Source organism: Streptomyces sp. AP-93 (assembly GCF_022808175.1).
Lineage (GTDB): Bacteria > Actinomycetota > Actinomycetes > Streptomycetales > Streptomycetaceae > Streptomyces.
Window position 1 is genome coordinate 258,861 of sequence record NZ_JALGBX010000004.1, and the last position, 55,367, is coordinate 314,227.

54 protein-coding genes and 2 pseudogenes (2 of these 56 cut by a window edge) are annotated in these 55,367 nt (G+C 72.7%); 21 read left to right on the forward strand and 35 right to left on the reverse strand.

Annotation, left to right across the window (positions count from 1 at the left end; genetic code table 11):
• Nucleotides 1–660, reverse strand: partial view of a hypothetical protein gene (locus MTF69_RS08945; RefSeq protein ID WP_243332322.1) — the 5' portion only. 213 nt of this gene lie to the left of the window's left edge; 660 of the gene's 873 nt are visible here — the first part of the coding sequence; the start codon lies at nt 658–660; its stop codon lies beyond the left edge, outside the window.
• On the reverse strand, nt 657–1,544 hold the full coding sequence (locus MTF69_RS08950) for a phosphatase PAP2 family protein (RefSeq protein ID WP_243332324.1): 888 nt from the start codon (nt 1,542–1,544) through the stop codon (nt 657–659). The genes MTF69_RS08945 and MTF69_RS08950 overlap by 4 nt, the downstream gene beginning before the upstream one ends.
• A 233-nt stretch (nt 1,545–1,777) precedes the next feature.
• Between MTF69_RS08950 and MTF69_RS08955 the strand changes: the two genes are divergently transcribed.
• Nucleotides 1,778–2,410: a TetR/AcrR family transcriptional regulator gene (locus tag MTF69_RS08955; protein ID WP_243332326.1), complete on the forward strand. Its 633-nt coding sequence runs from the start codon at nt 1,778–1,780 to the stop codon at nt 2,408–2,410.
• Nucleotides 2,411–2,576: 166 nt separating this feature from the next.
• Here MTF69_RS08955 and MTF69_RS08960 read toward each other — a convergent pair whose 3' ends face one another.
• Entirely contained in the window at nt 2,577–3,113 is a 537-nt protein-coding gene (locus MTF69_RS08960; RefSeq protein WP_243332328.1) for a TerD family protein, read from the reverse strand.
• Nucleotides 3,114–3,250: 137 nt separating this feature from the next.
• Entirely contained in the window at nt 3,251–4,435 is a 1,185-nt protein-coding gene (locus MTF69_RS08965) for a hypothetical protein (protein ID WP_243332648.1), read from the reverse strand.
• 256 nt (nt 4,436–4,691) lie between these two features.
• Here MTF69_RS08965 and MTF69_RS08970 point away from each other — a divergent pair, with 256 nt between their 5' ends.
• The gene (locus tag MTF69_RS08970; protein WP_243332330.1) at nt 4,692–5,507 is read left to right on the forward strand and encodes a glutamate ABC transporter substrate-binding protein; all 816 of its coding nucleotides are present in this window, start codon (nt 4,692–4,694) and stop codon (nt 5,505–5,507) included.
• Here MTF69_RS08970 and MTF69_RS08975 read toward each other — a convergent pair.
• Together MTF69_RS08975 and MTF69_RS08980 are read right to left on the reverse strand one after the other, a co-directional pair.
• Nucleotides 5,491–6,471, reverse strand: a complete 981-nt coding sequence (locus MTF69_RS08975; protein ID WP_243332332.1) for an SMP-30/gluconolactonase/LRE family protein — start codon at nt 6,469–6,471, stop codon at nt 5,491–5,493. The two genes, MTF69_RS08970 and MTF69_RS08975, sit on opposite strands and share 17 nt — an antisense overlap.
• 113 nt (nt 6,472–6,584) lie before the next feature.
• Entirely contained in the window at nt 6,585–7,157 is a 573-nt protein-coding gene (locus MTF69_RS08980) for a DJ-1/PfpI family protein (protein WP_243332335.1), read from the reverse strand.
• Nucleotides 7,158–7,405: 248 nt separating this feature from the next.
• Here MTF69_RS08980 and MTF69_RS08985 point away from each other — a divergent pair, with 248 nt between their 5' ends.
• Nucleotides 7,406–8,239, forward strand: coding sequence for an endonuclease I family protein (locus MTF69_RS08985; RefSeq protein ID WP_243332337.1), 834 nt, complete (start codon nt 7,406–7,408; stop codon nt 8,237–8,239).
• A gap of 6 nt (nt 8,240–8,245) precedes the next feature.
• Here MTF69_RS08985 and MTF69_RS08990 read toward each other — a convergent pair whose 3' ends face one another.
• From MTF69_RS08990 to MTF69_RS09005, 4 genes and pseudogenes are all read right to left on the reverse strand, one after another.
• Entirely contained in the window at nt 8,246–8,686 is a 441-nt protein-coding gene (locus MTF69_RS08990; protein ID WP_243332339.1) for a GNAT family N-acetyltransferase, read from the reverse strand.
• Nucleotides 8,687–8,764: 78 nt separating this feature from the next.
• On the reverse strand, nt 8,765–10,435 hold the full coding sequence (locus tag MTF69_RS08995) for a glycoside hydrolase family 20 protein (protein WP_374322511.1): 1,671 nt from the start codon (nt 10,433–10,435) through the stop codon (nt 8,765–8,767).
• Nucleotides 10,436–10,495: 60 nt separating this feature from the next.
• Nucleotides 10,496–10,615: pseudogene (locus MTF69_RS09000) on the reverse strand (heme-binding protein); the annotation flags it as partial.
• A 139-nt stretch (nt 10,616–10,754) separates the two neighbouring features.
• Nucleotides 10,755–11,984: an MFS transporter gene (locus tag MTF69_RS09005; protein ID WP_243332341.1), complete on the reverse strand. Its 1,230-nt coding sequence runs from the start codon at nt 11,982–11,984 to the stop codon at nt 10,755–10,757.
• Nucleotides 11,985–12,165: 181 nt separating this feature from the next.
• Here MTF69_RS09005 and MTF69_RS09010 point away from each other — a divergent pair, with 181 nt between their 5' ends.
• Nucleotides 12,166–12,633: a MarR family winged helix-turn-helix transcriptional regulator gene (locus MTF69_RS09010; protein ID WP_243332343.1), complete on the forward strand. Its 468-nt coding sequence runs from the start codon at nt 12,166–12,168 to the stop codon at nt 12,631–12,633.
• Here MTF69_RS09010 and MTF69_RS09015 read toward each other — a convergent pair.
• Nucleotides 12,630–13,172 carry a GNAT family N-acetyltransferase gene (locus MTF69_RS09015; protein ID WP_243332345.1) on the reverse strand — a complete coding sequence of 181 codons (543 nt, stop codon included), beginning with the start codon at nt 13,170–13,172 and terminating at the stop codon, nt 12,630–12,632. The genes MTF69_RS09010 and MTF69_RS09015 overlap by 4 nt on opposite strands.
• Before the next feature lie 9 nt (nt 13,173–13,181).
• Nucleotides 13,182–14,198, reverse strand: coding sequence for a helix-turn-helix domain-containing protein (locus MTF69_RS09020; RefSeq protein ID WP_243332347.1), 1,017 nt, complete (start codon nt 14,196–14,198; stop codon nt 13,182–13,184).
• 122 nt (nt 14,199–14,320) lie between these two features.
• On the opposite strand from MTF69_RS09020, the gene MTF69_RS09025 reads away from it, so the two are divergent.
• Nucleotides 14,321–14,890: a hypothetical protein gene (locus tag MTF69_RS09025; RefSeq protein ID WP_243332349.1), complete on the forward strand. Its 570-nt coding sequence runs from the start codon at nt 14,321–14,323 to the stop codon at nt 14,888–14,890.
• 7 nt (nt 14,891–14,897) lie between these two features.
• Here MTF69_RS09025 and MTF69_RS09030 read toward each other — a convergent pair whose 3' ends face one another.
• From MTF69_RS09030 to MTF69_RS09045, 3 genes are all read right to left on the reverse strand, one after another.
• Nucleotides 14,898–15,563, reverse strand: a complete 666-nt coding sequence (locus tag MTF69_RS09030; protein WP_243332351.1) for an RNA polymerase sigma factor — start codon at nt 15,561–15,563, stop codon at nt 14,898–14,900.
• Nucleotides 15,564–15,571: 8 nt separating this feature from the next.
• Nucleotides 15,572–16,075 (reverse strand): LPXTG cell wall anchor domain-containing protein, encoded by a 504-nt coding sequence (locus MTF69_RS09035; protein ID WP_308401380.1) that lies wholly within the window; start codon nt 16,073–16,075, stop codon nt 15,572–15,574.
• A 151-nt stretch (nt 16,076–16,226) separates the two neighbouring features.
• Nucleotides 16,227–17,789: a PLP-dependent aminotransferase family protein gene (locus MTF69_RS09045; RefSeq protein WP_374322516.1), complete on the reverse strand. Its 1,563-nt coding sequence runs from the start codon at nt 17,787–17,789 to the stop codon at nt 16,227–16,229.
• 29 nt (nt 17,790–17,818) lie between these two features.
• Here MTF69_RS09045 and MTF69_RS09050 point away from each other — a divergent pair, with 29 nt between their 5' ends.
• Nucleotides 17,819–18,778, forward strand: a complete 960-nt coding sequence (locus tag MTF69_RS09050; RefSeq protein ID WP_243332354.1) for a DMT family transporter — start codon at nt 17,819–17,821, stop codon at nt 18,776–18,778.
• 32 nt (nt 18,779–18,810) lie between these two features.
• Nucleotides 18,811–19,746, forward strand: a complete 936-nt coding sequence (locus tag MTF69_RS09055) for an AraC family transcriptional regulator (protein ID WP_243332356.1) — start codon at nt 18,811–18,813, stop codon at nt 19,744–19,746.
• Here MTF69_RS09055 and MTF69_RS42830 read toward each other — a convergent pair.
• Both MTF69_RS42830 and MTF69_RS09070 read right to left on the reverse strand, forming a co-directional pair.
• Nucleotides 19,724–23,161: an endo-alpha-N-acetylgalactosaminidase family protein gene (locus tag MTF69_RS42830; protein WP_279345534.1), complete on the reverse strand. Its 3,438-nt coding sequence runs from the start codon at nt 23,159–23,161 to the stop codon at nt 19,724–19,726. The two genes, MTF69_RS09055 and MTF69_RS42830, sit on opposite strands and share 23 nt — an antisense overlap.
• 750 nt (nt 23,162–23,911) lie before the next feature.
• On the reverse strand, nt 23,912–24,286 hold the full coding sequence (locus tag MTF69_RS09070) for a YbjQ family protein (protein WP_243332358.1): 375 nt from the start codon (nt 24,284–24,286) through the stop codon (nt 23,912–23,914).
• A 243-nt stretch (nt 24,287–24,529) separates the two neighbouring features.
• On the opposite strand from MTF69_RS09070, the gene MTF69_RS09075 reads away from it, so the two are divergent.
• A complete protein-coding gene (locus MTF69_RS09075) occupies nt 24,530–25,039 on the forward strand; it encodes a hypothetical protein (protein ID WP_243332360.1) in 510 nt (169 codons plus the stop codon).
• Nucleotides 25,040–25,109: 70 nt separating this feature from the next.
• Here the strand turns inward: MTF69_RS09075 and MTF69_RS09080 are convergent, their stop codons facing one another.
• From MTF69_RS09080 to MTF69_RS09100, 5 genes are all read right to left on the reverse strand, one after another.
• Complete coding sequence (locus MTF69_RS09080) at nt 25,110–25,493, reverse strand: NTP pyrophosphohydrolase (protein ID WP_243332362.1); 384 nt, start codon at nt 25,491–25,493, stop codon at nt 25,110–25,112.
• A gap of 69 nt (nt 25,494–25,562) precedes the next feature.
• The gene (locus MTF69_RS09085; RefSeq protein WP_243332364.1) at nt 25,563–26,531 is read right to left on the reverse strand and encodes an AAA family ATPase; all 969 of its coding nucleotides are present in this window, start codon (nt 26,529–26,531) and stop codon (nt 25,563–25,565) included.
• A gap of 4 nt (nt 26,532–26,535) precedes the next feature.
• Nucleotides 26,536–27,747 (reverse strand): T4 RnlA family RNA ligase, encoded by a 1,212-nt coding sequence (locus tag MTF69_RS09090; RefSeq protein WP_243332366.1) that lies wholly within the window; start codon nt 27,745–27,747, stop codon nt 26,536–26,538.
• Nucleotides 27,748–27,819: 72 nt separating this feature from the next.
• Nucleotides 27,820–28,524 carry an epimerase gene (locus MTF69_RS09095; RefSeq protein WP_243332368.1) on the reverse strand — a complete coding sequence of 235 codons (705 nt, stop codon included), beginning with the start codon at nt 28,522–28,524 and terminating at the stop codon, nt 27,820–27,822.
• Nucleotides 28,525–28,552: 28 nt separating this feature from the next.
• Nucleotides 28,553–28,987 (reverse strand): VOC family protein, encoded by a 435-nt coding sequence (locus tag MTF69_RS09100; RefSeq protein WP_243332370.1) that lies wholly within the window; start codon nt 28,985–28,987, stop codon nt 28,553–28,555.
• A 335-nt stretch (nt 28,988–29,322) separates the two neighbouring features.
• Between MTF69_RS09100 and MTF69_RS09105 the strand changes: the two genes are divergently transcribed.
• Nucleotides 29,323–30,036 (forward strand): YoaK family protein, encoded by a 714-nt coding sequence (locus tag MTF69_RS09105; protein WP_243332372.1) that lies wholly within the window; start codon nt 29,323–29,325, stop codon nt 30,034–30,036.
• A 429-nt stretch (nt 30,037–30,465) separates the two neighbouring features.
• Here MTF69_RS09105 and MTF69_RS09110 read toward each other — a convergent pair whose 3' ends face one another.
• On the reverse strand, nt 30,466–31,413 hold the full coding sequence (locus tag MTF69_RS09110; protein ID WP_243332374.1) for a tellurite resistance/C4-dicarboxylate transporter family protein: 948 nt from the start codon (nt 31,411–31,413) through the stop codon (nt 30,466–30,468).
• A 326-nt stretch (nt 31,414–31,739) separates the two neighbouring features.
• Here MTF69_RS09110 and MTF69_RS09115 point away from each other — a divergent pair, with 326 nt between their 5' ends.
• The 10 genes and pseudogenes from MTF69_RS09115 to MTF69_RS09160 all read left to right on the forward strand — a co-directional run bounded on the left by MTF69_RS09115 (nt 31,740) and on the right by MTF69_RS09160 (nt 41,548).
• Nucleotides 31,740–32,711 carry an urea transporter gene (locus tag MTF69_RS09115; protein WP_243332376.1) on the forward strand — a complete coding sequence of 324 codons (972 nt, stop codon included), beginning with the start codon at nt 31,740–31,742 and terminating at the stop codon, nt 32,709–32,711.
• 85 nt (nt 32,712–32,796) lie between these two features.
• On the forward strand, nt 32,797–33,102 hold the full coding sequence (locus MTF69_RS09120) for an urease subunit gamma (protein ID WP_243332378.1): 306 nt from the start codon (nt 32,797–32,799) through the stop codon (nt 33,100–33,102).
• 3 nt (nt 33,103–33,105) lie between these two features.
• On the forward strand, nt 33,106–33,999 hold the full coding sequence (locus tag MTF69_RS09125) for a sirohydrochlorin chelatase (protein WP_243332380.1): 894 nt from the start codon (nt 33,106–33,108) through the stop codon (nt 33,997–33,999).
• Nucleotides 34,000–34,022: 23 nt separating this feature from the next.
• Nucleotides 34,023–34,592 (forward strand): urease subunit beta, encoded by a 570-nt coding sequence (locus MTF69_RS09130; RefSeq protein WP_243332382.1) that lies wholly within the window; start codon nt 34,023–34,025, stop codon nt 34,590–34,592.
• A 2-nt stretch (nt 34,593–34,594) separates the two neighbouring features.
• On the forward strand, nt 34,595–36,319 hold the full coding sequence (gene ureC, locus MTF69_RS09135; protein WP_243332384.1) for an urease subunit alpha: 1,725 nt from the start codon (nt 34,595–34,597) through the stop codon (nt 36,317–36,319).
• Nucleotides 36,316–37,041 (forward strand): urease accessory protein UreF, encoded by a 726-nt coding sequence (locus MTF69_RS09140; protein ID WP_243332385.1) that lies wholly within the window; start codon nt 36,316–36,318, stop codon nt 37,039–37,041. Before ureC ends, MTF69_RS09140 begins: the two co-directional genes overlap by 4 nt.
• A 58-nt stretch (nt 37,042–37,099) precedes the next feature.
• Nucleotides 37,100–37,723: an urease accessory protein UreG gene (gene ureG / locus MTF69_RS09145; protein WP_243332388.1), complete on the forward strand. Its 624-nt coding sequence runs from the start codon at nt 37,100–37,102 to the stop codon at nt 37,721–37,723.
• Nucleotides 37,720–38,715, forward strand: coding sequence for an urease accessory protein UreD (locus MTF69_RS09150; protein WP_243332390.1), 996 nt, complete (start codon nt 37,720–37,722; stop codon nt 38,713–38,715). The genes ureG and MTF69_RS09150 overlap by 4 nt, the downstream gene beginning before the upstream one ends.
• 47 nt (nt 38,716–38,762) lie before the next feature.
• Nucleotides 38,763–40,136 (forward strand): annotated as a pseudogene (locus tag MTF69_RS09155) (ammonium transporter).
• Nucleotides 40,133–41,548, forward strand: a complete 1,416-nt coding sequence (locus tag MTF69_RS09160) for an ammonium transporter (protein WP_243332392.1) — start codon at nt 40,133–40,135, stop codon at nt 41,546–41,548. Before MTF69_RS09155 ends, MTF69_RS09160 begins: the two are co-directional and overlap by 4 nt.
• A 95-nt stretch (nt 41,549–41,643) precedes the next feature.
• On the opposite strand, the gene MTF69_RS09165 is transcribed toward MTF69_RS09160, so the two are convergent.
• The 8 genes from MTF69_RS09165 to katG all read right to left on the reverse strand — a co-directional run bounded on the left by MTF69_RS09165 (nt 41,644) and on the right by katG (nt 49,994).
• Nucleotides 41,644–42,174: a universal stress protein gene (locus MTF69_RS09165; protein WP_243332394.1), complete on the reverse strand. Its 531-nt coding sequence runs from the start codon at nt 42,172–42,174 to the stop codon at nt 41,644–41,646.
• Between the two features lie 156 nt (nt 42,175–42,330).
• Entirely contained in the window at nt 42,331–42,945 is a 615-nt protein-coding gene (locus MTF69_RS09170; RefSeq protein ID WP_243332396.1) for an RraA family protein, read from the reverse strand.
• Nucleotides 42,946–43,025: 80 nt separating this feature from the next.
• Nucleotides 43,026–43,241 carry a cation transporter gene (locus tag MTF69_RS09175; RefSeq protein WP_243332398.1) on the reverse strand — a complete coding sequence of 72 codons (216 nt, stop codon included), beginning with the start codon at nt 43,239–43,241 and terminating at the stop codon, nt 43,026–43,028.
• On the reverse strand, nt 43,238–44,275 hold the full coding sequence (locus tag MTF69_RS09180) for a sulfite exporter TauE/SafE family protein (RefSeq protein ID WP_243332400.1): 1,038 nt from the start codon (nt 44,273–44,275) through the stop codon (nt 43,238–43,240). Before MTF69_RS09180 ends, MTF69_RS09175 begins: the two co-directional genes overlap by 4 nt.
• 91 nt (nt 44,276–44,366) lie before the next feature.
• Nucleotides 44,367–44,852 (reverse strand): hypothetical protein, encoded by a 486-nt coding sequence (locus MTF69_RS09185; protein WP_243332402.1) that lies wholly within the window; start codon nt 44,850–44,852, stop codon nt 44,367–44,369.
• A 284-nt stretch (nt 44,853–45,136) separates the two neighbouring features.
• On the reverse strand, nt 45,137–47,089 hold the full coding sequence (locus MTF69_RS09190; RefSeq protein WP_243332656.1) for a potassium channel protein: 1,953 nt from the start codon (nt 47,087–47,089) through the stop codon (nt 45,137–45,139).
• 127 nt (nt 47,090–47,216) lie between these two features.
• The gene (locus tag MTF69_RS09195; RefSeq protein ID WP_243332405.1) at nt 47,217–47,567 is read right to left on the reverse strand and encodes a hypothetical protein; all 351 of its coding nucleotides are present in this window, start codon (nt 47,565–47,567) and stop codon (nt 47,217–47,219) included.
• Between the two features lie 195 nt (nt 47,568–47,762).
• The gene (gene katG, locus MTF69_RS09200; RefSeq protein ID WP_243332406.1) at nt 47,763–49,994 is read right to left on the reverse strand and encodes a catalase/peroxidase HPI; all 2,232 of its coding nucleotides are present in this window, start codon (nt 49,992–49,994) and stop codon (nt 47,763–47,765) included.
• A gap of 331 nt (nt 49,995–50,325) precedes the next feature.
• Here katG and MTF69_RS09205 point away from each other — a divergent pair, with 331 nt between their 5' ends.
• Nucleotides 50,326–50,736 (forward strand): Fur family transcriptional regulator, encoded by a 411-nt coding sequence (locus tag MTF69_RS09205; protein WP_243332408.1) that lies wholly within the window; start codon nt 50,326–50,328, stop codon nt 50,734–50,736.
• 4 nt (nt 50,737–50,740) lie between these two features.
• Here MTF69_RS09205 and MTF69_RS09210 read toward each other — a convergent pair whose 3' ends face one another.
• Nucleotides 50,741–51,196, reverse strand: coding sequence for a MarR family winged helix-turn-helix transcriptional regulator (locus MTF69_RS09210; protein ID WP_243332410.1), 456 nt, complete (start codon nt 51,194–51,196; stop codon nt 50,741–50,743).
• A gap of 93 nt (nt 51,197–51,289) precedes the next feature.
• Between MTF69_RS09210 and MTF69_RS09215 the strand changes: the two genes are divergently transcribed.
• A complete protein-coding gene (locus MTF69_RS09215; RefSeq protein ID WP_243332412.1) occupies nt 51,290–51,622 on the forward strand; it encodes a rhodanese-like domain-containing protein in 333 nt (110 codons plus the stop codon).
• 107 nt (nt 51,623–51,729) lie between these two features.
• On the opposite strand, the gene MTF69_RS09220 is transcribed toward MTF69_RS09215, so the two are convergent.
• The 3 genes from MTF69_RS09220 to MTF69_RS09230 form a co-directional block, all read right to left on the reverse strand.
• Nucleotides 51,730–52,626 carry a geranyl diphosphate 2-C-methyltransferase gene (locus MTF69_RS09220; protein WP_243332414.1) on the reverse strand — a complete coding sequence of 299 codons (897 nt, stop codon included), beginning with the start codon at nt 52,624–52,626 and terminating at the stop codon, nt 51,730–51,732.
• Between the two features lie 15 nt (nt 52,627–52,641).
• Nucleotides 52,642–53,910, reverse strand: coding sequence for a family 2 encapsulin nanocompartment cargo protein terpene cyclase (locus MTF69_RS09225; protein WP_243332416.1), 1,269 nt, complete (start codon nt 53,908–53,910; stop codon nt 52,642–52,644).
• A gap of 76 nt (nt 53,911–53,986) precedes the next feature.
• Nucleotides 53,987–55,367, reverse strand: partial view of a family 2B encapsulin nanocompartment shell protein gene (locus MTF69_RS09230; protein WP_243332419.1) — the 3' portion only. 32 nt of this gene lie beyond the right edge of the window; only the last 1,381 of its 1,413 coding nucleotides appear in the window; its start codon lies off the right edge, out of view — the gene reads right to left on this strand; its stop codon occupies nt 53,987–53,989.

Sequence of the window (55,367 nt, forward strand, 5' to 3'; positions counted from 1 at the left end):
GAGCGGGGCGCCCAGGCCGCCCCGGTAGGCCCGCTGGGACAGGAGCATCCCGCCGACCGCGAAGACCACCACGAGCAGCGCCACCGAGACGACCCGGACGCTGAGCAGGGACCCGCCGCGGCCACCCGCCACGGCGACGGTCTGGGTCAGGGCGGAGGCGGCCGCCGAGGCCAGCCCGGACGCCGTCGCGTGGCGCAGCCCCGAGCGGGTGTCGCTCCGTGCGGTCAGCAGCATGATCACCGCGGCCGTGGCTCCCGAGACGGCGAGGGCCTCGGCCAGGGTCAGGGTCTCGTCGGGGGACGGGCCGGAGGCGGGCACCAGGAGCAGGCCGAGGCCGACGACGGTGGCCAGGGTGCCGCGCCACTCGCTGGCCACGACCCGCCGCCCGGCGCCGCGCGCGCCCAGCGGTACGGCGGCGACGAGGGTGAGCGCGCCGAGCGGCTGGACCAGGGTGAGCGGCCCGTACCGCAGGGCGGCGGCGTGCAGGAGCGCGGCGGCGGCGTTCAGGCCGGCCGACCACCACCAGGCGCCGTTGCCGAGCAGCGCCGCGGTGCTGCGGGCGACCCCTCGGCGGGCGAGGCGTTCCTGCGCGACGGCGGCGGACGCGTAGGTGACGGCCGCGGCGAGGCAGAGCAGGACGGCGAGGAGCGTGGAGTTCACCGGACTGCTCCTACGGGCTCCATGGGATCCACGGCTGCCGCACCGGCACCCACACCCACACCCGCCCCCACACCCACACCGGCGCCGACACCCGCCGGCACCGGACCCGGAACCGGCACCGCACGCGGGCCCGGCACGCTCCGCCGGGTGACGAGCGAACGGCCGACCGGGCGCGGGACCAGCAGCAGGGCGGACCCGAGGAGCAGCGTGGCGACGATGGCGTCGAGCCAGTAGTGGTTGGCCGTGCCGACGACCACGAGCAGGGTCACCAGCGGATGCAGCAGCCACAGGGCGCGCCACCGCGAGGAGGTCACGGCGATCATGCCGAGGGCCAGCATCAGCGCCCAGCCGAAGTGCAGGGAGGGCATCGCGGCGAACTGGTTGGCCATGGTGTCGGCGGCGGGCGCGGCACCGTAGACGGTCGGTCCGTAGACCTGGCCGGTGTCGATCAGGTGGGCCGCGCCCAGCATCCGCGGGGGTGCGAGGGGGAAGGCCAGGTGGATGACGAGGGCCGCGCCGGTCAGGACGGCCAGGACCCGGCGGGTCCAGAGGTAGTGCGCGGGGCGGCGTACGTAGAGCCAGACGAGGAAGAGCACCGTGGCGGGGAAGTGCACGGCCGCGTAGTAGGTGTTAGCGGTGTGCACGAGGGCGTCGCTGTGCAGGAGCAGTCGCTGGACCAGGCCTTCGCCGGGCAGGTGCAGGGTGCGCTCGGCGTGCCAGACCCGGGTGGCGTTGCGGAAGGCCTCGTCCGTGCGGCCGGTGGAGAGCGTACGGCCGCACTTGTAGACGGCGAAGAGGCCCACGACGAGCAGGAGCTCGCGCATGAGGCGGAGACGGGCGCCCGGCCCCGCGCCGGCCCCGACGGGTGTGGTGTGGGAGGTCATCCCCCGGTCTCGCTTCCTGTACACGGCTACACGGCTCACAATCGACACACCAGTGTATCGATACATTCTCGTATCGATACGAGTGTGTACCGATACGCTCGCGTTCCCGTAGACTTTCACTAGAGCCCGCTGCGGCGCGACCGGAATATCGCGGCCGCGAGCAGCACCACGTGACACGCACCACGTGACACGCACCACGTGACACGCAGCACGCCGCATCGAGGAGAGCCGCCATGATGTCGCCGACGCCGGAAGCCGCCCCGGCCCCCGCGCGCCGCTCCAAGATCACACCGGAGCGGGAGCAGCAGCTCTACGACGCCGTCCTGGAGCAGTTGCGCGAGGACGGCTACGAGGCGCTGACCATGGAGAAGATCGCCGCCCGGGCCACCTGCGGAAAGTCCACGCTCTACCGGCAGTGGAAGACCAAACCGCAGCTCGTCGCCGCCGCCCTGCGCGCGGACCGGCGCGGAACCCTCGCCGCGGTGGACACCGGCACCCTGGCGGGCGACCTGCGCGAGGCGGCCCGGATCGCCGCCTGCACCTCCGGGCGCGACACCCGGCTGATGCAGGCCCTCGGACACGCGGTGCTGAGCGACGAGGAGCTGAAGGCGGCCCTGCGCGAGGCTCTGGTGGAGCCGGAGCTGGCGGCGTTCGGCGCGATCGTCGCGCGGGCCGTGGCGCGGGGCGAGCTCGCCCCCGGACACCCGGCCGTGGAGTTCCTGCCGGCGCAGCTGATGGGCGTACTGCGCATCCGGCCCGTGCTCGAGGGCCGCTACGCCGACGCCGAGTACCTCGTACGGTTCGTCGACGCCTGCCTGCTGCCGGCGCTGGGCGCGGCCGCGCCGGAGGCGGACCGGGCCCCCTGAACGGGGCCCCCTGAACCAGCGGGCCGCCGTCCCCGATGACCGGGCGGCGACCCGCTCGCGCTGCCTCGTGGGGACGGTGGCAGCGCAGCCCCCGGACCGGACGGCGGGCACTCCCTCGCGGAGTGGCCGCCGACCGGTCCGTGCGGCGATCAGCCGGACAGCCGGCTCAGCTCCGGGCCGCGCCCATCGCCCGCGCGAACTCCTCCGGGTCGGCGTCGAAGCCCCGTAGAACCGGGTCCATCGACCAGACCCCCGCGGCGTCGCGGGTGAACTCGGCCACCGTGACCGCGCTCGCCGCGCCGAAGCCCGTGAGGTCGTCCACGGCGAGATCCGTGTAGCCCTCCCGGATGCGCAGTCCCTTTCCCGCGACGTCGGCGAAGGTCAGCGCCGGGCCGCCGCCCGGCCGCTGGATCACCACCCCCACCACGACCCGGACCAACTCCTCGGAGATCCGGTTCAGTTCGAGGGTCATCACCTCGTCGAAGCCCAGCCCCAGCCCGGTCCTGCTGTCCCGGTTCAGCGTGATGGTGCCGTCGGGCGCGCGGCTGCCGAAGTGCACCAGGTGGACGGGCTCCCCGTACGGGTCCGCGGCGGCGTACACCGCGGCGAGCAGGTCGAGATCGTGGACGGGCGCTCCCGCCGGGCTGGGATCCCACCGCAGCGCGATCTCCACCTTGGCCAGGCCCTTGCGTACTCCGCTCACCGAACTCCCCCTCCGACCACCGTGTGTTGCCCTCCCATGCTGTCACGGGTCCCGCCCCGGGGCTCGAACGACCGTACGTTCCCGGCCAGTCCGGGGGCGGGACCAGGTCGGCGGGGGCGGGGCGGGGGCGGCGCCGGCTACCAGTCGCCGTCCTGTACCGGCTTGCCCGGCCGGGGCCCGTTCCCCAGGGGTGCGACCTGGCCGGGGGCGGGTTCCGCCCACGGAGCCTCGTCCGCGCCGAGCCATTCGCCCACCGGCCGCACCCCGCCGAGGGTGTCGGAGGGGGCGAGGTCGTCGGCGTCGTCGTAGTAGTCGAACCACGGCAGCCCCGCCTTCGTGTAGGCGGCCCGGTCCACCGGCGAGGGCGGCGGCTCCTCCCCAGTGATCCTTCGCCACGCGGGCGGGGTCACCAGGTGGACGAAGACGCGGGCTGCCGGCTCGGCCGCCCAGTCCTTCGCCTTGCGGTCGTCGCGGTACACCTCCTGGCGCATGGAGCCGCCGGCGCCGAGCCCCATCGCGGGCGCCGCCTGCGGGACCGGCCCGCCGCCCGACCGCCGCAGCGGACCCGCGGCCGCGGCGGGGGCCGCCGCCCCGGGAGGGCCGCCCACGGGTCCGCCCGGCGCCGGGGCCGCCATCGGCGCCGGCATCGCCATCGGCATCGCCGGGGGCGCTCCGAAGCCGCCGCCCGCGTAGCCTCCTCCCGCGAAGCCTCCCCCCGGATGACTGCCCGGCGGCAGGATCCCGTACGGTACGCCGCCGGTCCGGCCGGTCCCGGCCGTGCGCGCCCGCTCCTCCTCCCGCCACCGCTCCAGCGCCTTGGCGCCGAGCGGGAAGGCCTGCAGCTGCACGCCGCCCGCGGTCTCCTCGCCGGTGACCTGGCCCTCCACGGTGGCGCCGAGCCCCAGCGGGACGGCGACGAACTGGCGGACCGTACCCGTGCCCGAATTGATGCCGTCCAGCCACGGCTGGCGCGGCAGCACGAGGTAGTTCTGCGGCCGGCGCCCGAGCGCGCCTGTCCACCGCTCGCCGGAGACGGCGCACACCTTGCCGACCCCGACCTGGAGCGCGGTGGGCTCCCGGGTCCCGCCGAAGCTGAGCCACATCGCCTCGCGCAGGTACACGGGGAGCATCACCCCGCCCTTGGCCGGCCAGTCCGCCGGAACCGTGTCCGGATAGTCCTCCGCCCGCCGCAGCGGGAACTCCCCCAGCCCCGGGGGCAGATTGTGCGTACCGGTCTCCGGCAGCCGCAGCGTCCGCATGAAACGGACCTGCGCCCCCTCGCCCAGCAGCAGTGCGTTCCCCTCGACCCGTACCCCGCCCATGGCCACCTGACCGGCTCCTCTCCCGTTCAAAGCCGGATCCGCCGCAGGATCTGCCGCCGTTCCGGATCGTTACCCTCAAGATTTGCTCAGATGTCGTGACACTGCGCCCGACGAGTTCCTAGCTTCCTCATATACGCGTCCACCAGCCTCCGCGGTTCCCCGCGCCCCGGCCCGGTCCCGGTGCGCTCCGCGCGCTCCCGCGCGGCTCGGCCCGCCCGCGACCCGCGTATCCGCGTACCCCAGGAAAGAGTGCAGCATGAAGGTTCCCAAGGCCGGCGTCATCGCCGCAGCGGTCGGTCTCGCCCTGACCGCATCGGCGTGTGGCGGTGACGACGACCAGAAGACCTTCTCCGTCGGCATCAAGTTCGACCAGCCGGGCGTCGGCATGCGGGAGCCCGACGGCACCTTCACCGGTTTCGACGTGGACGTGGCGACGTACATCGCGAAGGAGCTCGGCTACCCGAAGGACCGGATCACCTTCAAGGAGGTCCTCAGCAACGACCGCGAGCTCCTGATCGAGTACAACGAGGTCGAGATCGTGGCGGCCAGCTACTCGATCAACGACAAGCGCAAGCAGAAGGTCGACTTCGCCGGGCCGTACTTCCTCGCGCACCAGGATCTGATGGTCCGCGCCGACGACGCGACCATCACCAAGGCCGAGGACCTCGACAACGCCAACAAGGAGCTGTGTTCGGTGACCGGCTCGACCTCGGCGGAGAACGTCAGGAAGAACCTGGCCCCCAAGGCGGGCCTCCTGGAGCTCGGCGGCTACTCCGAGTGCGTCGTCGCCCTCAGGGACGGCCTCGTCGATGCCATCACCACGGACAACTCCATCCTGGCCGGTTACACCGCCCGCAAGGGCAACGAGGGCAAGTTCCGGCTGATCGGGCTGAGCCTGAGCAGCGAGAACTACGGGATCGGCATGAAGAAGGGCAACACCGAGCTCCAGGTCAAGATCAACAACGCGATCCGCAAGATGGTCGAGGACGGCACCTGGGAAGCGGCCGTGAAGAAGAACTTCGGCCCGGACTACAAGTACGAGCCCGCGCCCGCCATCACAACGGGCAGCTGACGACCGTCGAGGCGGTGGCCGGGTCCGACCAGTCGGCGTCGAAGCGGGCGTTGACCACGTAGAGCCGGCCGCCGTACACCGCGGCCGTCGTCGGCTCGTCGAAGCGCGGGTCGGTGATCCGCTTGACGAAGCGGGCCCGGCGGCCGTCCCCGCTCAGGGTGAACACATCCACCGCATAGGCCCAGTTGCGTACGACGTACAGCGTCCGCCCGTGCAGCACGAGCCCGTCGCCGTTGCCCACGGAGCCGCCGTCGAGCACGGTCCGGGTGGCGGCGCCGGTGCGCGGGTCCACCCGGAACAGCGCCTCGGCGGTGTCGTGCACCACGAGCAGGGCCCGGCCGTCGGGGGTCCGCTCGATCCCGTTGGCACCCCAGTACGCGCCGCCGGGCGGGACCGGGTCCCACTCGCCGCCGAGCCGCAGGGCGCGGGGGACCGCGCCCGGGCCGGTGAGGTCCCGGCCCACGGGCAGGAAGTACAGGACGTCCGCGAAGGAGTCGGTGAACCAGGCACCGCCGCAGCCGACGACGGCGTCGTTGACGAAGGCCGTGCCGGTCGCGGCCTGGTGAGTGGCCAGAACCCGTCCGTCCCGGGCGTCGACCACCCGGATCTGTCCGCTGGCGCCGCCCGCGACCAGCAGCCTGCCGTACGGGTCGAGCTTGAGGCCCACCGACATCGGGCCCTCGCCCCGGGTGATGATCCGCCCGGCGCCGGTGGCGAGTTCGAAGCGGTAGACCGAGCCGTCGAGCAGCGAGCCCGTGTAGGCCGTGCCGTGCGCGGAGACGGCGATCCCTTCGGGCTGGAAGCCCGCCGGGATCGCCACCGTGTCGGGCCGCGGCAGCCAGGCCGCCTGCTGCGCCTGAGCCCCCTGCGCCTGGGCGAGCGGCGCCCCCGCTCCGACGAGCGCGGCGCCTCCCAGCGCCGCGGCCGCACCGATGAACCCGCGTCGTCCTATGCTCCCCGTCATGACTGACCCTCTCAACTGCCGTGTGCAACAGGTGGGTTGACCCTCTCACCCCACCACATCGACGGCGCCCCGGCAGCCCCCGGTCAGGATCTTTCACAAGGGGACGGCGAAGCTCACCCCTCCGAGACCGGGGCCTTGACTCGCAGGACGGTCAGGAACTCCCGCATCCAGGCGGAGTGGTCGGGCCACGCGCGGGCGGAGACCAGCGTGCCGTCGACCACGGCCTCGGAGTCCTCGAACGCGGCGCCGGCCGCCTTCATGTCCAGCTCCAGGGCCGGATAGGCCGTGACCCGGCGGCCGTCGAGGGCCCCGGCCGCGGCGGTGATCAGGGGGCCGTGGCAGATCTGCGCGATGGGCTTGTCGGAACCGGCGAAGGCCGCCAGGATCCGCCGCACCTCGGGGTCGTTGCGCAGGTACTCCGGGGCGCGTCCGCCGGGCACGACCAGCGCCGCGTACTCCCCCGGGTTCACGTCGGCGAAGGCGATGTCGGCGGGCCAGGTGTAGCCGGGCTTCTCGGTGTAGGTGTCGAAGCCGTCCTCGAAGTCGTGGACGACGAACCGCAGCTTCTTCACCGCCGGCGCCGCGATGTGGACCTGATACCCCTCCTCGATCAGGCGCTGGTAGGGGTACAGGACCTCCAGCGACTCCGCCGCGTCGCCGGTCACGATGAGGATCTTCGGTGCCATGGGCTGCTCCTGGTCGGGCTGTTCACGGTGTGGCCTCCGCAACCGTGCCCGCGGCGCCCGGTCCTGCATAGGGATTCTTGCGCCAATCACCCGGACGACGGCGACACGTGACGCGCGTAGAAAATCAGGGCTCCCGACACGTGCTTTTTACCTGTAGGGCACATGACAATGTGAACCTCGCTCTGCCACCTGATGCCCCGCCAATTCCCCGGGCGGGAGCGGTGCGTGTGGAGAGGTACCCCCACGTGATGAGAATCTCGCGCCTTACTCCCTGGGCAGCCGGCCTCGCGGCCGCGTCCCTCATACTGCTCCCGGCCTCCGCCTCGGCCGGCCGGCAGAACAGGACGGCAGCCCCCGCCAACGAGGCCGCCCCCACCGCGGCTTCGGCCTCCGTCGCAGTCGACACCTACTACGCCACGGCCGAGGGCAAGACCGGCGCCGCGCTCAAGACGGCGCTGCACAACATCATCAAGACCCAGTCCAAGGTGAACTACGACGGCGTGTGGAACGCCCTGAAGGTCACCGACCAGGACCCCGCGAACTCCAACAACGTCATCCTGGTCTACTCGGGCCGCTCGCAGTCGAAGTCCACCAACGGCGGCGGCGTCAACGACTGGAACCGCGAGCACGTCTGGGCCAAGAGCCACGGCGACTTCGGCACCGCCACCGGCCCCGGGACCGACCTGCACCACCTCAGGCCCGAGGACGTCACCGTCAACAGCACCCGCGGGAACAAGGACTTCGACATGGGCGGCGGCCCGGTCTCCGAGGCCCCCGGCAGCCTGACCGACTCCGACTCCTTCGAGCCGCGGAACGCCGTCAAGGGCGACGTCGCCCGCATGCTGCTCTACATGGCCGTGCGCTACGCCGGCGGTGACGGTTTCGCCGACCTGGAGATGAACGACAGGGTCAACAACGGCAGCGCGCCCCTCTTCGGCAAGATCAGCGTCCTGAAGCAGTGGAACCTGCAGGACCCGCCGGACGCCTTCGAGCAGCGCCGCAACCAGGTCATCTACGACACCTACCAGCACAACCGGAACCCGTTCATCGACCACCCGGAGTGGGTCAACTCCATCTGGTAGGCGGCCCTACTGCACGCCGAGGGCCATCCACTTCTCCGGCGCCGCGAGCGGCTCGAAGCCGACCTTGGCGTAGACCTCGTGGGCGTCCGCGGTCGCCAGCAGGATCCTGCGCAGCCCGTACGGGGCGAGGTGGTCCCGTACCGCCCCCGCCAGGGCGGTGCCGAGCCCCTTGCCCCGTACGCCCCGGTCCACGTACACATCGCAGAGCCAGGCGAAGGTGGCGCGGTCGGTGACGACGCGCGCGTAGGCCACCTGGAGGCCGGACACGGCGTCGTAGACCCCGTAGTTGAGCGATCCCCCGATGGCGGCGTCCTGCTTCTCCCGGCTCCGCCCGAGGGCCCAGTAGGCGTCCCCGGACAGCCACCGGTGGATCAGCTCCCGGTCCAGGCGGCCGGGGTCGGTGGAAATCTCATAGCCCTCGGGCGAGGGCAGCGCGCTGTCGTCCATGCCCGCATCCAAGCAAAGGGGCCGGGCCCCGGCCAGCGGGTTTCGACCGCCGGGACGCGGTCGCGCTACGCGGCCGCGCTACAGCCGGTCGGCCAGGGCCTTGAAGGCCGGCCAGTCAAGGGCCGGGGTGCGGGAGTCCCAGACCTTCTGGGACAGGGCGGCGAGCGGGAGCCGGATGCCGGCCGCGACCTGGGCCTGGGTCTGGGCTCCGGCCAGATCGCACCAGACGGCGAGCCGCGCGCCGAGGATCTGCCCGGCGTACCGCGCGGGCACGGCCGCGGTGCCGCGCAGCACGAGCGGGGTCCACTGCTCGTAGATGCGCCGGCCGTCGGGGTACGTGAACTGGTTCGGCTGCCCCAGCACGTAGTAGAGGTACTCGTCGTTGAGGTTGACGACCTTGCGGCCCTCGCGCAGGTACTCCAGCGGCGGCCGGGCCCCGTTCTCCTTGCCCGTCCAGTACTCGACCTGGATGTCCTTGGCCGGCTGGGCGATCCCTCCGGTGAAGAAGCCGTCGTTCCAGGCCGCCGGCGCGCGGCCCGCCGAACGGACCACGTCCGCCCGGTCGTTCAGCCAGCCAGTCGCCAGGTCCTGGACCCGGGCGGTGGGCCCGTAGCGCTGCCGGGCGGCGGCCGTCAGCTGCGGGAAGGAGGTCTGCGGATCGCGGTAGACCAGGGCCTGGTACTCGTCGGCGCCCAGGTTCCAGAGGGAGCCGGGGAACAACGGCAGGTACTCCCGCAGGAGTTCGTCGACGAGTTTCGCCGCCGCCGGGTTCGCGATGTCGACCGCGCCCTTGACCGCCCTGCCCTGCACGTCGCGCAGTTGCAGCGCAGGGTAGGCGCGCAGGACCGCTCCGAGGTGGCCCGGGGAGTCGATCTCGGGGACGACCGCTATGTGCAGCCGGGCGGCGAGCGCGGTGATCCCGCGCACCTGCGCCTTGGTGAGGTGCGGGGTGGAGACGATCTCGGGATGGGTGTCGGACTCGATCCGGAAGGCCTGGTCGTCGGAGAAGTGCAGACCGAGCTGGTTGAGCTTGAGGTCGGCCATCTCGCGCAGCCGGTCCTCGATCCAGTCCGGGGTGAAGTGCTTGCGGGCGATGTCGAGGTTGAGGCCGCGCTGCGGTTTGGCCGGGGCGTCGCGCACGGTGCCTTCCGGGGCCGAACCGCCTCCGCTCACCTCCTGCTTCAGGGTGCGGGTGCCGTAGAAGACCCCGGCCTGGTCGGGTCCGGTGATGCGGACCTGCCCGTCGCGCACGGTGAGGGTGTACGACTCGGGGGCGCCGGAGCCCTCCGAGCCGAGGGTGAGTTCCACGTCGCCCTTGCGCGGGGTGGCCGACTCGGCGAAGCCGATCCGCAGCTCCCCGGCCAGCAGCTTGCCCTCGTCCGCCAGGGCCGCGCTGTCGGCCGGCGGTACGACGACCCGCGCCTCGGGGCCGGGCCGCCAGCCGGGGCCGTGGGCCGGCACGTGTTCCCGTACGGCCGGGACGGTGCGCGGGGCGGTGGACAGCGGGAAGGTCGGCGTCGGCGTGGGCGCCGGGGCTTGCGGGGTGGAGGGGGTGGTGACGGGAGTGGCGGGGCTGGCGGCGGGGGCCGTCGCGCTCGGCGGGGTGGTCGCCACGACCGGGGCCCGGGCGTTCCCCGGGCCGGTTGTACTGGACGCGCAGCCCGGGACGGCGACAAGGGTGACCAGCGCGGCGACTGTTGCCGTCGCGATGACATGGCTCCGCCCGTACTGCTTCGTCTGCCGCATCATGCTCCTGTCCCCCGTACCAACGTGGCACGGGGGACAGCGCCGCGCGACCCGGGCGGAGGGTCAGACGAGCGTGCCGAGCGCGGACGCGGCAAACCCGTGGTCCTGGGCCGGGGCTCCGCCGCCGACGCCGATGGCTCCGACGAGCCGGCCGTCGCGGTGGACCGGCAGCCCGCCCGCGATGGGTCTTTCGCCCTGGGGGCGAAACCCCGTTCCCTGCTCTGCTCCGCAGGGGTCCGATTCCCCCCAGCCTGAAGGCCGGGGCATCCTCGGAGGTCCCCGGTGATGCGGGGGGATACGAGGCGGTACGCGGGGTCGTGGATCAGTGGTGGGCCGGTACGGCGGTGGTCGCCGCCGGGGTGCCGGCCGCGATGACCCGGCTGCTCCCATCGCCGCCCGCGCGGATCCCCGTACGCCGTTCAAGCGCGCCGGAGACCAGGGCGAGGGCCAGGGCGGAGGCGGCCAGTGCCGCGCCGACCCAGTTCGGGGCGGTCCAGCCGAGTCCGGCGGCGATGACGAGCCCGCCGAGCCAGGCGGCGAGGGCGTTGCCGAGGTTGAAGGCACCGATGTTCACGGCGGAGGCCAGGGTGGGGGCGCCGGCTGCCTGGTCGAGGACGCGCTTCTGCAGCGGCGGCACAGTCGCGAAGCCGAGGGCCCCGATGAGGAAGAGGGTGACGGCGGCGCCGGCCCGGGTGTGGGCGGTGAGGGTGAAGGCGGCCAGGACCACGGCGAGAGCGCCCAGGGAGGTGTACAGCATCGGCATCAGCGCGCGGTCGGCGAAGCGGCCGCCGACGAGGTTGCCCGCGACCATGCCGAGACCGAGGAGGACGAGCAGCCAGGTGACGGAGGTGTCGGCGAAGCCGGCGACGTTGGTCATCATCGGGGTGATGTAGGTGATGGCGGCGAAGACCCCGCCGAAGCCGAGGACGGTCATCCCCATCGCCAGGAGCACCTGGACGTTGCGGAACGCGGCCAGCTCGTGGCGGATCCGTACGCCCTCGGGGCGCGGCAGGTCGGGGACGAGCCGCGCGATGCCGAGCAGGCCGAGGAGGCCGAGCGAGGCGACGATCAGGAAGGTGACCCGCCAGCCGAGGTGCTGGCCGACGAGCGTGCCGAGCGGGACGCCGACGACGTTGGCCACGGTGAGGCCGGTGAACATCATCGCGATGGCTCCGGCCTTCTTCTCGGGCGCGACGAGCTCGGCGGCGACGACCGCGCCGATGCCGAAGAAGGCGCCGTGGGCGAGGGAGGCCACGACCCGCCCGGCAAGCATGACGCCGAAGGCGGGGGCCAGTGCGGAGACCACGTTGCCCACGATGAACAGGCCCATGAGCAGCATCAGCATCCGCTTGCGCGGGATGCGGGTGCCGAGGACGGTCATCAGCGGGGCGCCGAGGACCACGCCGAGGGCGTAGCCGGTGACCAGGAAGCCTGCGGTGGGGATCGAGACGCCGTAGGTGGCGGCGACCTCGGGAAGCAGGCCCATGATCACGAATTCGGTGGTGCCGATCCCGAAGGCGCCGATGGCGAGTGCGAGGAGTGAGAGAGGCATGAGGGGTGCCCTTCAGGAGGTGCTGGGGCTACAGGGAGAGGAGGGAGGGGCTGGGCCGGCCGGGCGATTGCCTCAGCGGGTTGCCTGCGTCCACATTAATTGCAGACGCGGGATATTTGCAAGCGCGGGCAATTGCAGGCGTGCCCTATCCTGGAGGCACACGCCTTCGAGGAGGAAGCCCATGACGGCCACGGACAGCGCGCTCACCGCCCTCTCCCAGGGCTGGTGCGCCCTCTCCCTCCTGCACGGGCGGATCGAGACGCACATCGAGCGCGCGCTCCAGGCGGGACACGGCCTGAGCGTGCGCGAGTACTCCCTGCTCGACGTGCTCAGCCGCCAGCACAGCGGCCCCGGCGGCCACCTGCGCATGCACCAGGTCGCGGACTCGGTGGTGCTCAGCCAGAGCGCGACGACCCGGCTGGTCAGCCGCTTGGAGGACCGCGGGCTGCTCAGCCGCTACCTCTGCGACACCGACCGCCGGGGCATCTACACCGAAGTCAGCCCGGCCGGCCTGGAGCTCCTGGCCGCGGCCCGCCCCACCAACGACACCGCCCTGCGCGAGGCCCTGGACGAGGCGGCACTCAATCCGGAACTCTCCCTGCTGGTGGCCGCGGTGAAGAACACCCCGGCGGGGAACCAGGGGGACTAGGACACGCCTTGGACCCGCTGCTCCAGTACCTGGCCCGGCCAGGTGCCGGAGAGGAAGGGGGCGGTGCGGGTGAAGCCGTTGCGTTCGTAGTAGGCGACCAGTTCGCCGGTGCCGCCCGCCCAGCAGTCGACCCGTAGCAGCTGCACGCCGGCCCGCCTGGTCTCCTGCGCGGCCCGGACCAGCAGCGCGGCGCCGATGCCCAGGCCGGCGTAGCGCCGGTCGGAGACCAACAGGCGGACGTACCGCTCGGGTTCCCCGGCCGACGGGATCATCGGCATCTTCGGGCTGGGGCCGGAGTCCAGCACCAGGGCTCCGACGGGCTCCCCGTCCAACTCCGCGATGTACGGGGAGTTCTCGGTCGTGTAGCGCCGGACCCGCTCCACCCCGCCGGGGAGGCGCGAGTGCGGGGTCGTGCCCCACTGTTCGGTGTTGCCGCGGGCGTTCATCCAGGCCACCGCGGAGTCGAGCATGGCCAGAACGGCCGGGACGTCCGCCGGGCCGCCCGGCCGGATTCGCAGGTCGTGTGTGGTGTCGTTCATCGGACGAGCCTATGCGCTCTCGCGGTGCGTGCCCGTGGCGCACAGCGCGCGGTACTCCGTGGGCGTGAGCCCGTACGCCTCGCGGAAGGAGCGGCTGAAGACCACGGGGCCGCTGAAGCCCCAGCGGGCGGCGATGGACTGCACCCGGTGGGTGGCGAGTTCGGGCCGGCCCAGGTCGGCGCGGCACCGTTCGAGGCGGCGCCGCCGGATACGGGCCCGGACGCTCTCCCCCTGCCCCTGGAAGAGCTGGTGGAGCCCGCGCACCGAGATGGTGTGGCGGGCCGCGATCGCGGGCGGGGCCGGCTCCGGGTCGCCGAGGTTGTGCTCGATGAAGGCGTGGATGCGCCGCAGGAGGACCTCCGTTCGCGCTTCGGAGGGGATCCGGTCCGCGGCGTCCAAGTGCTGGGCCAGGCAGGCCGTGGCGAGGTCGACGGCGACCGCGCCGAGCCGGGCCGGCTCCTGCGGCTCGCATTCGGCGGCGTGGTCCTCCAGGGCGGTCATGAAGGACGCCAGGATCGCCGCGATGCCGCGGTCACCCGGTATGCGGCGGGCCAGCAGCCGTTCCAGCCGCTCGGGACGCAGCGGCAGGACGTCCCGGGGGAGCATCAGGATCGTCGCCCGTACCCGGCCGCCGTCCGCGAGCATCGCGTTGTCGGAGGGGAGCGAGGTGTCCCAGAGCATGAGGTCCCCGGCCCCGACCGTGCACTCGTTGCGGTGCTGGGACATCGAGGTGACGCCCGTGCGCAGCAGGGCCAACTGGTACTGCTCCGGATCGCCGCGCCGGATCAGTGCGGGGGTGCGCCGCGAACGCAGCGGCGACAGGGAGAACTTGGACGCGCGCAGGGGTCCCAGGTCCACTACGGCCGCCTCGCCCTGGAACTCGGCCGGCCGCTCGCTGCTGAGGGCGGCCGGCATCACCTCGCGCGAGATGATGTCGGCGTACCAGTCGAACCGCTCCCCCGCCGGTACCCCGCACGACGACACCACGTGCCACATCCCGCGCCCCCTGTTCGAACTCTTCGGCAAGGTCCAAGGATGCGGCCAACTGGTCCCCGTCGGCGCATGGTCGGGGTCGGCGTGGCGCCTCGACCGAGCCGCTCCCGTCGCCGCTCCGGCCCCCGCCTCCTCAGCGGCGGCCCGGCGAAGCCGTGGGCGGCGGGGACGAGGGCGGGGACGAGGGCGAGGGCGAGGCCGAGGCCCGCGACGGAGACGGAGACCGGGACGGGGACGACGGAGCAGAGGCGGAGGAACTGGGCCGTGGCGCACCCGTACCGGCCTCCGGCGCCCGCGACGGGCTCACGGTGGGCGTGTACGAGTTCGTGGGCGCGGCCGAAGGCGAAAGGCGCGACGGGGAAACGGACGGGGACGGACCGTCCGGGGACGGTCCCGGAGCGAGGCCGGTCGGCGTGGGCGACGGCGGCGCGGCCGGCGGCACCGGTACCGGCCCCGGGCGCACCGGAGCGTCCGGGGCCAGTACGGCATATCCCACCACCGCGGCGGCCGCCGCCAGCCCCACCAAGGGCAGCGTGAAACCGCGCGGCCAGGCCCACGACAGGCGCCGCACCCCCGGCCCCGGCGGCTGCGCCGGGCGCAGTTCGCGCACGGTGATCCCGGCCGCGCGGGCGTCCAGGGCCTGCCGCAGCCGGTACTCGACCGGCCGCCCGGCCGGCGCCCCGAAGGCCTCGTGCATCCCGGACGGCCCGGAAGGCGGCTCCTGACCACGCGTCATATCCGACCCTCCAGAATCCGTTCCAGCGCGTCCAGCCCGCGGCTCGCGTTCGATTTGACCGCCCCCCGGCTGATCCCCAGCGTCTCGGCTATCTCCGCCTCGCTGAGGTCGGCCCAGTAGCGCAGCACCAGGACCTGCCGCCGCCTCGGCGTCAGCCGCCCCAGCGCGGCGAGGACCTCGCGGTGTGCCTCGTCGAGGACCACGGACGCCTCGGCGGAGGGTACGTCGGCGGGTGCCTGAGGGATCCACGCGCGGGCGGTACGGCGGCGGCGCAGCACGGAGCGGGCCGTGTTGACGACGGAGGTGCGCAGGTATCCCAGCGCGTTGTCCACCTCCGTGATCCGCTCGCCGTGGCGCCGGTACAACGCCGTGAAGGCGTCCTGCACCACGTCCTCGGCGGTGCCGAGATCGTCCACCAGCAGCACCGCCAGCCGGACCATCCGCAGCCGGTGGGCGTGGTAGAGCTCGGTCACGGTGGGCGGCGGGCCGCCCGCCTCGGAGGGGTGGCCGTACGTATACCCGTGCCGGTACGGCTCCGACGGCGCGGGCGGGGCCTGCGCGGCCCGGGTGCGCTCCCGGCGCAGCAGGAACGACCACAAGCCCCGCCACGGCCGGTCGAAGCCGGTCGTGGCGGGGCCCAGGGATGGTGCGAGGTGGAGCACGGAGATCCTCAGCCGTTGGCGCGGCGCCGCAGGGTGTACAGGGTCGCGGCCCCGGCGGTGATCAGCACGACGGCCCCGGCGCCGAGTGCGGCCGTGGTGGCGGAGGAGCCAGTATGCGCGAGCTCGGGCCCGCCGGGCGAGGCGGGGGCCGCGCTCGGAGCCGCGCTCGGGACGGCGGTCGGCGTCCCGCCCGGGGCGACGGTCGGGGGCGCGCTCGGGCGGGCGCTGGGGGCCGTGCTCGGGCGGACGCTGGGGGCCGTGCTCGGCGTCGCGCTCGGGGGCCGGCTCACCGAGGGCGCGGGGGCCGAGGGGGCCGGAGCCGAGGGGGCCACGCTCGGCGCCGTGCTCGGCGTCGCGGTCGTCGCCGGTGCGGGCGCGGCGGTCGGCGAGGCGGACGACGCCCCTTGTGCGGCGGAGGCCGGCCCGGCCAGCGCGACGGCCACCCCGGCGGCGGCGACGGCGAGGCCCGCCGCCCTGCGGACGGACAGCGGGGCGCGCTTCAGGTTCTTCACGGTGGTTCTCCACGGTCGGCTGCGGGGGCGCGGGATCACGCCCTTCACCCCCGCACGACGCGCGAGTGCCCGGGAGGTTGCCGCCGTTCCCGAAAATCTTTTCCCGGCTTCGGGCGCCGCGCCTCTCCCAGACCCGGCGCGAGCCCCGCGACTACCGCGAACCCTGCGGCCCCCGCCCCTCCCGCAGCCGCCGCAGGGCCGTGCCGATGACGGCCACCCCCTCCTCGATCTCCCCCACCGGGCCCGCCGCGTAGCCCAGCACCAGGCCCGGGGGGCCCGCGGTCATCCGGTGCCAGGACAGCGGGTGTGCCTTGACCCCGAGCTCCAGGGCCGCGGCGGCCAGCACCGTGTCGTCGAAGCCGCCGGCGCCGTCCGCTCCGTCGAAGGTGACCATCAGGTGCAGCCCGGCCGCCGCCCCGTGCACCCGCGCGCCGGGCAGTTCGGCGGCGATCGCGCGGAGCATCGCGTCCCGGCGGGCCCGGTGGCGGCGGCGTACGAAGCGCAGGTGGCGCTCCAGCTCCCCCGAGGCCATCAGCCGGGCCAGCACCAGCTGGGCGAGGACGGGATTGCCGAGGTCGGCGTAGCGCTTGGCCTCGATCACGGCGTCCAGCCGGCGCGGCGGGACCAGGAGCCAGCCCAGTCGCAGGGCGGGGGCGAGGAGCTTGGAGACGCTTCCGGTGTAGCAGACGGCTTCCGGGAGCAGGGCTCGCAGGGCGGGGACGGGGGCTCGGTCGTAGCGGTGTTCGGCGTCGTAGTCGTCCTCGATGACGACTCCCCCGGCCGCCGCCCAGCCGAGGAGCTCGCGGCGCCGTTCCCCGTCGAGGACGACCCCGGTCGGGAACTGGTGCGCCGGTGTCAGCACCACCGCCTGGGCCGGGCCGGCCGCCAGGGCGGCGGTGTCGATGCCGCCCCCGTCCACCGGTACGGGCAGGATCTCCATGCCCCCGTGCTCCAGTTGCTGCCGCGCACCGAGCGAGCCGGGGTCCTCCACGGCCACTCGCCGCACGCCCTCCGCGCGCAGCACCTGGGCCAGCAGTCCCAGCGCCTGGGCCACCCCCGCCACCACGACCACCTCGCCGGGGTCGGCACGGATCCCGCGGTTGAGTGCGAGCCAGCCGACGATCGCCTCGCGCAGTGCGGGGGTGCCCTGGGGGTTCCCGTAGCCGAAGTCGGCGGGGGTGAGCTCGGCGAGGACCCGGCGCTCGGCCTGGAGCCAGGCCGTGCGCGGGAACGCGGTCAGGTCGGGCGCCCCGGGCGAGAGGTCGATCCGGCACGGGGCGGCGCGCAGCGCGTCGACGAGTCCGCCCCGCGGCCCCGGGGTGAACGGGCCGGCCGGATCCGGGGATCCGGACCGGGCGGGCCGGGACCGGGGCGGCCGCTCGGTCACCGGCGCGGCCACCACGACGGTCCCGGCCCGGCCGCGGCCGGCTATCTGGCCGGTCTCCGCCAGCCGCTGGTACGCCTCGGTGACCAGTCCCCGGGAGACCCGCAGTTCGGCGGCGAGGACGCGGCTGGCCGGGAGCCGGCTGCCGACGGCGAGCGTGCCGTCGGCGATGGCGGCGCGCAGCCGGTCGGCGAGCCAGTCGGTACGGCCGCCGGCGGGGGCCCGGCCGATGTCGAGCTGGAGGAAGTCCGACCCGGCTGTTTCGGATGCCGCTGCCTCGGCCTCCCTCACTTCGGACCCCTGGATGGTGCTCTCTTTGGACCTGTCCACGGGTCCATTGTGGGCCCAGGCTCGACGGTATGAACACCTCGCCCCCTCCCGGCGCTTCGCCCCGACAGTTGCGCGACCTCGCCCCCGGCATCGCCGGCATGGCCCTCGTCGGCAGCAGCGTCACCGTCTCGCACTCCCTCGTGGACGCCCCGCTCTTCGGCGTGCAGGCCGCCCGTTACGCGGTGGCCGCGCTGCTCCTGTTCGGCCTGGCCCGCATCGCCCGGGTGCCGATCAGGGCCCCGCGCGGCCGGGAGTGGCTGTGGCTGAGCGGGGTCGCCGCGACCGGGCTGGTGCTGTTCAACGTGGCCGTCGTACGGGGCGTCGCGCACGCGGAGCCGGCCGTCATCGCGGTCGCCGTGGCCTCGGCACCGATCCTGCTCGGGGTGATCGGGCCGCTGCTGGAGGGCCGCAGGCCGAGCCCCCGGGTGCTGGTGGCCGCGGTGGTGGTCGTCGCCGGGGCGGTCCTGGTGGAGGGAACGGGCCGGACCGACGCGGCCGGGGTGGGCTGGGCCGCGCTCGCGCTGGGCTGCGAGGCGGCCTTCACGCTGCTCGCGGTACCGGTGCTGCGGCGCCACGGCCCGTGGGGGGTCTCGCTGCACGCGGTGTGGCTGGGTGCGGTGATGCTGGCGGTGCTCACGGTGTGCGTCGAGGGGCCTTCGGAGCTCGTGTCGGTGAGCCCGCGCCAGTGGGCGGCCGTCGGATACCTCGCCGTCCTGGTGACGGCGGTGGCCTTCCTCCTCTGGTACCGCACGGTGGCCGCGGTGGGCGCCGGCCGGGCCGGGCTGCTGGCCGGGGTGGCGCCGCTCGCGGCGGCCGGCGCGGGAGCCGTGACCGGCGGCGGGGTGCCTGGGCCGGCGGTGTGGCTGGGCCTGGCCGTGGTGGTCGCCGGGCTGGCGGTCGGGCTCCGGCCGGAGCGGGCCCCGAGCGGGCAGGCGGGCGCGCAGGGCGCGCGAAAGCCTCGTAACGCCCAGGAGTCCACGGCCCCTTGAGCGCTCCCCGCTTTGTGGATCACAATCCGCAGATGGCAACGCCTCCGTACAGCAGCTGGATGCGGTACTTCTCGCCGACCGCCAACCACCGCCGGCTCGGGCTGGTGTGCCTCGGTGTGGGGGTGCAGGAGGGCGTGCTGCCGGTGGTCGGGCCGCGGGTGCTCGACCACCACGTCGCGGTGGTGGTCTGCGCCGGCCGGGGCTGGTTCAGCCACGGCGGGCGGGCCCCGCAGCCGGTGACGGCCCCGGCGCTGCTGTGGCTGGTGCCCGGGGTCGAGCACCACTACGGCCCCGACCCGCAGACCGGCTGGGACGAGTGCTTCGTGGATTTCGCCGGCCACAGCGTGGCGGCGTACACCGACCTCGGCTACGTCACCCCCGACCGCCCGCTGGTACCGCTCAGCGGGACGGCCGGGGTGCGGCACGTGGTCGACGGGATCGTACGGGCGGCCCGGCTCGGCGGCCCCCTGCTGGAGGTGGAGGCCGCCGCGGCCGTGCACGGGCTGCTCGTCGCGCTGCGCTACGCCCGGGCGGGGGTGTCGCGGCACGGGGACGCCGTGATGGACTCGCTGGCCCGGGACGCGCTGCTGCCGATATCGGTGGCCGAGCACGCCGCCCGGCTCGGGATGTCCCTCCCCGAACTGCGCGGGGCCGTGCGGGGCAGTACCGGGGAGGGGGTCAAGGAGTACCTCCTCGGTATCCGCCTGAGCCGGGCGAAGGAACTGCTCGCCCGCACCGACCTGCCGGTCGCCGGGGTCGCCCGGCGGGTCGGTTACGAGGACGCCGCCTACTTCAGCAGGCTGTTCAGCCGCCGGGTGGGCGTGGCGCCCGTCCGGTTCCGCCGGCAGCAGTCGGCGCAGCAGCAGTCGCCGCGGTGGCTCCCGCTGCCCCAGGAGCCGTCACCCCCGGAGCCGTCGCCGCCGGCCCCGACACCGCAGGAAGGCGTCACGGCAGGTAGCCGATGTTGAGTTCCGCGACCGCCGTCCACGGATTGCCCGAAACCTCCCTCGTGGCCTTGAGCTTGACGTAGCGCGCGGTGCGCGCCGTGAAGGCGACGTCCTGCTGCGCGGTGGTGTTGGGATACGTACCGGACGCGGCCGCCGTACTCCAGGTGACCCCGTCCGTCGACGTGAGGACCTGGTAGTCGGCGATGCGCCCGTTGCTCTGCGTCTGGCGGGGCAGGTAGTGCAGGGCGGAGACGTTGTAGGAGGCGCCGAGGTCGAGGGTGATCTCGTGCGGCATCTGCGCGGTGGCCTGGTACCACTGGGTGTGCCAGATCGTGGCGCCGTCCCCGTCGAGCACGTTGGCCGCGGCGCCGTTCTCGCCCGCGGTCTCCTGGCTGTCGACGGCCTTGACGCTCATCTGCGTCTGCGGCACGAGGAGTTCGCCGCCGCTCCCGGTACCCAGGTCGTCGACGGCGAGGTCGTCGAGGATGAAGTCGGCCTCGTTGTGGGAGCCTTCGCCGGTCACCTTCCGTACGCCGATCCAGGCGTCGGTCCCCGCGGTAAAGGTCTTGGTGAAGGTGGTGGCCGTACGCGCCTGGTTCAGCGCGGTGGCCGTCTCGGTGCTCCCGGAGCCGGTGATGAACTGGTAGTCCCCGCTGAAGCCGTTCTCGTAGCTGAAGGTGACCTTGTACGAGCGGCCGGGCGTCAGCCGCAGGGTCTGCGGGAGGGTGCGGTAGACCAGCCCCTGCCGCTCCTCGTGCGATTTCAGCGAGTTCTGCCCGCTGATCACGTCGTCGACGAGCTTCCCGCTCCAACCCGCCTGGGTGTACGGGGCGTTGCGCTGGGCGATGTGGGTGCGCGGGTCGGTGGCCGAGCCGCCGGCGCCGCCGAAGGCGAAGGGGCCCCAGCCCGCGTCGACGTTCTCGAAGTCCTCGGTGAACCAGTGGCCGTTCAGCGGGGTGCGGGCGGAGCGGACGACCCGTACGTCGTCCAGGTAGACGGTTCCGGAGCCGGAGGCCGCCGACAGTTTGAGGGTGGCCGCCGACTGACCTCCGGGGACGTCGAAGAGCACCTTCATGCGCTGCATCTTGGTGCCGTTCTTCTCGCTGCCGCCGAGGTTGTTGGTCAGCGGCGAGGAGTCGGCGTAGACGGAGGCGGCCGTGCCTGCGGCGGGGGTCACGGTGAGGGTGGCGGCGCGTCCGGCGGGGGTGGAGACCCAGACGGAGGCGGCGTAGGTGCCGGGGGTGAGCCCGGTGAGCTGCTGGGAGACGGCCGGCACGGTGCTCGCCGCCATCGTGAGCTCGTTCTGCCCCTGGGCGTTGCGGGTGACGGCGGCGCCGGTCCCGGTGACGGACCAGGCGCTCAGGTTGCCGGAGAAGAAGGAGGGGTCCTTGACGGGGCTGCCCTCGCCCCAGTTCGGGTCGGCCTGGGCCGGGGCGGCGCCGTTGGTGACGACGTAGGCGGTCCTGGCGGCGGCGCTGATGGTCACCTGCCCGCCGGTGACGGCCAGGTCGCCGACCAACTGGCGTCCGGTGTCGGTCAGTTTGTACAGCTTGGGCGAGGACCAGCCGGCCGGGAGGGTCCAGGTGGTGGAGGCGGCCTTGTCGTTCCAGTGGTAGAGCTTGCCGTCGCGCGGGAGCAGGTAGGCGGAGCCGTCGAGGACGGCCCGCCCGGCGGTGGTGATCTTGCGAGTGTTCCCGGAGGTGGTGACGGTGGTGCCGTTGGCGAGGGTGACCGCTCCCGCGGTCCACTTCACGATCGGGGATTCCTGGAGGTACTTGGTCGGCAGGTTCGTCGCGAAGGTGGTGGTGACGAAGGAGGTGAAGTCCCGCTTGCCCTGCCAGCCCTCGTAGGCGGTGATCTCCGCGCCGCCGAGCAGCGGGTTGGCTGCGATCCAGTCGTCCTTGGTGTGGTTGGCGATGAAGCGGGCGATGTTCGAGTTGATGCCCTTGAGGTCGGTGCCGCCGTAGTTGACGTCGGTGGCCCAGTGGTGCCAGAGGGACTGCCCGGTCAGGGAGGCGGGGAACTCGGTGGCCAGCTGGTAGCCGAGGCCGCCGATCTCGCGTTCGAGCTTGCGCGAGAGGTAGCCGTCGCCGTACCAGACGTCCACGTAGAGGAAGTCCAGGCCGGGGGCGGCCGCCTTGAGGTCCTGGAGCCGCTTGAGGCGCCCGCCGGACTGGCCGTCCTTGCGGGTGTCCACGTAGTACGACTGGTCGAGCCAGTCCCAGCCGAGGCCGCCGGTCTGGTGCGCCGGGTCGAAGGTGGCTGAGACCGGGTACTCCTCGGTGGCGTTGATGTGGACGCCGAAGTCGGCGTTGTAGGTGTGGCCGACGGTGGTGAGGGTGTTCAGGTCGGTGGCGCCGCCGAGCTTGGAGCCGATGTTCTTGTAGTCCATGTGGGCCGAGTCGTGGCCTTCGGAGGCGTACCCCTTGAGCAGGACGAACTGGCCGAGGCCGTCGGTGGCCAGGTTGACCCGCTTGGTCTCGTCGAGGGTCTCGGCGAAGGGGTGGGTGGCCGCGGAGGCGAAGTTGAAGGGGATGCGCTGCACGACCCGGTCGGCGGTCTGCTGCCAGCCCGTGGGCGCGGTCCAGATGTCGCGGTAGGCGACCGCCGCGTCCTGCCAGTCCACGGTGGAGTCGGCGTTGCGGTCGGCCGTGATCGCGACGCGGACGTAGGGCAGGGGCTCGGTGTCGGTGTCGGCGGCGCCCGAGGCGCGGTAGAGCCAGGATCCGCTCCACAGGCCGGCCCGGCGGTAGGTGCCCTTGTCGGTGACCTGCTTGCTGATCCGGCCGTTCTCGTTGGCGGTCCCGCCCGAGGGGGCGTCGTAGTACGAGTTGGAGTCGATGGCGGCGGCCAGCTTGCCGGTGTTGGCCAGGCCGTACATCACGGTCGTGGCGGAGGCGTCGACCGGGGTGTTCGCGGTGATCGGGGTGAAGGTGTCGCCGGTGCCGGTGGTGGCGGTGTGCATCTTCGCGGTGGAGAGCGCGGCGCCCGCCTGGTTGCTGCGGACGCTGACGAGGTTGTGGCCCGGAATCGCGAAGCTGCGTACGCGCAGGGCGGCCGTGTCCTCGATCGCGGTGACCTTGAACTCCACCACCGAACCGGTCACCGAGAGCCGGGACCTGATGGTCACTCCGGAGAAGGCCAGCGCGTAGTCCACGCCGGAGGCGGAGGGGGTGGCGGTGACCGTGGGGGTGTAGGTGGTTCCGTTGACGACGATCGCGCCGATGGTGTCCTCGTTGCCGTTCAGCACGTCCCCGGTGGCGGTGCGGGTGTAGCTGATGACGCGGGGGAAGGCGCTGTCCACGCTGACGGACAGCTCGGGCGAGGTGATCGTCACGGGGCCGGCCGCCACGGCGGGGGCGGCGGGCACGGCCACGACCAAGGTGGCCACGAGACCGGCCACCGCGGCTGCGGCCGGCCAGAGGGGGGTTCGCATCGGACCTCCGGGAGTCGGCGCTTCCTGGGCGGAAGGGACCGCACGCCGTGGAGGCCGGCGGTCCGCTCACTGACCTGACAGCCTGCGGACCTCGGCCCGGCAGGCCCATGGACAAAGCCGAACCCCGTCGTGGACTTATGAGACGGGTGGTTCGGGTGGGCGCCCGCCTCGCGGCGGCACCCGCCCGGTCCGAAGGACGCCCCCTACACCCGCTCGACCCCCTCCGCCCTCGGGGAGTCGGGTACGCGGCCGCGGGCTCGCCGCGCCGGATCCACAGCAGGGCGCCCGCCAGGAGCATCACGCCCCCATCAGCCAGGGCGACCGGACCCGCGGCCGCCGCGGTGCCGCCGGGCAGGAGCAGCCCGCTCGCGCCGGCGCCCAGGCCCACCGGGACCGCGCGCTCGCCACTGCCCGCGAGCCGGGCGGTCAGGGGTGCGAGGTGGTTGCCGAGCCCGGAGCAGAGGAAGCCCGGCGCAGGCGAGAACGGCGAAGAGCATCGCGCCCGACCCGGGCGCCCCGGTGAACGACGCGGCGCGGCCCGATGTCAGCAGTTCGAGTGCGGCGAGGGCGCCGCCCGCGACCGGCGCTCGCCACCACGGCGCCCGGCAGCGGTGGTGTGGAGAGCGGGAGCACCAGCCCGGAGGTCGCCCGGCTCAGCCCGGCGGCGACTCCGTCGCCGTGGGCGAGCAGCCAGGGGAGCGCGCTGGAGCCCCGTCGTGGCGATCGCCAAGAGCGGGTCCGGCGGACTTCCTAGGTGCTCGCCGGAACCAGGATGACGGCCGTCCCGTACGCGCACACCTCGGTGCCGACGTCGGCCGCGTCGGTCACGTCGAAGCGCATCATCAGCACGGCGTTCGCACCGCGCGCCTTCGCCTGTTCGATGAGGCGTTCCATGGCCTGGTTGCGGGTCTCCACCAGGGTCTTGGTGAGGCCCTTCAGCTCGCCGCCGATCATCGATTTCAGGCCGGCGCCGATCTGACTGCCCAGGTGGCGGGAGCGCACCGTGAGGCCGAAGACCTCTCCGATGACCTGCTCGACCCGGTAGCCGGGGACGTCGTTCGTCGTCACCACCATGACACCGGTCTGCTGCGCGCCGGGGCCGCCGCCGTAATCCTCGATACCCATGGCATCCACTCTGGCGGCGGCGCGCGGTACCCGCATCCGGAGGCGGCAGCCGCGGCTCTTCCCTCCGGAGCAGCCGGGCGGCGCCCCGGCCGGCCCCGCACATTGGGCATATCGGGCTACGTCACGGTGCGTCAGCCGGACCTCCCGGCCCTCCGTCGCCATAGTCGTCCGTGGCAACCGCCTGGTTGCCGCCCCGTGCCGCGTGCCGCGGCCGGGCGGACGTCTTCTCGGAGGAGCCGGCTCATGCTGAAGCCCACCAGGACCATCCTCGCCCTCACCGCCGGAAGCCTGGTGCTCGGCCTGGTCGGGGCGGGCACGGCCGTAGCGGCCGACCACTCGGAGCCCCGCGGCCCGGTCCTGACGACGCCCGTCGACGAGGAGGACGACGAGGGCAACGAGGGCAACGACTACGGCCGGGACGACGAGTACGGCAACCGCAAGCACGCCCGCGGTGTCGTCATCTCGCGCGGCCCGCTGGCCGTCCGCAGCCGGCCGACCACCCACTCCCACAAGGTGGGCCGGGTGCACCCGCACGAGAAGCTCGCCATCGAGTGCAAGACGCGCGGCGAGCGGGTCGACGGGAACAACCTCTGGTACCTGCTGGAGGAGCGGGACGGCCGGGACGAGCAGGACCCCATGGACGAGGACCGCAAGAACGCGATGACCCCGAAGTCGGCGAAGGACCGCGACGACCGCTGGGTCTCGGCCCGCTACGTCAAGAACCTGGGCGAGGTCCGCTACTGCCGCTCCTAGGCACCGACCCGCGGGGCGGCACACGGCACGGCGGCACACCACACAGCGCCGCCCCGCCCCGCGGCGAAGCCTAGGGGTCGTCCTGCCGATCGGGCCGCATCTCCGGGCGTACGGTCCGCGGTCCCACGCACCGCGCGCCGTACGCCCGTACCCGTGTCCGCAGTTCCCGGTCCGCCGTGACCACGACGCACCCGCCGTGCTCCGCGCAGGCGGCCGCGAGCTCCACGATCCGGTCATCGCCGCTGCCCGGCGCCTCGTCCACCCGTACACCGGGCACCGACTCGACTCCCCGGGCCGCGCCTTCGACGACGAGGACGATCTCTTCGCCCTCGTCGCGCAGCGCCAGCCGGTCGCGCAGCCGCTCGGCGGCGCCGCGCCGGTCCCGCCACCAGCCGTCCGGCACGGATCCGACGACGTTGGCACCGTCCACGATCAGTACGTTCGGCTCGTCCACCTCCCCAGTATGGCGAGCCGGTCGGCTGTCGCCGGACGGGAAGCCGCCGTACTGCTGGAAGCCGCCGTACTAGAAGTCCCCGTAGTTGACCTGCCAGGTGGCCAGCCCCATCCGGCGCCAGATGGCCACCACGCGGTCGCGGTCGTCCAGGGAGACCCGGACCGCGTACCGGTCGCGCACGTGCGCGTTGAACAACTCCGCCTTGACGATGTCGTCGCGGCGCGTATCCCCCGCCGCCCGCATCCACAGCTCGTCGTACGGGACTTCGTGCTCCCGCAGCCAGGCCTCGGTCGGCTCCCGGTGCTCCTCGCCCCGCCCGGACAGCAGCACGATGGTGTCGCCGTCGGCCCGCCGGAAGGAGTCCAGCGCGTCGCGCACCGGCGCGTTCAGGGTGTCCAGGCCGCAGCGCGAGAAGTCGTACGGATTGCGGTCGCCGGTCATCGCGAGCGTGCCGTCGATATCGCACATCACCGCCGTCGGCAGCGCCGGGTCGGGAACGTACGGGGACACGTCCGGCTGGTCGTTGAGCCAGTCCGCGGTGAGCCGCCAGCCGCCCTTCTTCGCCTTCGCGTGCTTGTCGGCAAGTATCCGGATGATCTCCTCGCCGACCTGACGCTCGCGCGCGGCGTCGCGCCGCAGGCACTCCTCCACGGGCACGTCGGTGTAGTCGTGCACGACGAAGGTGGCCCGTCCCGCGACGGCCGCCTTGAGCCGCTTGGGGATGTACGAGGTCAGGTGGGTATTGTCGACGACCACGTCGAAACCGCCCTCGACGGCCGCGCTGACGGCCGCGTCCTGGATGTCCAGCACGGTCTGCTCGTGCTTGTACGAACGCTCGCGCTCCGGGTCCGGCACGTCGAGCATGGCCCGCAGGTCGTCGAGGTTGACGCGGCGCATCCGGCCGCCGGACTGCGCCTGGAGGGCGCGCGCGGCGGTGGTCTTCCCGGAGGCCGGCAGACCCGTCATGACGTGGACCACCGGGAGCGCGGGGGGCGCGGCCGGGGGCGCGGGGGTCTCGGTTTCGGGTACTTCGGACACGGGTTCAGTTCTCCTCGTCGTGGGTGAAGGGGTCGGACGCCTCGGGCCGCACCTGCCGCCAGGTGACCATCTCGGTCGTCCTGCCGTCGAGGCGCTGGAACAGCGCGCCGCGGACCCCGCTGTCGCGGATCATGGTCTTGGCGGCGCGCGCGAACGCGCCCCGGTCGCCGGCCAGGTGGGCCAGCGAGGCGTACGCCTCGTCGATGGCGAGCTCGCGGAGCGCGGCCTCGGTCTCCAGGCGTTCGATCACCGAGCGCACCCAGTGGTCGAACTCGTCGGGCACCTGCTCCAGCAGTGCGTCGAGCGGCTTGCCGCCCGAGGCCTCGATGTCGGCGACGGTGCAGTTCAGGCCCTGGGCGAGCTGCTTGAGGGGCAGGCCGGCGAACCGCTGGATGCCGTGGCCGCGCCAGATGTCCCGCTCGGTCACACCGGTGAGCACCTTGTGGAGGCGTACGTACTCGGCGATCTTGGCCTTGGCGCGAACGCCCGAGGCGAAGCGCAGGACGAAGCCCTCCGCGTCGGTGCCGGTCGCGGCGGCGCCGCCCGGCAGCGTGCTGGACCCGGTCAGCGCGAGCAGCTCGCCCAGCGGCATGGCGGGCCACACGGTGACCACGGAGCCGATGCCCTCCCAGTGCGCGGCGGCTTCGGCGAGCGGCACCTCGGCGCCGTCCGCTCCGTACGCGGCGAGCAGGACCAGGTCGCGGCGGTCCCCGTAGTCCACGACGATGCGGTTCTGCGGGTACAGGATCTCCGCGAGGTAGGTGGTGCCGGGGACCAGCGCGGAGGTGCCCCGTCCGTCGAGTCGGCGCTGCGCCCAGACGGCCTGGGTGCTGGTGAAGGAACCCCTGGATGCCGCCCGCCACTTCCCCGCGTAGTGGAAGAGGACCCCGAGACTGCCGTCGACCTTGTCGTAGACCTCGAACGGCTCGTCGGGCAGGGCCGGTGCGTACGGCCGGCCCGACTCGTGCTCGCCGACGTTGAAGAACTTCGGCAGCGGCAGCGCGACGACCTCGCCGGTGACGTCGTCGGCGACGAGTCCGCGGCAGATCGTGGTGACCTGGTTCCAGACCTGCTCGTACTGGGCGGTCCGGGTGTAGCTGTAGAGGGACAGCGGCAGCTCGGGGTGGGCCTTGCGGGCCACGTACCCGGCGTCGATGGCCTCGGTCAGCGCCTGTGCGGGCATCAGGTCGTGCAGAGTCAGGCGGTCCTGGCTCATGGGGTTCCTCCCGGTTCGAGAAACCCTATTCTCGGGTGCGGGAGGCCCTGGCCGAAACCGAATATCGGCTCGTCAGGGCAGGTCCAACGTCCCGTTCGGGCCCGCGCCGCCCACCCGGTTGATGTCGCGGGGCCGCAGGATCCGCTGGGTGCCGGCGACGGCGGGCCCGGCCGCGGCGACGGCGATCATGGCGCGGCCGATCGCCCGGGTCGTGGTCACGAGGTGGGGGGCGAAGCGCCGCAGGACCGGGAAGAGCGGCGCGGTGACGGCGTACCCGGCGCGGTAGAGCGGGGTCTTGGAGGGAATGCCGCGGTCCGGCTGCACGATCCCCGGCCGGAACATGTACGCCTCGAAGGGGAGCTTCAGCAGGTCGTTCTCGGTCTCGCCCTTGACCCGGGCCCACATGGAGCGGCCGCTCTCGGTGCTGTCGGTGCCCTCGCCGGAGACGTAGGCGAAGGTCAGCCGCGGGTTGGCGGCGGCGAGGGGACGGGCGGCGGCGAGCGTCAGATCGTAGGTGATCCGCCGGTACTCCTCCTCCTTCATGCGGAAGGAGGAGATGCCGAGGCAGAAGAAGCAGGCGTCGTACGAGGCCAGGTCCAGGCCGGGCACCGACAGGTCGGTCGGATCGGCCCGGACGAGCTCGCTCAGTTTGGGGTGGGTGACGGCGAGGGGGCTGCGGCCGATGGCGAGGACGCTTTCGACGGAGTCGTCGCGCAGGCACTCGCGCAGCACGCCCCGGCCGATCATGCCGGTCGCGCCGAAGAGGATGACGTTCACGGGTCCACCCTAGGACGTGTCTTTCGGCTCAGTGGGAGACGCACAGTTCGTTGCCCTCGGGGTCGGCGAGGGTGGTCCAGGTGGAGGGGCCCTGGCTGCCTTCGTGCAGGTGCACCGCCCCCTTGGAGAGGAGCCGCTCGACCAGGGCCCGCGGGTCGTCCTCGCCGGTGCGGACGTCCAGGTGGACGCGGTTCTTGACGGTCTTGGGCTCCTCGATGAACTGGAAGAGGATGCGGGGCGCCCGCTCGAGACCCGCGGGGTGGCGGATCCCCTGACCCGTCTTCCAGACGAGGACACCCTGGTGGGTGGTGGTGTCCTCCTCGGTCGCCCGCCCGGCGGCGACCATCTCGCGGATGAACTGCTCGTCGCTGGGCTCGACGTCCCACCCGAGGGCCTCGGCCCACCAGTCGGCGAGGGCGTGCGGCGAGGCGGAGTCCACGGTGATCTGAAACGTGTAAGCCATGCGGCGACCCTACCCGCGACGCTCCCGGCATCCGCGGCAGGAACGCCGTCGGGTGGGAGCCCGACGGGAACTTCCCTGCCGGGGCCCCCGGTTCGGGAACCGGCCGTCTGACGCGCGCCGGACGGCGGCCCGCCGCGGCCCGTCCCGTCCACGCCCGCCCGCCCGTGACAGCCGGGGGCCCACCGGGAGCCCACCGGGGCCCTGCGGGTCGCGCCTCCTCACGTAGGCCCGGCATCGCTAGCATTTCCGGGGACGATGCCCCCTTCCGCTCCCCCTTCCCGGGTGCGCCGAGCCGCCCGTCGCGGACCGGCCCGCGCGATGACCAGAGGTACCCCATGGCCTCCACCCCACCCCGGCGACGCGGGATCCTGCGTCCCCTGGCCGCGCGGCTGTTCCCGCCGGAGGCGGCCGGCGCGGAGTCTCCCCACGGGGTGCTGCCGCCGCTGCTGATCGTCCTCACCTTCGTCAGCGGTGTGGTCGACGCGGTGAGCTACCTGGGCCTCGGTCACGTCTTCGTGGCCAATATGACGGGCAACGTGGTCTTCCTCGGCTTCGCGATCGCCGGGGACCGGTCCCTGTCCGCCCCGGACTCCCTGCTGGCCGTCGGCGCCTTCCTGGCCGGGGCGGCGGCCGCCGGGCGGCTGCGGCGGACCACCGGGGCGGCCAGGATGTTCGCGCCGCTGGTGGCGGTGCAGACGGCCCTGGTGGGCGGGGCGCTCGCCCTGACCGCGCTCGGCGCCGGGCCTCCGGGCGTCATCGCCCTGCTCGCCCTCGGCATGGGCCTGCAGAACGCCGTCGTGCACCGGCTCGCCGTCCCCGATCTGACCACCACCGTCGTCACCAGGGCGCTGACCGGCCTGGCGGCCGATCCGTGGGGGCCGGGGCCGCTACGCCGCCTCGTGACGGTCGTGGCCCTGCTGCTCGGAGCCCTCACCGGCGGTGTGCTGACACTGCGTCATGATCCGGTGTGGGCACTGGCCTTGGCCGTGGGTCTACTGGGCTGCGTAGCCCTCTCCCCGGGGCGGGACGGCGCCGGGCGGCGGCCGTAGGGGCCGGACTCGCCTTGCCGGTGCGCGCCGGCCGCCGGGTACGTCGGGCTCGGAAAGCACCATCCGCGGCACGCGTGTTCAGCCATCCGCCGGGCCCGTACGCCTTCCCGGCCGTGCGCGGCGGTATTCCCGGTGGCGGCGACACCGAGGCGCCTTTCGGCGTCGGACTGGCGGCAGCGGCACTTCGCCTCCGGCCTTTCGACTCCGGCCTTTCGGCGGCTCCTTCTCGGTGGCAGCGTTTCCCGGGCGGCGTTCCCCGGGCGACGTTTCCCGGGCGAAGGTTTCCGGGGTGGCGTTTCCGCAGCGTCATTCCGGTCGGCCATTTCGATCCGCTCCCGCCCTGGCTCCCCCTCCCCGCCCCCCTCCTCTCCCCGCCCCCCTTCCTCTCCCCGCCCGTCGGGAACACGGCCGGAGCCGCCGCCCGCCCGCTCACTTCCGCGGCCGGGCCCGCCCGCGCTCCACGAGGAACGCCACGAAGGTCAGCACCCACGCCCCGACCGCCACCCAGAGCAGCACCGCGCCGAGGGGCCGCAGCCACGCCACCCCGGTCGGTGCGGCCGCCGACAGGCAGGCGGTCGCCGTCATGCCGAGCGGGAAGACGCTCGACCAGCGCCGGATGTCGTAGCGGGGGCGAGGCCGGACCGCCTCGGCGGCGAGGAGCACGGCGTACCAGGCCAGGGAGAGGCCGAGGGCCGCCAGGGTGACGGTACGCAGCCCCGCGTGCGCCCATCCCGTCCACAGCGGTGACGCCGTGAGCCCGGATCCCGCGAGGGCGGTGATGGACAGCGCCCCGCCGGCCACCCAGTGGTCGCCCGCGCCGGAGACGACCTGCCGGAAGTCGAAGCGCACGAGCGCCTCGACGTAGAGCAGCAGCCCCAGGCAGAAGGCGGCCAGTGCGGCCCGGCCGAGCCAGTCGTGGCCGGTGGCGGCGGCCAGGGTGCCCGCCAGGACGGCGAGCCCCTGGGTGGCCACGCAGACGAGGAACGCCGCACCGGGCATCCGGTAGCCCCAGTGCCGCAGTACGGCGACCATCAGCCCCGGCCAGAGCGCGGCGGCCAGCGCCAGCAGGCCGAGGGCCACGGGCTGCCATCCGAGGAGGGAGAGCCTGGTGCCGAGCACGGTCGTGGCGGCCACGGCGGTGAGGGCCGCCGGGGTGTCCGCCTCGGCGCGGAACCGGCGCCGGTCACCCAGGAGCCGGGCGGCGAAGTCGGCGGCGAGGACGAGCCACAGCGCGGCGGAGACGGCCAGGGCGGCGATCGACAGCGCGTCCCGGCCGATCAGGTGCAGGCCGGCCGAGATGATCCCGGCCGCCATGACGGCGGCGCCGGCGGCCGGCGACAGCTCGGCCCACCACCGGGCACCCGCAAGGAATCGCACCCTGCCAAGGGACACCACCGCACCGGATCCGGCCGCATCGGCGCGCCATCGCGGTGCCGGCGATGACCCTTCCGGGCGTGGCGGACAATCCCCCTTCCCCCCGCCATTCGATATTCGAGATTCGAGATTCGATTTTCCGATCGTATTTCCGTCCACGGAAACGGGAATGACGAACACATTTATGACAACCCGGCCGCCTTTCCGCGCTTCCCCCGACACGCCGATTTCCAGGCGGAATTACTCTGATCACCGATACTGTCATCGTCAACGCACCGCCGATTCACGGGCCCTTCAGGGCCCTCTCTTTTTGTACATGGGAGAATGAAATGCAGGCCGCCTTGGCAACGGAGCCCGCACGCCAGGCTCCTCCCGCCCAACCCGCGAGCTTCATCCAGGAAGTCCTGCGCGGCGTCGCCCAGGTCGATTTGATGCCGAGCGCGATCACGGGGATCTTCTTCCTCGCCGCCCTGGCCGCCGCCGGCTGGCAGTACGCCCTCTACGCCCTCCTCGGCGCGGTCGTCGGCACCGCCACCGCCTACGCGTTCGGCATCGACCGCGAGATCGTCTCGGCCGGACTGCGCGGCTTCAACGGCACCCTCGTCTCGCTCGCCTTCGCCGTCTTCCTCGGGTGGGACCACCTGTCCACGCTGCTGCTCGCGATCGGCGGCAGCATCACCGTGGTGGTGGTCACCTCGGCGTTGGCGACGATCCTCGGCACCTGGAACATCCCCACCTTCACCGCGCCGTTCTGCATCATCGCGAGCGTCATGACCATCGCGGCGCCCAGCTTCTCCCGGGTGTGGCACACCGGCCCCGATCTGGCGGCGCTGCCCGCGGCCGCCGGCGGAACCACCGCGCTGGACTGGGGTCAGCTCTGGCGCGCCTTCTTCGCCAACGTCGGCCAGATCTTCTTCATGCCGCAGTGGTACGTCGGCCTGATCTTCCTCGCGGGCATCTTCGTGGCCGGCCGGGTCGCCGGGGTCATGGCCTGCGTCGGCAGCGCCACGGCCATCTTCGTGGCCTGGGCGATGGGTTCACCGGCCGAAGGGGTCTCGCAGGGGCTCATGGGCTACAGCAGCGTGCTCGTCGCGATGGCCCTGTGCGGTGTCTTCCTCGTGCGGTCCCACTGGAGCTTCGCGTTCGCCGTCCTGGGCGCCGCGGCGGCGACCGGGCTCACGGCCGCGATGACCGCCTTCTTCGCCCCGTTCGGCGGCCACACCTTCACCTGGCCGTTCGTCCTGACCACGGTCGTCTTCGTCGCCGCCGTCCCCCAGATCCCCCGGCTGCAGCGGACCTGACACCGCCTCAGCCGAAGCCGCTGCCGTCGCCAACAGCAGTAGTGGCAGCACCTGAACCACCTTGAGAGCCGAAAGTGAGTGACCGATGAATCTCGCTCCCCGTGAGATGGACAAGCTCTGGATCTACGTCGTGGCCGACCTGGCCCGCAAGCGGCGGGACCGGGGCGTCAAGCTCAACTACAGCGAGGCCTGCGCCCTGATCAGCGAGGGCATCCTCGAAGGCGCCCGCGACGGCCGGACCGTCGCCGAGTGCATGGAGCTCGGCAAGCAGATCGTCTCCGCCGCCGACGTCATGAAGGGCGTACGGGAGATGCTTCCGCTGCTCCAGGTCGAGGCCGCCTTCGTGGACGGCACCAAACTCGTCTCCTGCCACGACCCCGTCGGCGCCTGAGCGGTGGCGGCCATCGCACCCGAACGGCCCGGCCGGGCAACGGAATCGGCGGCTTCCGTCATCTTGGCCGGCGGTCACGAGGGTGGCGCCGCGGCAGGCGCCGTGCACCCCGGCCGGCCGCTGGCCGAAGCCGTGCGCGCGGCGCTCGCCGCCTCCCCCGAGCCGGTGTGCGTGGTCCCGATGACGCTGGGGCGAGACCCCGGGCTGATCGCCGACTGCGCCCGCTCCCTGCGCTGGCTGAGCCGGGAGGAAGGGCCCGGGCGGCTCGCGCTGGCGCCCCCCTTCGCCACCGTGGACCACCTGACCGCGTGGCTCCGTACCGCCGCCCTCAAGGCGGTGCGCGAGGCGCCCGACACCTCCGCCGTCCTGGTCACCGCACCCGCCGCGGGTCCCTTCGAGGACGCCGATCTGTTCCGGGTGGCCCGGCTGGTGCGCCAGTACGGGCATCACCGCTGGGTCGAGGTCGCCTTCGACGGCGGCGACCCGGACCTGGCGGAGGGCGCGGAGCGCTGCCGCCTCCTCGGCGCCGGCCACATCGGCCTGGTCCGGGCCGCGTTCGCCCCGCCCGCCGGGCTTCCGGCCGGGGTGTTGGACACCGGTCCGCTGCTGTCGGACGCGGCGATCGCCCAGGTCGTACGGGCCCGCGCGCAGGAGGCGCTGCACCGGCTGGCCCACGGGCAGGACGGCGTGGCCGAGGGCCTGGACGCCGAGCACGGGCACGGGTACGCGCACTCCCACGGCCCGGGCGGCGACCACGTCCACGTCCATGACCACGAACACGACCACGCGGACCCGGACGCACACCAGGCCCACGCACACGGCCACGCACTCGGCGAGAGCCACCGCCGCGCGGACGGCCAGGGTCACGGCCACCCGCACGGCCATTCCCCCCACTGATCCGAAGGAAGGGAAGTACCACCATGTCAGGTGGCGCCACATACCTCTACGGCGAAGGCACCGTAGAGATCAACGCCGGCCGCCGCAAGGCCAAGGTCACCGTCTCCAACACCGGTGACCGTGCCGTCCAGGTCGGCTCGCACTACCATTTCTTCGAGGTCAACCGAGCCCTCGACTTCGACCGCAACGCCGCCTACGGCATGCACCTCGACCTCCCCGCCGGCACCGGCGTCCGCTTCGAGCCCGGCGACACCCGCGAGGTCGAACTCACCGCGTACAGCGGCCACGGCCGGCTGATCGGCTTCAGCTCCCTCGTCAACGGCGGTCTCGGCTCCACCGACACCCGTGTCCGGGCGATGAACCGGGCCGTCGAGCTCGGGTTCCTGGGAGCCCGCGCGGAGTCCGCGCAGCAGGCCGCGGCCGCACAGGCGGCCGCGCCGGCCGTGGTGGCCGCGGCGAAACCGGCTTCGAAGCCGGTCTCGAAGCCCGCAGCCGAGCCGGCAGCCGAGCCCGCCGCGAAGCCCGCCGCCAAGGCGCCCGCCAAGACCGCGGCCGCCAAGAAGCCAAAGACCTCCAAGAAGGGCGACAAGTAGAGATGGCTGTCCTGAGCCGCAAGCAGTACACCGACCTGTTCGGGCCGACCGTCGGCGACCGCTTCCACCTGGCGGACACCAATCTGGTCGTCGAGGTCGAGAAGGACCACAACGAGGGCCACTACGGCGACGAGGCCGTCTACGGCGGGGGCAAGGGCATCCGCGACGGCATGGCGCAGGACCCGCAGGCCACGAACCTGCAGGGGGCCCTGGACCTGGTCATCACCAACGTGGTGGTCATGGACGCGATCCTGGGTGTGGTCAAGGGCGACCTCGGCGTCAAGGACGGGTTCATCGCGGGTCTCGGCAAGTCCGGCAACCCGCACACCCAGTCCGGGGTCCACCCCAAGCTGGTCATCGGGCCCGGCACCGAGGTCATCTCCGGCGAGCACCTGATCGCCACGGCCGGCGGCATCGACAGCCACATCCACTTCATCGCCCCGCAGCAGGCCGAGCACGGCCTGTCGAACGGCATCACCACCCTCATCGGCGGCGGCACCGGCCCCTCCGACGGCACCAACGGCACCACGTGCACCCCGGGTCCGTGGAACATCGGCCGCATGTACCAGGCCTCCGAGGACCTGCCCGTCAACGTCGGCCTGCTGGGCAAAGGCAACGGCTCGCTGCCCGAAGCGCTGATCGAGCAGGTCGAAGCCGGCGTCTGCGGGCTGAAGGTGCACGAGGACTGGGGCACCACCCCGGCCGCGCTGAGCAGGGCCCTCGACGTGGCCGACGCCTACGACGTGCAGGTCGCGGTGCACACCGACACCCTGAACGAGTCCGGGTTCTTCGAGGACACCCGCTCGGCCATCGACGGGCGCACCATCCACACCTTCCACACCGAGGGGGCGGGCGGCGGTCACGCCCCCGACATCATGCGGGTGGCCGGCGAGCCCAACGTCCTGCCGTCCTCCACCAACCCGACGCTGCCGTACACGGTGAACTCGGTCGACGAGCTCCTCGACATGGTGATGGTCTGCCACCACCTGTCGCACGACATCCCGGAGGACGTCTCCTTCGCGGACTCGCGCGTGCGCGCCGAGACGATCGCCGCCGAGACCGTGCTGCACGACGAGGGGGTCATCTCGATCTTCTCCTCCGACTCCCAGGCCATGGGCCGCATCGGCGAGTCCTGGACCCGCGCCTTCCAGACCGCGCACCACTGCAAGGACCAGCGCGGCAAGCTCGACGGCGACACCGAGCGCAACGACAACTTCCGCGCCCTGCGCTACCTGGCCAAGATCACGATCAACCCGGCGATCGCCACGGGCACCGCCGAGCACATCGGCTCCCTGGAGACGGGCAAGCTCGCCGACATCGTGCTGTGGCCGATCGGCTCCTTCGCCGCGAAGCCGAAGATGGTCATCAAGGGCGGACTGATCAACTGGGCGCTGATGGGTGACCCGAACGCCTCGCTCCCGACGCCTCAACCGGTCTACTACCGGCCGATGTTCGGCGCGTACGGCAAGGCCAGGCAGGCCACCCGGGTCTCCTTCATGTCGCAGGCCGCGATCGATCTCGGCGTACCGCAGAAGCTGGGCCTGGACAGCAAGGTCCTGCCGGTCAGGCACTGCCGCACCGTCGGCAAGCAGCACATGGTCCGCAACGACGCCCTTCCGGTCATCACCGTCGACCCGGAGACGTACAAGGTCGCCCTCGACGGGGTGCCGGCCACCATCGAGCCGGCCCGCGAACTGCCCCTGAACCACCTGTTCTACCTGGCATGAGCGCTGCCGATCAGGCCGGAAACCCCGGGGCCGTGACGCCGGTACAGGCCCTGCTGGTCAGCCTCCAGCTCACCGACTCGGCCTTCCCCAGCGGCTTCTACACCCTCTCCCACGGCCTGGAGGGCTACGCCCAGGCCAAGGCCGTGACCCCCGAGGGCGTGCCGGTACTGCTGGCGGACCTGCTGCGGCATTCGGTGGGGCCTTGCGACGCCACCGCTTTGGCACTGGCCCACCGGGCCGCGCTGGCCGGTGACTGGGAGGCCCTGGCCGAGACCGACCGGCGGCTGAACGCGGCCAAGCTGAACGAGGGGCTGCGCCGTGCGGCCACCCGGACCGGCCGCCAGCTGCTGGACATCGCCCGGGAGTGCGTCGGCGGGGAGCCCCTGGAACGGTACGCGGAGCTCGTGGCCGCCAAGCGGGCCCCCGGCTCTCAGGCCGTGGCCGCCGGGGTCGCGTACGCGGCCGCCGGGGTCCCGGCCGAACAGGCCGTCGTGAGCGATCTGTTCGCCTACTCGGCCAGCTTCACCGGGGCCGCGCTGCGGCTGCGGCTCACCGACCACCGCAAGGCACAGGTGGTGCTGCGCGGGATCGCACCCGTCATCGAGGAGGTGGCGGGGGCGGCCCTGCGCCGTGAACTCGCCGATCTCGGCGGGTGCGTTCCGATGGCCGATGTGATGTCGGGCCGTCATGAGCTGGCCGAGGCCCGGCTGTTCGCCACCTGAGTCGACGATCCGCCGACTCCTTCATCCCGTGTTCTTTTCCCTAAGGTGTGTGACTTTGATGACCGAGGACAACGTCCTGCGCGTCGGCGTCGGCGGCCCCGTCGGCTCCGGCAAGACGGCGCTGATCGAGGCTCTGGTGCCGGTGCTCATCGCACGCGGTCACCGGCCCGCCGTGATCACGAACGACATCTACACCCAGGAGGACGCCCGCCAGGTCCGCCGCACCCTGGCCGGGGTGCTCGACCCCGAGCGCGTCGTGGGCGTGGAGACCGGCGCGTGCCCGCACACCGCCGTGCGCGACGACCCGACGATGAACCTGGCCGCGGGCGCCGAGATGCTGGAGCGGTTCCCCGATGTCGACACCCTGCTCTACGAGTCGGGCGGCGACAACCTGACCCTCACCTTCAGCCCGGTGCTGGTCGACCTCTTCCTCTTCGTCCTGGACACCGCCGAGGGCGAGAAGATGCCCCGCAAGCGCGGTCCGGGCATCACCGAGTCGGACATGCTCGTGATCAACAAGATCGACATCGCCCAGTACGTCCGCTGCGACATCGACGTCATGGAGTCCGATGCGCAGCGCGTGCGCGAGGGCCGTCCCGTGGTCCTGACCAACTGCCTGACCGGGCAGGGCCTGGAGGAAGTGGCCAACTTCATCGAGTCCTTCCGCCGGGTGCCGGCGTGAGCGTCGTGGCAGACCCGCCCCGCACTCCGCCCCGCGCCCTCCTCCCGCCCGCACGCCTGGATGCCGCGCACTACGAACCCCCGCGCGTCCCCCCGGAGGTCCTGCGGCACTCCTCGGTGCCCGACACCCTTGGTGTCGGGCGCCCCGGCAAGGTCGGCCTGCTGGAGCTGGGCTTCGAGCGGGTCGGCGACCGGACCGAGCTGGTGCGGCACTACCAGAAGTCCCCGCTCCAGATCATGCGGCCGCTCTACTTCGACCCGCACCGCCCCGACCTGCCCATCACCTTCCTGATGTCCACGGGCGGCGGGGTCGTCCAGGCCGACCGGCTGCGCACCGACCTGTCCTTCGGCCCCGGCACCTCGGGGCACGTCACCACCCAGGCGGCCACCAAGGTCTACCGGATGGAGCACGACTACGCCGTCGCCCAGACCTTCCTGACCGTCGGCCCGGACGCGTACGTCGAGTACCTGCCGGACCCGGTCATCCCCTACGTCGACTCCCGCTTCTACCAGCGCACGGTGATCACCGCCGACCCCACGGCCACCGTGCTGGCGAGCGAGACCGTCCTGTCCGGCCGGCTCGCGCACGGGGAGCGCAACGCCTACCAGGTCTTCGCCTCGGACTTCGAACTGCGCCGCCCTGGCGGAGAGTTGGTGGCGCTGGACACCGTACGACTGGAACCGGGCGGGGCCGGGGGGATCGGCGGCCGCTCCGTCGACGGACCCGCCGTGCTGGCCGGTCACTCCGTGATGGCCTGCTTCTTCGCGGTCAGCCCGCTCGCCCCCGCCCGCGAGCTCGCCGACCTGCTGCACGAAGCCCTGGCCGGCCGCGGACTCCCGTACGGGGTCAGCGTGCTGCCGCAGGACTGCGGGGCCTGGGTGCGGGTGCTCGGCGAGCACACCGAGGCCGTGACCCTGGCGCTCGGGGCCGCCTGGGACGCGGTGCGGCGCAGGCTGATCGGCGTACCCGCCCCGGACCTGCGCAAGACCTGAACCGCCCGCCCCCTCCCGCCTGTTCACGACCAGAGAGAGCTCCACACATGCCCAGTGGCTACGACACGGGTAATACCGCCTGGATGATGGCGAGCACCGCCATGGTGCTGCTGATGACCCCCGGCCTCGCCTTCTTCTACGGGGGGATGGTCAAGACCAAGCACGTGCTGGTGATGCTCAAGATGAGTTTCGCCTGCCTGTCGCTGGTGACCATCCTGTGGGTCGCGGTCGGCTACTCCCTCGCCTTCGGCAAGGACGCCGGCGGCGGCATGATCGGCAATCTCGACCACGCCTTCTTCCGGGGCATCGGGATGGACTCCCTGCACGGCTCCATCCCGACCGTGATCTTCGCCTGCTTCCAGATGTCCTTCGCGATCATCACGGTGGCGCTGATCAGCGGCTCGATCGCGGGCCGCGCCACCATGAAGGGGTGGCTGGTCTTCGTCGTCGCCTGAACGATGCTGGTCTACGTGCCCACCGCGCACTGGGTGTTCGCCCCCGACGGCTGGATCAACGAGTCCCTGGGCGCGCTCGACTACGCCGGCGGTCTGCCGGTCGAGCTCAGCTCGGGCGCTTCGGGGCTCGCGGTGGCCATCGTGGTGCGGGGGCGCAAGGACTTCGAGCGCGAGACGATCCGCCCGCACAACCTGCCCCTGGTCATCATCGGGCTGGCGCTGCTGTGGATCGGCTGGTTCGGTTTCAACGCGGGCTCCGCGCTGCAAGTCGAGGGCAGCGCGCCGACCACCTTCCTCAACACGCAACTGGCCGCCGCGGGCGCGATGATCGGCTGGCCGATCATCGAAAAGTGGCGCCTCGGCCACGTGGAGATGCTGGGTGTTGCCTCGGCCGCGGTCGCCGGCATGGTGGCCATCACCCCGGCCTGCGGCGAGGTCTCCCCGCTCGGCGCGCTGATCATCGGCTTCACCGCCGGCGTGGTCTGCTGCTTCGCCATCAACATGAAGTTCAAGATCGGCGTCGACGACACCCTCGACGTGGTCGGCGTGCACGGCTGGGGCGGCATCGTGGGCGTGCTCTCCATCGGCTTCTTCGCCACGGCCGCGATGAGCGGCAAGAAGGGCCTCTTCTACGGGGGCGGCCTCGACCAGCTCTGGCGTCAGGCCGTCGCCGTCCTGGCCGTCGGCTCCTTCGCCTTCGCCATGACCTGGCTCATCGCCAAGGTGATCGACAAGGCCGTCGGCTTCCGCACCTCGGAGGAGTACGAGAACGTACCCGGCCGCGAGGAGGAGGTCGCCTACGACAACGAGACCCTGGACGAGATCCGCGACCGGATGGGCGGGGCCGCGTCCCCGGCCCGCGAGCCCGCCACGGCGGGTGCCCCCCAGGGCACGGCGGAGCAGCAGGACGCCGCGCTGCTCGCCGAGATCGTATCCGTACTGGACCGACGAGAGCGTGACAAGTGACCACCGCTCACATGATGGCCGCCACCGCATCGGCGGTCTCCGCCGCACCCGCCGTCGCCGACTCCGGCAACGCGTCCTGGCTGATGATGGCCACGGCCCTGGTGCTGCTGATGGCTCCAGGAGTGGCCTTCTTCTACGGCGGCATGGTCCGCACCGGCCAGATCGTCGCCATGCTGAAGATGATCTTCTTCTGCATGGTGATCGTCACCGTGCTCTGGTTCGCGATCGGGTACTCCCTTGCCTTCGGCCCCGACGCCGGCGGGCTCGGCGTCATCGGCACGCTCGACAACGCCTTCCTGCGCGGGATCGATTCCGGGTCGCTGACCGGGTCCGTGCCCACGGTCACCTTCGTGGTCTTCCACCTCTCCTTCGCGGTCGTCACCGTGGCCCTGATCGCCGGTTCCATCGCGGGCCGCGCGAGGATGGGCGGCTGGATCGCCTTCGTCATCGCGTGGACCCTGCTGGTCTACATCCCCATGGCCCACTGGGTGTTCGACCCGGCCGGCTGGGTCGCCGAGCAGCTCGGCGCCGTCGACTTCTCCGGCGGCACCGTCGTGGAGATCGGATCGGGGGCCGCGGGACTCGCCCTCGCCATCGTCGCGGGCAAGCGCGCGGACTTCGACCGCCGGGGCATCCGGCCGCACAACCTGCCGCTCGTGGTCATCGGGCTCTCGCTCATGTGGTTCGGCTGGTTCGGCTTCAACACCGGTTCCTCCCTGGAGACCCCGGGCGGCGCGGCCATGGCCTTCCTCAACAGCCAGCTCGCGGCGGGTGCGGCGATGGTGGGCTGGGCGGTGACCAGTTGGTGGCGCACCCGGCAGGTCGGCCTGCTCGACATGTGCATGGGCGCCGTCACGGGACTGGTCGCCATGACCCCGCTGGCCGGCGGGGTGAGCCCGGTATGGGCCACGGTCATCGGCTTCCTCGCCGGGCTGAGCTGCGCGTTCGCGATCAGCTGGAAGTACCGGCTGGGCGTGGACGACACCCTGGACGTGGTGGGCATCCACGGCTGGGGCGGCATCGTCGGCATGGTCATGGCCGGCCTCTGCGCGACCGGGACCCTGACGGGCCACAAGGGCCTCTTCTACGGCGGCTCCTGGGACCTGCTGGGCAGGCAGCTCACCGCCACGGTGATCCTCGGCCTGTACTCGTTCGTGATGACCGCCCTGATCGGCAAGGCCATCGAGGTCACCATCGGGCTGCGCCAGCCCGGCGGAATGGTGGAGAAGGAACAGGCCTACGCCGACGTCCTCTCCGACAACCTCGAGCAGCTGTCGACCGGCGACTCCCGCGCCAAGGGCGCCGAGGAGGAGCCGGAGAGCGCCTCCGCCCTGGTCGCCCGGCTGCGCGAGGTCCTGCTGACGGGTGCGCAGAGCGGCGGCGACCGGCAGGGCGGCGGCGATCACGGCTGAGGACGGCCGCACGAGGTGATCCGGCCCCCGGCCCCGGCCGCGTTACGCGACCGGGGCCGGGTCACGCCAGCCGCCGGATCACGCCGCCCGCCGGATCACCCCGCCCGCCGGGCCAGGTCTCCCGCGTTCAGGGGCCGCCGCCACACGATGCGGCGGCGTACGGCGTCCAGGTCGGCCCGCAGGGGACCGGGCGGCACGGCCAGCACCGGACAGGGGGCGTGCGCCAAGCAGTACCGGGACACCGAGGGCCGCAGCGCGCGCAGCAGCGGGCGGCGCGGTCCCGTACCCACCACCAGCAGGTCACCGGGGTCGTCGCGGACGGTGCCCACCAGGGCCGCGCCCGGGGTGCCCCGGACCGCCAGTCCGGCCAGGGTCACGCCCGCCGGGGAACCCCCGAAGGCGGTGTCGAGGACCTCGCGCAACCGCTCGACCGCCGCGTCCCGCGAGGCGGTGAGCAGCGGGGTCCCTCCCCCGCCGCGCCGGGCGCCCGGTCCGCCCAGCGGCGGCTGCCAGGCCAGTACGACCCACAGTTCCGCCTCCCGCGCCCGGGCCTCGGCGTGCGCCGCGTGCAATGCCGTCAGGCTCCCCAGGGATCCGTACACCCCCACCACGACTCGTCCCCGCAACTTGGCCGTCCTCCCCGTCCGCTGCTGCTCCGTCTCCTCGATGGAACGGCGACGACGGGACCTTCGGCCCTCACCCGGCGGACTCCTGACGGACCCCTGACGTGGGACGCGGGAGCCCTGACGGGTCCCTGACGCGGGGGCCCGGCGCACGTGCGGTCAGCCGGTGAATCCGAGGCCGCGGAGCGCCTCCTCGATGCGCGCGCGGTGCTGCGCCTCCCAGGCGTCCAGGGACTCCCCGGCCTCCTTGGCCAGCTTGTCCAGCGCCGACCGCAGGACCTCCTCCGTGCGGGCGGCCGGGGTGACCACGATGCCCTCCTCGTCGGCGACCACGATGTCACCGGGGTGCACGCTCACTCCGCCGACCCGGACCGGGCCGCCGAGCGAGCCGAGCTTCTTCTTGCCGCCCGGGATGGGGATGACTCCGCGGGCGAAGACGGGGAAGCCCGCTTCGCGCACCTCCGCGAGGTCCCGCAGGAGCCCGTCGAGCACGAACGCGGCGATGCCGCGGCGCTGGGCGACGGCGCACACGTTGCCGCCGGCGAGCGCGTGGTCCAGGTCGCCCGATTCCACGACGATGACCGAGCCGGGCTCGGCACGGTAGATGGCCGCGTGCAGCATCAGGTTGTCCCCGGGCTCGCACCGCACCGTGTACGCGGGTCCCGCGACGCGCGGGGCGTCCCACAGCGGGCGGATGCCGATGTCCATGACCTGCTCGCGGCCCAGGAGGTCGGCGAGGGTGGTGGGCGGGACGCCCTTGAAACCGTATGGCATGTCAGTCCTTTTCTCACTACCGGTCTTCCCGGGCCCCGTGGGGCACCGAGATCGTAGGGCACCGGATGGCAGGGCACGGATCACGGCGCGTGCTGCGCCGTGTAGCCCGCGGAGGCGATCGCCGCGATGACGGCGGCCGGGTCGACGGGCCGGTCGGTGTCGACGACGGTGCGGCCGGCCCGGACGCTCGTCGCGCTGGCGACCACTCCCGCCAGCTCCTCCACCTCGTCGTCGATCAGCAGTCCGCAGCTGTTGCAGTGCATGCCGGTGACGGTGAACTCCATGCGCTCCTTCACGAGGTGCCCTCCCGGCTCTCGAAGGTGATCCGCCCGCCGTACATGCCCATGCCGCAGCTGTACTCGAGCGTCCCCGGCTGCCGGGTACCCAGGTCGATGCCGGTGGTCCCGGTCGTGGGGAGGATCTCCTGGACGCCGAGGTCGGGGATGACGAAGGCGCGGACGCAGCCCCCCGTCCCCTGCGTCGCGACGACCAGGGTGGTGGGGACGCCCGCCTTCGCCGTGACGACGGCTGGTGCGTACGCGTTCGTACGGGCCCGGATGGTCACGGTCTGCGTGCCGTCCGGGTTGAGCACCACCGTCCCGGCCGCCGCCGGGGCCGCGACCGCCGCCGGGGCTCCGGTGGGCCACCAGCCGCCGAGCCGCAGCCCGCTGCCGAGGGTCCACACCGCGACGAGCAGCACCACGACGGCGGTCGCCAGGGTCAGCCGCCCCTGCCACAGCCGGGCGGCGGAGCGCAGGAAGAAGCCGAGGGCGGCGAAGAGCGGGCCGGTCCCGAGGACGAAGCCGGCCATGACGGCCGCTCCCGCGAGGGGGCCGCCGGAGGTGACGGCGAGGAGCTCGACGCTCAGGGTCACCCCACAGGGAATCAGCACGGTCAGGAAGCCGAGCACGGCCGGGGTGGTGACGGCCGTGGACCGGGCCGACCGGCGGACCCGCCGGCCCCAGGAGGCGGGCGTGCGCGGCACGAAGCGGCGTACCCCGCGCACCGCGAACATGTCGAGGGCGAACAGGACCATCAGTGCGCCCGCGCACAGCATCAGCACGGCCCGGGTGCGCGGACCGGGCTGGACCGCGGCTCCGATCAGGCCGAGGGCGGCGCCGAGGAGGGTGTGGGAGAGGAGCTTGGCACCGAGGAAGGCCCCGACGGGGGCGAAGAGGCCGCTGCGCTGCCACCTCTCCGCGGACCACTCGGTGGACCGGCGGCCGACGGCCCCGGCGAGCAGCCCTCCTTGGACGGCGGCGCAGGACGCGCCGCCGGCGAACAGACCGGTGGAGACACCGGTGACGAACAACGCGGTGGATGAAGCCATGGGAACGGACTCCCTGTACGTCGCAGCGGATCAGGACACGGCGAAGCACTCCGGCCGTCCGGCGAGCGGGACGGTACGGGTGCGGGACCGGTCAGGTCCGGCTGACACAGAGGGAGTCGAGATCCGGCGCTCTCGGGCGGGAGCGCTCCGAGGGCGGCACGGGCCGCGGGTGGCCGTCGTCCACGGACCGCATCGCCCCCAGGGCGGAACCGGCGAGATCCCCGGCCGGACCGGCCTGCACGGTGGGCGCGTACGCCGACGCCAGCGGGCAGTCCTGCCCGGAGGCCGAACAGCCCCCGTCGGTGCCCGCGCCCGCGCCGCTGCCCGGGCCCATGTCCATGTCCATGTCCATCGTGGGCGTCCCGGCGATCGCCGGAGCCTCGGCCGTCCCGGGCATCCCGGCAGCCATCCCCGCCGGCGCAGGCGACCCGTTCAGCTGCGGCCCGGACATCCGCATGCCCGCCGCATGCCCCGCGGACGCGGGATGCGTGAACAGCCCGCCGCAGACGAGTAGCAGCACCGCCACGACGCCCGCGGCGACGGCCGAGGCGCGGCGGAGGGCGCGGATGGGCTGCATGTCCGTGATGCTACGACAGCCCTCCGGCCGCCTCGCGGACCGGGGCCGAGCAGTCCTGTCCGGCACCCGTCGCGCCGGCCGCTCCGCCGTTACTGTGGGGACGGCAGCACCTTCCTGGAGCTGTGGTCCCCTCTGCCCGACGCCCAGGGCCCCACCGGCTGCTGGCTCGCCGCGGGCATCCAGACCGTGCGCGTGGGCTGCCACGTGGTGCACGTCGACGCCGCCGGGCACGGCACGCACCACCTCCTGGTGGGCGCCGATGCCGCGCCGCCGGATCAGCCGGATCAGCCGGACTGACCCGCCCCGGTGTCCCCCGCCCCGGCCGTACGGGCCTGCCCGCGGCCGAGCAGTTCCGCCAGGCCGCGCCGGGTGGCGGCCATGACCACGCGGTCCTGCGGCCGCAGGACGTAGCCGGGGCGCAGGTCCCACACGAGGGCGGGCCGCCCGGCCGCGTCGTAGCCCGGCTCCCTGGCGAGGTCGGGGCGGCGGTTCGCCGGGGCGGCGGTGTCCAGGGCGACGACCCGCCAGGCGCCCGGCCTGAACGATTCCGCGATGGTGCGGCCCTCCAGCCGGGGATGGCCCGCCACCTCCAGCACCGCGAACACCAGCACCCTGCGCTCCACCGGGATCGCCCCGAGCACCTGGCGGCCCATCATCGCCCCGGCGAACGCGGGCGCGGCCAGATGGGAGACGCTGCGGCTCCGGGTGAGGGCCGCCGGGTGGGCCTCGCGCAGGGTGCGGTAGACGGCGGTGGCGAACTCGTTGTCGTACAGCCGCATCACCACCCGCACGTCGGGTTTCACCGAGCGGGCGTAGAGCGCGGCCTCCAGGTTGGTCGTGTCCGAACTGGTCACCGCCAGCAGGGCGTCGGCGCGGTGGATCCGGGCGGCTTCCAGGACCCCTTCGTCGGTGACGTCGCCGAGCACGACGGGTACGTGCAGGCGGCGCGCGAGGGCGATCCCGCGGGCCCCGGGGTCGGACTCCACGCACACGACGGGGATCCCCAGCTCCCGCAGCCGCGCGAGCACGCGGGCGCCGACCTTGCCGAGGCCGAGCAGCACGACGTGGCCGGAGAGGCCGCGCGGCGGTCTACGCAGGGCCGTGGCGGTACGGAAGGCGCCCAGTGCCTCGAGCGCCGCGGCGACCAGGACGGGCAGCAGGAGCAGCCCGACGAAGCCGGCCAGGATCTGCAGGAGTTGCCGCTCGGTGGGCTGGTCGAGCGCGGGGTCGTTGATCGCGAAGACGTCGAGCAGGGTCAGGTAGACGGCGTGCAGCGGGGTGTCCCCCGTGACCAGGGAGGAGGCCACGGCCAGGGCGCCGACGGCGGCCGTGATCCCGGCGAGTGACCAGCGGAGCCTGCGGGAGAACAGCGAACCCACCGGCAGGGAGACCTGGTTCAGCCGCCGCCCTTCCGGTGCGGCCGTGGTGTGGGAGACCGCTTCCAGTGCGACGATCCCCCGCCCGGTCGCGGCCGCCACGGACCGGTCGTCCGGGAGCAGTTGCGGTCCGCGGTCCCCGCCCAGTTCCGATCCGTCGGCGCCGGCCGGGTCGACGGCGGTGGCGGACAGAAGGGCCAGCGTGCACAGGCCCGGGTCGGCGACCTCGCCGCGGCCCGGAGGCGTACGTTCCACCGCGCGCAGGAGCAGCCCGTCGGCCTGGATCACCTTGCTGGTGCCGGCGACGGCGGAGGCGACGAGGGCGGGGGCGGCCGTATCGGCGTCGGAGAGCACGGTCGTGGCGGAGTCGAGCCCCCTCAGGTCGAGCCCCGGTTCCGCGACGAGCGCCGCCTGGTCGAGCAACTCCTCCAGGTGCTGGCCGAGTTTGCGGTTGTAGAGGCGGATGACGAGCCGCAGCCTGGGGTTCAGCCGCCGGGCCATCAGGGCGGCCCGTACGTTCGTCTCGTCGTCCTCGTAGACGAGGGCCAGCGCGGCCGCCCCGGCCACCCCGGCGGCGGCCAGCGCCTCCTCGTCGGGGGCCGGAGCCTCCAGTACCCGCAGTTCCGGTACGGGCGCCTCGCCGGCGGGGGCCCGGTCCCCGGCGGGCGTACGGATCCGTGCGGCCGGAAACCGCGCCAGCAGCGCGCGCCCGGCCCCGACCCGGGTCCGGCCCTGTACGGGCGCCGCCCCGGGCCGTACCTCGCGGGCGGCGGGCACGACCAGCGTCACCCGCTCCTCGTACACGTCGCGGAGCTCCGCGGCCAGCCGGTGGGCGAGCCCGTCGTCCCCGCACACGACCATCAGGTCGGCGGAGTCGGTCTGTTGGTGAGGATGCGCGGCTGGAGAGGACACCGCCCCAGCATGCCGTGCCGGCCGGTCCGGCCCGGCGGCGGCCGGCCCGCTGTCGTCGCGGGCGGGCGCCCTGGCGTCAGTGGATGACGCTGAAGCTGCGCCAGGGCAGGGCCTCGGGGGCCGTGACGTTCGAGAGGGTCGTGCCCACGTAGGTGCCGTCGACGCGGTCGATCTTGCGGCAGTCGTCCGTCCGGTACAGGACGACGTCCACGAGGGTGTTGTTCTCCACGTGGGTCGCCCCCTTCGGCAGGCCGATCTTCTGGCAGCCCTTGACGGAGGTGTTGATGTAGCTCACCTCGACCGGCGAGTCGTGGCCGCGGAATTCGAGCATCCCTACGGTGCTCCGGCCCAGGCCCGAGCAGGCGGTGGCCGTCAGCAGCAGCGCTGCCGTTCCCGCGATGATGCTGATACGCCTGCTGTGGGACATGGCGCGGTCCTCGTCTGTGCGGTGATGGCGGTCCTACGCACAGACTGCCCCGGCACGGCGCGCGCGGCTTCCGCTGCTCCGCCGTCCGGGTGAAACACCGCCCCCGGGGCGACGTGCCGGGGCCCCGGAGCCGTCAGGCCCCGCCGGGGGTCCGGGCCGGCCGCCGGTCACGGCCGGCCGGCCCGGACGCCGGGATCAGACGAGGTCGAACCGGTCCAGGTTCATCACCTTGTCCCAGGCGGCGACGAAGTCCTTGACGAACTTCTCCTTCGCGTCGTCGCTCGCGTAGACCTCCGCGAGCGCGCGCAGCTCGGAGTTCGACCCGAAGACCAGGTCGACCCGGCTGCCGGTCCACTTGACCTTGCCCGTGGCGTCGTCGCGGGCCTCGAAGGTGTTCGCGTCCTCGGAGGTCGGCTTCCAGGTCGTCCCCAGGTCGAGCAGGTTGACGAAGAAGTCGTTGGTGAGGGACCCGGGGGTGGCGGTGAGGACGCCGAGCGGCGACTGCTGGTGGTTCGCCCCGAGCACCCGCAGGCCGCCCACGAGGACGGTCGTCTCGGGGGCGCTGAGGTTCAGCAGGTTCGCCTTGTCGAGCAGCAGATACTCGGCCGGCAGGCGGTTGCCCTTCCCGAGGTAGTTGCGGAACCCGTCGGCGACCGGCTCCAGCGCGGCGAACGACTCCACGTCGGTCTGCTCCTGCGAGGCGTCCACGCGTCCCGGCGCGAACGGCACCCGGATCTCGACACCGGCGTCCTTGGCGGCCTGCTCGACGCCCACGCCGCCCGCGAGGACGATCAGGTCGGCCAGCGAGATCTGCTTGCCGCCGCTCTGGGCCGAGTTGAAGGACTCCCGGATCCCCTCGAGCTTGCGCAGTACGCCTCCCAGCTCGTCGGGGTTGTTGGCCTCCCACCCGCTCTGCGGCTGGAGGCGGATGCGGGCGCCGTTGGCGCCGCCGCGCTTGTCGCTGCCGCGGAAGGAGGAGGCAGCGGCCCAGGCGGTGGAGACGAGCTGGGACACCGAGAGGTCCGAGGCGAGGACCTTGGCCTTGAGGGCGGTGACGTCCGCGTCGTCCACGAGGGAGTGGGTGACCGCGGGGAGCGGGTCCTGCCACAGCAGGACCTCGGAGGGGACTTCGGGGCCGAGGTAGCGGACGACCGGGCCCATGTCGCGGTGGGTCAGCTTGTACCAGGCGCGCGCGAAGGCGTCCGCGAACTCGGCCGGGTTCTCGTGGAAGCGCCGCGAGATCTGCTCGTAGGCCGGGTCGATGCGCAGCGAGAGGTCGGTCGTGAGCATCGTCGGGGCGTGGCTCTTCGACCGGTCGTGCGCGTCGGGCACGGTGCCGGCCCCGGCGCCCGCCTTCGGCCGCCACTGGTGGGCGCCGGCAGGGCTCTTGAACAGCTCCCACTCGTAGCCGAAGAGGATGTCGAAGAAGGTGTTGTCCCAGGTGATCGGGGTGTTCGTCCAGATCCCCTCCAGACCACTGGTGATGGCGTCGCCGCCCTTGCCGGTGCCGAAGGAGTTGGCCCAGCCCAGGCCCTGCGCCTCGATCGGGGCGGCCTCGGGGTCGTCGCCGACGCTCTCCGCCGGGCCCGCGCCGTGGGTCTTGCCGAAGGTGTGGCCGCCCGCGATCAGGGCGACGGTCTCCTCGTCGTTCATCGCCATCCGGCGGAACGTCTCGCGGATGTCGCGTGCCGCGGCGATCGGGTCCGGGGTGCCGTTGGGGCCCTCCGGGTTGACGTAGATGAGGCCCATCTGGACGGCGCCGAGGGGGTTCTCCAGCTCGCGGTCGCCGGTGTAGCGCTCGTCGTCGAGCCAGGTGGTCTCGGGACCCCAGTAGACGTCCTCGTCCGGCTCCCAGACGTCGGCGCGACCGCCGCCGAAGCCGAAGGTCTCGAAGCCCATCGACTCCAGGGCGACGTTGCCGGTGAGGATCATGAGGTCGGCCCAGGACAGGCTCTGGCCGTACTTCTTCTTGACCGGCCACAGCAGGCGGCGGGCCTTGTCGAGGTTGCCGTTGTCCGGCCAGCTGTTGAGCGGGGCGAAGCGCTGCTGGCCGGCTCCGGCGCCGCCGCGGCCGTCGCTGATGCGGTAGGTGCCGGCACTGTGCCACGCCATGCGGATCATGAACGGGCCGTAGTGGCCGAAGTCGGCGGGCCACCAGTCCTTCGAGGTGGTGAGAACCTCCGCGATGTCCCGCTTGACCGCCGGGAGGTCGAGCGTGTTGAACGCCGCGGCGTAGTCGAACTCCTCGCCGAGGGGGTTGGCCACGGCGGGATTCTTGGCGAGGATCTTCAGGTTGAGCCGATCCGGCCACCACTGGCGGTTCCCGCCGCCCTGGGTCGGGTGCGGGGCCCGCTCGTGCGCGACCGGGCAGCCACCGCCGCCCTCGGCCTTCGCATCCGTGACGATTGCATCGTGGTTCTCAGACATGGGAATCCTTCCGGACCGGACCAGGCGGTCACGGTGATCAGGAACTGCATGCGATGGAACATTTCGGGGCACGGGGACCCGGCAGCGGGCCCCGGTTTCACGGTCTTCCTGACGCCGGGGCGGTCACCGTCGCGGACGGTCTCACGTCCGGTCTCGCGCTGCTCCGGACCGTTCCTGTCCCTTGGCTATCAACACAACCGATCCTACGATGGACGCAATCCAAGTCAAGAACGACACCAAGTCCGCATCCGGTCGGATCCCGGACCGCAGGCGGTAAATTCCTGGGGATCCCGCCAACCTGCCCCGCCGAACTCGAAAACGGTGAGCCGATATGAGTGACCTGTTGGAGCGGCTGCGCGAGCGCGGCTGGCGGATGACCTCCCAGCGGCGCGTGGTCGCGGAGGTGCTCGACGGTGACCACGTGCACCTGACGGCCGACGAGGTGCACGCCCGCGCGGTGGAGCGGTTGCCGGAGATCTCCCGGGCCACCGTCTACAACGCACTGGGCGAGCTGGTCTCCCTCGGCGAGGTCCTGGAGGTCACCACCGACGGCCGGGCCAAACGGTACGACCCCAACGCGCACCACCCGCACCAGCACCTGGTGTGTTCCGGCTGCGGACTGATCCGCGACGTCCACCCCACCGGCGATCCGCTGGCCGGCCTGCCCGCCGAGCAGCGGTTCGGCTTCATGGTGTCCGGGGTCGAGGTCACCTACCGGGGGCTCTGCGCCTCCTGCGCGTGAGACGTCAGCCGAGCTGGACGTCGGTGTCGGGCCGGGCGACCTTGAACAGCGCCCGGGCGATCACGGCGGCGTCCGCCTCGGTGAGGTGCGCGGAGAAGTGCTTCTGGATGCTCCGCATGTAGACCGGGGCCGTCGCCCGATGGGCCTCGGCCCCCTGTGGGGTGATGACGGCCCAGGACGCCCGCTTGTCGTGCGGGTCGGGCAGCTTCTCGACCAGGCCGGCGCGCACCATCTCGTCGATCAGGCGGCTGACCCGGGTGCGGCTCAGGACCACCCGGTTGGCCACTTCCTGCATCCGCAGCCCGCGCTCTCCGGCCGCCTTGAGTTCGAGCAGCACGTCGTACCACGTCAAGGGGATCCGGCCGTCGCGCTGCACGTCGCTCTCGATGGCGCGCACCGCGGTGTTGTACGCGAAGAGCATCGCCCGCCAGGCCTCGAGTCGATCGTCCTGTCCGTTCACCCCGCGATCCTATCCCCATTGCGTGCGCCCGCACATACTTGTTAATGTGCGTGCGTACGCACTTATTGATCCCTGATTTTCGGAGGCCGGCACATGGCGGTTCAGAACCTCTCCCGCGACGAGGTCAAGCAGAAGCTCGACGGCGGCAGTGCCTCGGTCGTCGAGGCCCTGCCGGAGCAGTACTACAAGGAGGCGCACCTGCCGGGGGCGTTGCTCCTCCCCCTCGACGACGTCGACGCGCTGGCCCCCGGCCTGCTGCCCGACAAGGACGCCGAGGTCATCGTCTACTGCACCGGTACGACCTGCTCCAACTCGGGGGTCGCGGCCGAGCGGCTCGCGGAGCTCGGCTACTCGAAGGTCTTCACGTACAAGGACGGCAAGGAGGACTGGATCGGGGGCGGCCTCCCGACCGAGTCCGGAGCCTGAGCGGCGCCCGGGACGTCAGGGCGGCCCGGGCCGCACGGTTGCCGCTCCGAGGGCAAACCGGCGGTGCCGGGCCCGCCGGTTAGCGGGCCCGGCACCGGAGTCGTTCGTCAGACGCGGTCGGCCGCGATCAGGAGGTACTGGAAGGAGCCGTCCTTGTAGGACTCGATGAACGCCTCCTCGATGCCGGTGACCAGCGAGGACGTGGCCCGCAGCTCCCAGTAGGGCAGCGTCGCCGGGGTCAGGTCGATGACGGCCTGCGGCACGAGGCGGTTGTCCGCCATGGCCCGCAGGTACTCCCGGCGGGAGTGGATGTTGCACTCGAAGTGCGCGTTGATCTGGGAGACCCACTTCGAGGGCTGGCCGTAACGCGGGTTCCAGCAGCCGGTGATGGTCACGTACCGGCCGCCGACCTTCAGGACGCGGGAGTGCTCGGCGAAGAGGTCGTCCAGGTCGACGTACATGCTCGACTCGTTGTTCCAGGACGCCGTGGCCTGCCCGGTCTCGAAGGGCGTGCCGAGCATGTTGCAGACGCGGGCCCGGACGTGGTCCTCGATGCCGAGCTCGCGGGCGCGCTGGTTGGCGAAGTCGGCCTGCTTGGCGGACAGGGTGACGCCCTCGACCTTGCAGCCGAAGCGCTGGTGGGCCATGACCATCGAGCCGCCGCGGCCGCAGCCCGCGTCCACGAGGGTGTCCTCGCGGCCGACGGGGCCGAGGTGGTCCAGGAGGAGTTCGGCCTGCGCCGACTCCAGCCGGTGGAGCTCGGCGACGAGCTTCTTCTCGTACGCGCTGTCGTCGGTGTCGCCGAGGGCGGAGTGGTCGACGTCGCCGATGCCGTAGTGGTGGTGGTAGAGGCCGTCCACGTCGCCGAGGCGCAGGTTCACGGGCCTGGCCTCGTTGTTCCAGTAGCGGGCGATGTCCCCCTGGTAGGGGGTCGCCGGCCCGGGAATGATCACGGGGGCCGGGGTGGTGCCGTTGGAGCTGGTGGTCAGATCAATGCTGGTCACGAATGAAGTCCGTCCTTACCAGAAGTCGGGCAGGCTGTAGCGATAGGTATTGGTCTGGTGCCAGTAGTGGTTGCCGTCGACCCAGACGGCGACTCCCCGCAGGAAGCGCAGCACGCTCGGGACGGGGCAGGCGGCGGCCAGGGCGGCGGCCTCCGCTTCGAAGGCGTGCATGAGGTCGTTGTGGACCTCCACCGCCTTCAGGTACCCCTCCTGGTCGGAGGTGCCCTCCCGGTCGGCGATCACCACGGGAAGGTTCATGTGCCGTCCGGGGGCGGCGAGTTCCTTGGTGTAGGAGTACAGGTCGTTGACGATGGTGGTGGCGTTCCCGGCGAGTGCGATGACCCGTTGCATGGGCGCCTGGGCGTGCAGATCGGCCGGGAGTTCGTACCCGCCGACGGTGTCGGTGATGGTGGGGCAGGGGCGGAAGTTGTTGAACTGCCGCATGGCCAGGTACTCCCACACCTCGGGGACGTACTCGGTCTGGGCCCAGGCCGCCTCGGCGAGGTACCCGAGGTGCAGACGGGCCATGTCGTGCCGGAACCGGTCGGCCTGGGAGGGACTGGCCAGCTGGACGAGGTACTCCATGGCGGAGCGGTAGGCGCGCCGGGGCGCGTCGGACTGGAGCGACCGCGCCCACTCCGGCTGGTACTCCTCCGTCGTGTGGAGCGGGTCGAGAGCGGTGTGCGCCAGCAGGAGGCGGCCGCCGAGACCGATGGGCGAGCCGCCGTGGTCCTCGCAGTAGCAGTCGTCCACCGCGTTCTCGGCGACCATCAGCCGGGTGGCGACCATCAGGTGCTCGACGGTGGGGGCGTCCGGGTGGCAGGCCACCATGTAGCGCCCGACGGAGAAGCCGTCGAACTGGTCCTCCCAGTCCTCGGGGTACAGCTCGACCTCGTCCAGCGCCCATGCCTTGATCCGGCGGCTGACCTCCTCCACACGCGCCGGGTCGGGCTCCGCGACCGGGTGGTGGTAGAGGCCCGGAATCGGATTTCCCGCCACTGGCGCCGCCGGCGTTCCGGGCTCCGCGGGTGCCGGAGGGTCTTCGCTCCGGGTCAGGTGCAGGCTCGCCGTGCCCAGACCGCTGGGGCCGCGCAGGATCCGTTCCAGGGCAGGGCTCGGTTGCCTTGCCTCGGCGGCGGGGCCGGGCGGCGGGGACGGCAGAACAGGCACGGCGGGCAGGCCGCCGAAGGTGTGGGCGTGGGCGGTGCCGAGGACGTGGGCCCCGAAGTGGGCCGCAGCGCCAGGCAGGCCCGACTGCAGAGGGGAAGGCCCGGGATCGGGCATCCGTGGCTCCTTGGTGAGGTGAGTGGGCTGTCGCGGATCCCGGGCGTGCGGGTCCTCGGGGCGGTCCTCGGGTCGCTCAGTCGCGCCTGCGGGCGATCTGTACGTTCTCCAGCACGCCGAGCGCGTCGGGCACCAGGATGGCGGCGGAGTAGTAGGTGCTGACCAGGTAGGAGATGAGCGCCTGCTCGTTGATGCCCATGAAGCGCACGGACAGGCCCGGCTCGTACTCCTCCGGCAGACCGGTCTGCCGCAGACCGATGACGCCCTGGTTGTCCTCGCCGGTACGCATGGCGAGGATCGAACTGGTGTTCTCCTTACTGATCGGGATCTTGTTGCACGGCAGGATCGGCACCCCGCGCCAGGCCGGGACGGACTGCCCCCCGACATCGACGTGGTCCGGGTAGAGTCCGCGGGCGTTGAACTCGCGCCCGATCGCCGCGATGGTCTTGGGGTGGGCGAAGAAGAACTTGGTGCCGCGGCGGCGGCAGAGCAGCTCGTCCAGGTCGTCCGGGGTCGGCGGGCCGGAGTGGGTCTGGATCCGCTGCTTGAAGTCGGCGTTGTGGAGCAGGCCGAACTCCCGGTTGTTGACCAGCTCGTGCTCTTGCCGCTCGCGCAGGGCCTCGATGGTGAGCCTGAGCTGCTCCTCGGTCTGGTTGTGCGGCCCGTTGTAGAGGTCGGCGACCCTCGTGTGGACCCTCAGTACGGTCTGGGCGATGGAGAGTTCGTACTCCCGCGGCTTGAGTTCGTAGTCGACGAACGCGCCGGGCAGATCGGCCTCGCCTGTGTGGCCGGCCGACATGGCGATCTCGGCCTCGCCGTGCTTGTTCTGCCGCTGCTGGGGAAGCGAGCTGAACTGCCGGATGTGTTCCTGGAGGTGCGGGGCGGTGGCCTGGATGGCGGCGAAGTCGGCGCGGGAGAGGGTGAGCAAGGTGCCGGGGGTCTCGGCGGTGGCGGTGTAGTCCCAGCCGGCGTCGCCGTCCAGCAGGGCGTTCTCACCGAACCGGTCACCGTCGGCGAGTACGGCTACGGTGACGTCGTCGCCGTACTTGCCGACGGAGGTCTGGCTGATCCGGCCGTGGGCGATGAGGTGGATCTGGTCGGCGGGGGTACCACGTTCGACCAGCACCTCACCGGCACGGAACTCTCGCTGGACGCACCGGCCGGCGAGCGCGGTCAGCACCTCCTCGTCCTCGAAGCCGCGCAGCAGAGCCAGCTCGCTGAGCTCGCGGGGGATCACGCGGACGTCGGCGCCGTCCTGGACGAACTCGATGCGTCCGTCGCCGACGGTGTAGCTCAGCCGGCGGTTCACCCGGTAGGTGCCGCCCTTGGTCTCCACCCAGGGGAGCATCCGCAGCAGCCAGCGAGAGGTGATCTCCTGCATCTGCGGGGCGGATTTGGTCGTGCTGGCGAGGTTGCGCGCAGCAGCCGTGCTCAGACTGGACTGCTTGGGCGGCTCC

Excerpts from the sequence above, each read along its gene's own strand:
- MTF69_RS08950 (WP_243332324.1), bottom strand. The coding sequence starts at position 1,544 with ATGACCTCCCACACCACACCCGTCGGGGCCGGCGCGGGGCCGGGCGCC.
- MTF69_RS08955 (WP_243332326.1), top strand. The coding sequence starts at position 1,778 with ATGATGTCGCCGACGCCGGAAGCCGCCCCGGCCCCCGCGCGCCGCTCC.
- MTF69_RS08965 (WP_243332648.1), bottom strand. The coding sequence starts at position 4,435 with ATGGGCGGGGTACGGGTCGAGGGGAACGCACTGCTGCTGGGCGAGGGG.
- MTF69_RS08970 (WP_243332330.1), top strand. The coding sequence starts at position 4,692 with ATGAAGGTTCCCAAGGCCGGCGTCATCGCCGCAGCGGTCGGTCTCGCC.
- MTF69_RS08975 (WP_243332332.1), bottom strand. The coding sequence starts at position 6,471 with ATGACGGGGAGCATAGGACGACGCGGGTTCATCGGTGCGGCCGCGGCG.
- MTF69_RS08980 (WP_243332335.1), bottom strand. The coding sequence starts at position 7,157 with ATGGCACCGAAGATCCTCATCGTGACCGGCGACGCGGCGGAGTCGCTG.
- MTF69_RS08985 (WP_243332337.1), top strand. The coding sequence starts at position 7,406 with ATGAGAATCTCGCGCCTTACTCCCTGGGCAGCCGGCCTCGCGGCCGCG.
- MTF69_RS08990 (WP_243332339.1), bottom strand. The coding sequence starts at position 8,686 with ATGGACGACAGCGCGCTGCCCTCGCCCGAGGGCTATGAGATTTCCACC.
- MTF69_RS08995 (WP_374322511.1), bottom strand. The coding sequence starts at position 10,435 with ATGATGCGGCAGACGAAGCAGTACGGGCGGAGCCATGTCATCGCGACG.
- MTF69_RS09005 (WP_243332341.1), bottom strand. The coding sequence starts at position 11,984 with ATGCCTCTCTCACTCCTCGCACTCGCCATCGGCGCCTTCGGGATCGGC.
- MTF69_RS09010 (WP_243332343.1), top strand. The coding sequence starts at position 12,166 with ATGACGGCCACGGACAGCGCGCTCACCGCCCTCTCCCAGGGCTGGTGC.
- MTF69_RS09015 (WP_243332345.1), bottom strand. The coding sequence starts at position 13,172 with ATGAACGACACCACACACGACCTGCGAATCCGGCCGGGCGGCCCGGCG.
- MTF69_RS09050 (WP_243332354.1), top strand. The coding sequence starts at position 17,819 with ATGAACACCTCGCCCCCTCCCGGCGCTTCGCCCCGACAGTTGCGCGAC.
- MTF69_RS09055 (WP_243332356.1), top strand. The coding sequence starts at position 18,811 with ATGGCAACGCCTCCGTACAGCAGCTGGATGCGGTACTTCTCGCCGACC.
- MTF69_RS42830 (WP_279345534.1), bottom strand. The coding sequence starts at position 23,161 with ATGCGAACCCCCCTCTGGCCGGCCGCAGCCGCGGTGGCCGGTCTCGTG.
- MTF69_RS09070 (WP_243332358.1), bottom strand. The coding sequence starts at position 24,286 with ATGGGTATCGAGGATTACGGCGGCGGCCCCGGCGCGCAGCAGACCGGT.
- MTF69_RS09075 (WP_243332360.1), top strand. The coding sequence starts at position 24,530 with ATGCTGAAGCCCACCAGGACCATCCTCGCCCTCACCGCCGGAAGCCTG.
- MTF69_RS09090 (WP_243332366.1), bottom strand. The coding sequence starts at position 27,747 with ATGAGCCAGGACCGCCTGACTCTGCACGACCTGATGCCCGCACAGGCG.
- MTF69_RS09100 (WP_243332370.1), bottom strand. The coding sequence starts at position 28,987 with ATGGCTTACACGTTTCAGATCACCGTGGACTCCGCCTCGCCGCACGCC.
- MTF69_RS09105 (WP_243332372.1), top strand. The coding sequence starts at position 29,323 with ATGGCCTCCACCCCACCCCGGCGACGCGGGATCCTGCGTCCCCTGGCC.
- MTF69_RS09115 (WP_243332376.1), top strand. The coding sequence starts at position 31,740 with ATGCAGGCCGCCTTGGCAACGGAGCCCGCACGCCAGGCTCCTCCCGCC.
- MTF69_RS09120 (WP_243332378.1), top strand. The coding sequence starts at position 32,797 with ATGAATCTCGCTCCCCGTGAGATGGACAAGCTCTGGATCTACGTCGTG.
- MTF69_RS09130 (WP_243332382.1), top strand. The coding sequence starts at position 34,023 with ATGTCAGGTGGCGCCACATACCTCTACGGCGAAGGCACCGTAGAGATC.
- ureC (WP_243332384.1), top strand. The coding sequence starts at position 34,595 with ATGGCTGTCCTGAGCCGCAAGCAGTACACCGACCTGTTCGGGCCGACC.
- MTF69_RS09140 (WP_243332385.1), top strand. The coding sequence starts at position 36,316 with ATGAGCGCTGCCGATCAGGCCGGAAACCCCGGGGCCGTGACGCCGGTA.
- ureG (WP_243332388.1), top strand. The coding sequence starts at position 37,100 with ATGACCGAGGACAACGTCCTGCGCGTCGGCGTCGGCGGCCCCGTCGGC.
- MTF69_RS09170 (WP_243332396.1), bottom strand. The coding sequence starts at position 42,945 with ATGCCATACGGTTTCAAGGGCGTCCCGCCCACCACCCTCGCCGACCTC.
- MTF69_RS09180 (WP_243332400.1), bottom strand. The coding sequence starts at position 44,275 with ATGGCTTCATCCACCGCGTTGTTCGTCACCGGTGTCTCCACCGGTCTG.
- MTF69_RS09185 (WP_243332402.1), bottom strand. The coding sequence starts at position 44,852 with ATGCAGCCCATCCGCGCCCTCCGCCGCGCCTCGGCCGTCGCCGCGGGC.
- MTF69_RS09190 (WP_243332656.1), bottom strand. The coding sequence starts at position 47,089 with ATGGTCGTGTGCGGGGACGACGGGCTCGCCCACCGGCTGGCCGCGGAG.
- MTF69_RS09195 (WP_243332405.1), bottom strand. The coding sequence starts at position 47,567 with ATGTCCCACAGCAGGCGTATCAGCATCATCGCGGGAACGGCAGCGCTG.
- katG (WP_243332406.1), bottom strand. The coding sequence starts at position 49,994 with ATGTCTGAGAACCACGATGCAATCGTCACGGATGCGAAGGCCGAGGGC.
- MTF69_RS09205 (WP_243332408.1), top strand. The coding sequence starts at position 50,326 with ATGAGTGACCTGTTGGAGCGGCTGCGCGAGCGCGGCTGGCGGATGACC.
- MTF69_RS09215 (WP_243332412.1), top strand. The coding sequence starts at position 51,290 with ATGGCGGTTCAGAACCTCTCCCGCGACGAGGTCAAGCAGAAGCTCGAC.
- MTF69_RS09225 (WP_243332416.1), bottom strand. The coding sequence starts at position 53,910 with ATGCCCGATCCCGGGCCTTCCCCTCTGCAGTCGGGCCTGCCTGGCGCT.